The sequence below is a fragment of the Pseudoxanthomonas suwonensis genome, assembly GCF_010093235.1.
Taxonomy (GTDB): Bacteria; Pseudomonadota; Gammaproteobacteria; order Xanthomonadales; family Xanthomonadaceae; genus Pseudoxanthomonas; species Pseudoxanthomonas suwonensis.
The window spans coordinates 57269-112715 of sequence record NZ_PDWP01000003.1 but is presented as its reverse complement, the minus strand read 5'-3'; the positions used below and the strand labels follow the sequence as shown (position 1 = coordinate 112715).

The following is a 55447-nucleotide window of genomic DNA, read 5'->3' as shown; positions in this document are numbered from 1 at the left end:
AGTTCAGCGCCTCGAAGTTGTGCCAGTCGTCCTCGATCTCCGGGCCATCGGCCAGCTCGTAGCCGAGGCTGCCGAAGATGCTGGCGATCCGCTCCAGGGTGCGCGAGATCGGGTGGATCCCGCCGCGCTGGGCCAGGCGCCCCGGCAGGGTGACGTCCACCGCCTCGCCGGCCAGGCGCGCGTCGAGCGCGGCCTCCTCCAGCAGCGCCTTGCGCGCGGCCAGCGCCGCCGACACCTCGTCGCGGGCGCGGTTGATCGCCTCGCCGGCGGCCTTGCGCTGTTCCGGCGCCAGCGCGCCGAGCTGCTTGAGCTGGGAGGTGATGCTGCCCTGCTTGCCCAGCAGGCCCACGCGCAATGCCTCGACCGCCTCGGGAGTCTGTGCCGCGGCGATGTCGGCCAGCGCGCGCGCCGACAGGGTTTGGATATCGCTCATGGGAAACGGTCCCTCGGAAAACAAAATGGGGAAGGACTTGCGCCCTTCCCCATGCATGCATGCGGTGGTCCGCGCCAGGCCCGTGGACGGGCCCGGCGTGACTCGCAACTTATGCCGCCAGAGCGCTCTTGGCCTTCTCTGCCAGCGCGGTAAAGCCGGCCGCATCGTGCACGGCGATATCAGCCAGCACCTTGCGGTCCAGGGTGATACCGGCCTTCAGCAGGCCGTTGATGAAGCGGCTGTAGCTGATGCCGTTGGCGCGGGCAGCCGCGTTGATGCGGGTGATCCACAGCGAACGGAAGTTGCGCTTCTTCTGCTTGCGGCCGATGTAGGCGTACTGACCCGCCTTGATGACCGCCTGCTTGGCGACGCGGAAGACCTTGCGGCGGGCGTTGTAGTAACCCTTGGCCTGGCTGAGGATCTTCTTGTGACGGCGGCGCGCCTGGACGCCACGCTTGACTCGTGCCATTTCCTAGTCCTCCTCAGAGATACGGCAGCATGCGGTCCAGACGGCCCGCATCCTCGGCGCGGACGTGGTTCGTCTGCCGCAGGTTGCGCTTCCGCTTGGTCGCCTTCTTGGTGAGGATGTGGCTACGGTTGGCGTGGCCAGCCTTGTACTTGCCGGAGGCGGTCTTGCGGAAACGCTTGGCCGCCGCCCGGTTGGTCTTGATCTTGGGCATTGCGAATGTCCTTGATGGGAACTGTCACTGATACGGGCGGCAGGTCATCCTGCGCTTTCCATCCATGCCCATACCGGTCTATAAGCCGCTGAATCCCAAGGGGAAACGCGGCGGGTCCTGGTGCTGTTGCCAGCCCTCCGGCGAACCGGAGCCGCGTATTATGCCTCCGCCGGCTTTCCTTTTGCAATCAGCGGGTTCGACCGGAGCAGGCGGATGCGGCGGCGGGCGGAAAACCGGACAGCCCCTCCGGCACACCGGGAGCCATGCAACGCGTCGGAACCATCAGGATCCGCCCTGCCCGGCCCTGCAGTCGCGACAGGGAGCCCCCGCGGCAGGCAGCCGGATACGGCAAAGGGCGCCACGGGGCGCCCTTTGCCGGGGACCGGCCCGCGGGCCGGATCCATGCCGCCGTGGCGGCCTACTTCTTCTTCGGCGCGATCATCATGACCATCTGCCGGCCTTCCAGGCGCGGACGCGACTCGATCACGATGTCCTCGCCCAGGTCGGCCTCGATCCGGGCGGCCATCTGCCGGCCCAGTTCCTGGTGGCTCATCTCGCGGCCACGGAAGCGGATGTTGACCTTGACCTTGTCGCCCTCTTCCAGGAAGCGGCGCATGTTGCGCAGCTTGATCTGGTAGTCGCCCTCGTCGGTGACCGGGCGGAACTTCACTTCCTTGATCTCGACCTGCCTGGACTTCTTCTTGGCCTCGTTGGCCTTCTTCTGCATTTCGAACTTGAACTTGCCGAAGTCCATGATCTTGCAGACCGGCGGATCCGCGTTGGGCTGGATCTCCACGAGGTCAAGGCCCTCTTCCTCGGCAAGGCGCAGGGCCTCGTCGCGCGACAGGACGCCGATCATTTCGCCATCGGATCCGATCACGCGCACGCGCGGGACGCGGATCTCGTGGTTCTTCCGGTTTTGCTTTTCGGGGGTGCTGATATCTCAGTCTCCGGGGGTGGTCTGGGTCACGTGCCGGCGAGGCCGGCACGCATTGTCTGGTTACGCCTGTTGCTGCGAACGCAGGAGCTCGGCGAAGGCGGACACGGACATTGTGCCCAAATCTTCGCCGGTACGCGTGCGCACCGCCACCGCGCCGTTCTCCTTCTCGCGGTCGCCGACCACCAGAAGGTACGGCACGCGCTGCAGCGTGTGCTCGCGGATCTTAAAGCCGATCTTTTCGTTCCGCAAATCGGCCTCGACCCGGAAGCCTTGATTTTCAAGGCTTTTCTTAATCTCGTTCACGTATTCAGCCTGGGCGTCGGTGATGTTCATCACCACGGCCTGGACCGGGGCCAGCCAGGCCGGGAAGGCGCCGGCGTGGTGCTCGATCAGGATGCCGATGAAGCGCTCCATCGAGCCGACGATGGCCCGGTGCAGCATCACCGGGTGGCGGCGCTGGCTGTTCTCGTCCACGTACTCGGCGCCCAGGCGGCCGGGCATCATGAAGTCCACCTGCACGGTGCCCAGCTGCCAGGTACGGCCGATGGCGTCCTTGAGGTGGTACTCGATCTTCGGGCCATAGAAGGCGCCCTCGCCCGGCAGCTCCTGCCACTCCACGCCGGAGGCGCGCAGCGCCGAGCGCAGGGCCTCCTCGGCCTTGTCCCAGGTGGCGTCGTCGCCCAGCCGGTTGTCCGGGCGGAGGGCGATCTTGATCTGGATGTCCTCGAAGCCGAAGTCGCCGTAGACCTTCAGCGCCTGGGCGTGGAACGCCCGTACCTCGGACTCGATCTGCCCCTCGGTGCAGAAGATGTGGCCATCGTCCTGGGTGAAGCCGCGCACGCGCAGGATGCCGTGCAGCGCGCCGGAGGGCTCGTTGCGGTGGCAGGAGCCGAACTCGCCGTAGCGGATCGGCAGGTCGCGGTAGCTGTGCAGGCCCTGGTTGAAGATCTGCACGTGGCCCGGGCAGTTCATCGGCTTCACCGCGTAGGTCCGCTTCTCGGACTCGGTGAAGAACATGTTGTCCTGGTAGTTGTCCCAGTGACCGGACTTCTTCCACAGGCTCACGTCCAGGATCTGCGGGCAGCGCACCTCGCCGTAGCCGGTCTCGCGGTACACGCGGCGCATGTACTGCTCGACCACCTGCCACACGCTCCAGCCCTTCGGGTGCCAGAACACCAGGCCCGGGGCCTCTTCCTGCAGGTGGAACAGGTCCTGCTGCTTGCCGATCCGGCGGTGGTCGCGCTTCTCGGCTTCCTCGATGCGCTGGATGTAGGCCTTGAGCTGCTTCTCGTCGGCCCAGGCGGTGCCGTAGATGCGCTGCAGCTGCTCGTTCTTCGCGTCGCCGCGCCAGTACGCGCCGGAGATGCGGGTCAGCTTGAACGCCTTCAGGAAACGGGTGTTGGGCACGTGCGGGCCACGGCACATGTCCACGTACTCCTGGTGGTAGTACAGGCCCATGGCGGTCACTTCCGGCCCCATGTCCTCGATCAGGCGCAGCTTGTAGTCCTCGCCCCGCGCCTTGAAGACCTCGATGACCTCCTCGCGCGGGGTCATCTTCTTGATGACGTCGTAGTCCTGGGCGATCAGCTCGCGCATGCGCTGCTCGATCGCGGCCAGGTCCTCGGGGGTGAACGGACGCTCGGAATGGATGTCGTAGTAGAACCCTTCCGCGATCACCGGGCCGATGACCATCTTCACTTCCGGGTACAGCTGCTTGACCGCGTGGCCGACCAGGTGGGCGCAGGAGTGGCGGATGATCTCCACGCCCTCCTCGTCCTTGGGAGTGATGATGCGCAGGGTGGCGTCGTGGTCGATGACGTCGCTGGCGTCGACCAGCTTGCCGTCGACCTGGCCGGCGACCGTCGCCTTGGCCAGGCCGGCGCCGATGGACTGCGCGACCTGCATGACGGTGACGGGGCCTTCGAACTGGCGCTGGCTGCCGTCGGGGAGCGTGATGGTGATCATTTGGGGCCGGGATTCGGGATTGGGGATTCGGGATTCGAGTGCGGGATCGGGTCGAGTGGGACGGTGCGGCCAATCCCCAATCTCGAGTCCCCAATCCCGTTGGCCGCATCGCGGTCAACAAAAAAGCGCCACCAGGCGCCTGCGGGGACGGCGGCCTGGGCGGATGTCAGCAGTAGGCGGTGGTAGTGCTCATGTCGCACGCTCGGCCGGCGTTCTCCGCGGGCCACCTTGTACTGGGGGCGCGCCGGCACCCTGCCGGCGGCGAGGCCCCGATTCTATCGCAGCCAGGCCGGCGGGCGCAGTACGGGGGCCCCCATGGCATCATGTCCGCTCGCTGTAGAGCCGTCGCGGGCTCGAAGGAGCCTGTTCCAATGACCACCCGGGCCAAGGCCACTTCCCTCGACATCGCCCACCTGGCAGGGGTATCCCAGCCCACCGTGTCGCGCGCCCTGCGCGGCAGCCCCTCGGTCAGTCCGGAGACGCGGCGCCGGATCCTGGCCATTGCCCGCGAGCTCAACTACAAGGTCGACAAGAACGCCTCCAGCCTGCGCGCCGGGCAGTCCGGGACCCTGGCCCTGCTGTTCTTCGAGGACCCGACCCCGGACGACTCGCTGATCAACCCCTTCTTCCACTCCATGCTCGGCTCGATCACCCGGGCCTGCGCGCTGCGCGGCTACGACCTGCTGGTCTCCTTCCAGCAGCTGTCGACCGACTGGCACGCGGACTACGCCGACAGCCACAAGGCCGACGGCATCATCCTGCTGGGCTACGGCGACTACCTGGAGTCCGAGTCCCGGCTGCAGCAGCTGGTCGAACAGGGCACCCACTTCGTGCGCTGGGGCGCCGCCCTGCCCGGCGAGCCCGGTATCTCGATCGGCTGCGACAACTTCCAGGGCGGGCACGACATCACCGCCCACCTGCTCGAAAGCGGCTGCCGCCGGATCGCCTTCCTGGGCCATGCCTCCGGGCACTATCCCGAATTCCGCGAACGCTGGCGCGGCTACGAGGCGGCCCTGCGCGAGGCCGGGATCGAGCCCGATCCGCTGCTGCAGGCCGACGCCATCACCACCGAGCAGTCCGGATACGAGGCCGCCCGCTCGCTGCTGGACGCCGGCCGGCCCTTCGACGGCGTGTTCGGCGCCAGCGACCTGATCGCCCTGGGCGCGATGAAGGCCCTGCGCGAGGCCGGGCTGGCCATCCCCGGCGACGTGGCCGTGGCCGGTTTCGATGACATCGCCATGGCCAGCTTCGCCCAGCCACCGCTGTCGACCGTGCAGCAGGACACCAAGCTGGCCGGCGAGGTGCTGGTCGAGAGCCTGATCCGGCTGGTCCAGCGCGAACCGGTGGAAGGCCGGCGTTTGCCCGTGCGCCTGGTGCTGCGCGAGTCGAGCCGGCGGCCGGGCTGAGGCCGCTCCCGCCGGCGGGCGCCTGGCACCGGCGCCGCCAACGGATATCCGCTTACTGCTTCGGCGTGGCCTGCAGTGCGGCCTTGCGCAGGTCCGCGCGGGAGACCGGGCCATCGAACAGGAACACGCGCACGCCGTGCGCGGGCACCTCCACCTTCAGCTTGCGGCCGACCTCGAATGCCTCGCCGCTGAAGCCGTCGCGCCAGCGTCCGGGCTGCAGCAGGCGCCTGACCGTGGTGGTGCGTGCGCGGTCGCCCTTGTTGAGCAGGACCAGGGCGGTCTGCGCCTGGCCGGCATCCTCGTAGACCCGGTAGAACACCGCGCTGTCGCCTTCCAGTTCCACGTTCAGCTGCACGCCGCGCTGCAGCGCCGGCGAGGCCTTGCGCAGGTTGGCGATGCGCCGCAGGTTGGCGTGGATCGGGTGCGCGGGGGCGGCCTGGATGTTCTCCACGCCGAAGTAGGCGCGGTTGCCGCCGTGCTCGCCCTGGCCGCGCATGAAGCCGGTTTCCGAGCCGTAATAGACCACCGGGATGCCGCGCGCGGTGAACAGCCAGTTGTGCGCGTCGATGAAGCCCTCGTCGCTGGCGTCCATGCGCGGCATGTCGTGGTTGTCGTAGAAGGTGGCCAGCTCGTACGGGTTGGCGTACGGGCCGTCCTTCAGGTACAACGCCTGCTCCATGCGCTCGAAGCGGGCGCTGGCCTGGCGCGAGAACACCTCGTCCATGGCCTTCTTCATCGGGAAACCCAGCCCGCTCCCCCCGCCGTTCTCCGGCCGGGTGAACTCGGCGATGCTGGCCGCCTCGTAGTCGAACGCCTCGCCGAACATGAACATCCCCGGGTGGCGTTCGCGGATGCGGTCGGTGAAGGCCTTCCAGAACGGCAGCGGCTGGTGGCGGATGGTATCGATCCGCAGCGCATCCACGCCCTGCCCGATCCACTGCAGGTAGGCGCCGACCAGGTAGTCCAGCACCGCCGGGTTGTCGGCATCGAGGTCGGCCAGCTGGGCCAGGTCGGGCTTGTCGTTGTAGAACGCGTGCAGCGGGTTGCCGGCCGGATCGAGGCGCTCCGGCGGCAGGTTCTGGTGGTCGGCCACCAGGCGCCCTTCCGCGTCGAAGATCTGGCCGTACTGCGGCTGCGGCACCGGCATGGTCCAGCCCGGCGAACCGTGGTTGGCGACGATGTCCAGCACGGTCTTCAGGCCATGGCCGCGCAGGCCGGCGGTCAGGCCGGCGAAGTCCAGGCCCTCGCTGGGCAGGTGCTCGTCCAGGCGGTAGAAATTCACGCCCCAGTAGCCGTGGAAGCCGGTCTTGCCCTGGTCGGTGAGGAAGCCGTCGCAGGTGATCGGGTCGCCGCCGGTGAAGGCCTGGTCCGGGTTGTCCACGATCGGCGTGATCCACACCGCGGTGAAACCCATGTCGGCGATGTAGCCGGCGTTGTCCAGCAGGCCGCGGAAGTCGCCGCCCAGGTAGCCCACGTTGCCGACCACGCCGTCGCAGGGCTCCAGCGGCCGGTCGAAGGTGTGGTGCTCGCCGCCCTGGTCGCGGTGGTCGTTGGCCGGATCGCCGTTGACGAAGCGATCGGTCATCACGAAGTACACCGCCTCGCTGGCGAACGGTTCGCGGGTGCCGTAGATGGACTGGGCGAAGGCCGGCGCGGCGGCCAGCGCCAGCGCGGCACCGAGCAGGGACTTGCGCAGGACGCGGCTCATGCGCGGGCCTCCGCCGGACGCGGCACCGCGAACACGCAGGCCGCCGCCACCAGCAGGCTGGCGCCGCCCAGGGCCAGGGCCCACAGCGGCTGGCCGCCGAACAGCGCACGCAGCAGGAAGCCCAGCAGGCTGGCCGCGACCAGCTGCGGGATGACGATGAAGAAATTGAACAGCCCCATGTAGGTCCCCATCTTGGCGATCGGCAGGTTGTCGGACAGCATCACGTACGGCAGCGAGAGGATCGAAGCCCAGGCGACGCCCACGCCGACCATCGACAGCAACAGCCAGTGCGGGTCGCCGATCAGCAGGAAGGAAAGGAAACCGGCCGCGCCCAGGCACAGGTTGACCACGTGGCTGGCGCGCACGCCCAGCCGGCGCACCATCCACGGAATGGCCACCGCTGCCAGGGCAGCAAAGCCGTTGTAGGCGGCAAACAACACGCCGACCCAGTTGGCGCCCTCGTTGTAGGCGGCCGAGGTCGGGTCGCTGCTGCCAAAGTGGCTTCCGGCCACCGCCGCGGTGGTGTAGATCCACATCGCGAACAGGGCGAACCAGGAAAAGAACTGGACCACCGCCAGGCGGCGCATGGCCAGGGGCATGGCGCGCAGGTCGCCGGCGATGGTCGGCAGCATGCCACCGGCCGGCAACACCCGCGCCAGCAGCAGGAGCAGGCCGTAGGCGGCGGCCATGCCGGCCAGCACGTAGAGCATGCGGTCCCAGCCGCGCATGGCGATCACCACCGCCAGCGCGAGGCCCGCCACCAGCCAGCCCAGCGCCGGTCCCGGCCCGGGCATCGCCACTGCCGGCGTGGGCCGGGCCGGCGTCGGCTCGGCCTGCTCGAACCGGGCCAGCGCCTCCGGCGAGTATTCGCGGGTACGCAAAACGGTCCAGCCGATGGCGCACAACAGCACTGCGCCGCCGATGTAGAACGCGTAGCGCACGGTGTCCGGCACCTCGCCGGCGTGGGCGGTGTTGGCCACGCCGAACCGGGTCAGCAGCCAGGGCAACAGGCTGGCGATCACCGAGCCGACGCCGATGAAGAAGCTCTGCATCGCGAATCCCGCCGGCCGCTGCGAAGCCGGCAGCTGGTCACCGACGAAGGCGCGGAACGGCTCCATCGAGATGTTGATCGATGCGTCCAGGATCCACAGCGTGCCCGCGGCGATCCACAGCGTCGGCGAGTTCGGCATCACCAGCAGGGCCAGGGTCGCCAGCACGGCACCGACCAGGAAGTACGGGCGGCGACGCCCCAGGCCGGTCCAGGTGCGGTCGGAGAGGTAGCCCACCACCGGCTGCACCAGCAGGCCGGTCAATGGCGCGGCGATCCACAGTCCGGGCACCTGGTCCATGTCCGCACCCAGCGTCTGGAAGATGCGGCTGGCATTGGCGTTCTGCAGGGCCAGGCCGAACTGGATTCCCAGGAAGCCGAAGCACATGTTCCAGATCTGCCAGAACGACAGGCGAGGTTTGCGTTCCATCAAGCGGTCCCCCCCTCCGGGAATCGTCGTGTTCCACGCCGCCGGGCGGCGGTGCTGCCGGCATGGTAGGCGGCGGCCGCACGCGACGCACAGCACATGCATACGTATTCATCGGCATGTCCGCCCATGCTGCACTGCACCCGTGGAATAGTTCGGCCCCTCGCGCCGCGGCCCGCTGCCGCAGGCGTGGAGCGTTCTGGGAGGGACGATGCGACAAAGCCTGCGCCGGCGCGCCATACGCGCCATGTTCCATGCACTAGGAGCGGCCAGCGGCTGTGCCCTGCCGCTTGCCGCCCTGCCGTCGCACGCGGCCGTGCTGCCGACCGCCGCATGCGATGCCGGCGATGCCGTGGTCCTGGCCGCTGATGCCGGCCCCCATCCCGAAGCACGCGCGATCTGGCTGGACCGCCATACCCTGCGCTGGCCGGGGGCACCGGCCGATGGCCGCTACCGCCTCTATGCCGGCGACACCCTGCCCGTGGCCAAGCCCGGCCAGCGCGTACGCGGCGGCGCGCGGGCGATCGGGCTGACCCCTTCAGCACAGCTGGCCGACGAGGTCGTGCAGCGCTTCCGCCATGTCGCGGCCGGCGCCACCCTCGCCATCGGCCTGGACGACGCCGACCTGCGCACCCTGCACCGCCAGGCCCTGCTGCTGGTGCGCGAGGATGCGCGCGGCCGTGTGCTGGAGGCGACCAGGACCCAGCTGCCCGGCGCCCTCGATGACCTGTATGCCGCCGCGGTCGATGCACCGATGCCCGGCGCGTATCCCTCGCTGGATGGCACCCGCTTCTCCGTATGGGCGCCAACCGCACGCGAGGCCTCGCTGTGCCTGCATGCCGACGACCAGGGCCCGGCGACCCGCCGCGTGCCAGCCGAGCGCGATGCCGACACCGGAATGTGGACCGCGGAGCTGCCGGAAGACCTGCGCGGCAGCTATTACACCTGGCTGGTGGACGTGCACGTGCCGGGCACCGGACTGGTGCGCAACCGCGTCACGGATCCCTATTCGCTCAGCCTCGGCACCGACTCCCGCCGCAGCTACGTCGCCGACCTGGACGATCCGGCGCTCAAGCCGGCCGGCTGGGACGACGCCCCGCGTCCGCCGGCGCTGGAGGCGCAGGTGGACATGTCGGTGTACGAGCTGCACGTGCGCGACTTCTCCATCGGCGACGCCACCGTGCCCGAAGCGCTGCGTGGCCGCTACCTGGCCTTCACCGCCGGCGGCAGCGCAGGCATGTCCCACCTGCGCGCCCTGGCCCGGGCCGGCCTGACCGACGTGCACCTGCTGCCGGTGTACGACTTCGCCTCCGTGCCCGAAGCCGGCTGCACCACCCCGCAGCTACCCGATGCACCGGCGGACAGCCCGCTGCAGCAGGCCGCGGTGATGGCCGAAGCCGCGCGTGACTGCTTCAACTGGGGCTACGACCCGTTCCACTTCAACGCCCCGGAGGGCAGCTACGCCACCGACCCGTCCGACGGCGCCGTGCGCATCCGCGAGTTCCGGGCCATGGTCATGGCCCTGCACGCCCTGGGCCTGCGCGTGGGCATGGACGTGGTCTACAACCACACCTTCGCCGCCGGCCAGGACCGCGGTTCGGTGCTGGACCGCATCGTCCCCGGCTACTACCACCGGCTCGACGCCAGCGGCGCGGTGGAGACCAGCACCTGCTGCAGCAACACCGCCACCGAACACGCGATGATGGCGCGGCTGATGATCGACTCGGCCGGGTTGTGGGTGCGGCATTACCGGATCGATTCGTTCCGCTTCGACCTGATGGGCCACCAGCCGCGCGCGGCGATGGAAGCCCTGCAGCAGCGGGTCGACACTGGCGCCGGCCGCCACGTGCCGCTCATCGGCGAAGGCTGGAACTTCGGCGAGGTGGCCGATGGCGCCCGCTTCGTCCAGGCCTCGCAGCTGTCCCTGGGCGGCAGCGGCATCGGCACCTTTAGCGACCGCGGCCGCGATGCGCTGCGCGGTGGTGGTCCGGGCGACAGCGGCGCTGACAAGGTCGCGCGCCAGGGCTGGCTCAACGGCCTGGGCTACGCGGCCAACGAACTCACCACCGGCGACGATCCGGCCGGGGCCCGTGCCGCCCTGCTGCGCGCGGCCGACCTCGTCCGTGCCGGCCTGGCCGGCACCCTGCGCGACTACGTGCTCGATACCGTCGATGGTCCGCGTCCGCTGCACGCCGTGGACTACAACGGCCAGCCGGCCGGCTACGCCCATGCGCCCGGCGAGGTCGTCAACTACGTCGAGAACCACGACAACGAGACGCTGTACGACCTCAATGCCTACCGCCTGCCCGCGGGCACGCCGGCCCACGACCGCGCGCGCGTGCAGGTGCTGGGCATGGCCACCACGGCGCTCAGCCAGGGCGTGGCCTACTACCACGCCGGCATCGACCTGTTGCGCTCCAAGTCCATGGACCGCAACAGCTACGACTCCGGCGACTGGTTCAACCGCATCGACTGGAGCGGCCAGGACAACTACTTCGGCAGCGGCCTGCCTCCGGCCAGCGGCAACGAGGGTGACTGGCCGTGGATCGGGCCACGCCTGGCCGATCCGGCGCTGCGCCCGGCACCGGAAGACATCGCCTTCGCCCGCGCCGCGCTGCGCGAGCTGCTGGCGATCCGCGCCAGTTCCAGCCTGTTCCGCCTGCGTACCACGGAAGAGGTCTCGCGCCGGCTCAGCTTCCCCAACAGCGGCCCCGGCCAGAACCCGCTGGTGATCGCCGGCCTGCTCGATGGCCGCGGCCATCCGGGCGCCGGCTTCGACGGGATCCTCTACCTGCTCAACGCCTCGCCGCAGGCACAGCAGCTGGAACTGCCGCAGCTGCGCGGCCAGCGCTGGCGCCCGCATCCGCTGCAGCGCGGCCCGCACGCCGCCGATCCACGCGTGCGCGAAGCACGCCATGAACCCGCCCGCGGCCGCTTCACCGTGCCGCCGCGCACCGTCCTCGTCTACGTCCTGGAGTAATCCCCATGTCCGCACGACGCCCACCACGCCGCCCCGGCACCCTGCTCGCCCTGCTAGTCCTTGCAGCCGCCGCCCTTCCCGTCCATGCCCGCGACCTTGCACGGATCGAATCCCCCGGCCAGGTACTGGCGGTGACGATCGAGGCCCAGCACGAGGACCGCCTCGCCTACCGGGTCGAGCGCAACGGCCAGCCGGTGATCGCCTCCTCGCGCCTGGGTTTCCTGCTGGGTGATGGCCGCCTGGAGCGCAACCTGGAGCTGATAGACCACTCCAGCCGCAGCTTCGACGAGACCTGGGAGCAGCCCTGGGGCGAGCGCCGCCTGACCCGCAACCACTACAACGAGCTGCGCGCGCGCTTCGCCGAGCGCCCGGCCACCCCCGGCGAGGCCCCGCGCCGGATCGACGTGGTGTTCCGCGTGTACGACGACGGCGTCGGCTTCCGCTACGAGTTCCCGGCCGAGCCGGCCCCGCGCCAGGTGCGCATCCGCCAGGAGCTGACCGAGTTCGCCCTGGCCGATGCGGACGACACCACCGCCTGGTGGATCCCGGCGTTCGAGTGGAACCGCGAGGAATACCTGTATTCGCGCACCCCGCTGCGCGAGATCGGCACCGCGCAGACGCCGCTGACCCTGCGCACCGGCGACGGCCTGCATGTCTCCATCCACGAGGCGGCGCTGGTCGACTACGCCGGCATGAACCTGGCCCGTGGCGACGCCAACGTGCTGCGCGCGGCGCTCACGCCTTCCAGCGAGGGCGGCGCGGTGAACCGTACCACCCCGTTCGCCACTCCGTGGCGCACGATCCAGGTCGGCGAGCGCGCCGGCGACCTGGTCGAGTCCAGCCTGATCCTCAACCTCAACGAGCCCAACGCCATCGGCGACGTCAGCTGGTTCAAGCCGGCCAAGTACGTGGGCGTGTGGTGGTCGCTGCACCTGGAGAAGGAGACCTGGGGCACCGGCCCCAAGCACGGCGCGACCACCGCCAATACCCGCCGCTACATCGACTTCGCCGCGAAGAACGGCTTCTGCGGCGTGCTGGTGGAAGGCTGGAACCCGGGCTGGGACGGCAACTGGTTCGCCAACGGCTGGGGCTTCGACTTCACCCGCTCCACCCCGGACTTCGACCTGCCGAAACTGGCCAGGTACGCCGCCGGCAAGGGCGTGCACCTGATCGGCCACCACGAGACCGCCTGCGCTGTCAGCCATTACGAGCGCCAGCTGGAGGCGGCCTTCGACCTGTACGCGCGCAACGGCGTGGACGTGGTCAAGACCGGGTACGTCTGCGACGCCGGCGACATCCAGCGCCAGGACCAGCCCGGCGGCCCGGTGGTGCGCGAGTGGCACGAGGGCCAGTGGATGAGCAACCACCACCTGCGCGTGGTCCAGGCCGCGGCGAAGCGGAAGATCGCGGTCAACGCGCACGAGCCGATCAAGGACACCGGCCTGCGCCGCACGTACCCGAACTGGGTCTCGCGCGAGGGTGCGCGCGGCATGGAGTTCGCCGCCTGGGCCGATCCGCCGAATCCGCCGGAGCACGAGGCCACCCTGGTGTTCACCCGCATGCTGGCCGGGCCGATGGACTTCACCCCGGGCATCGTCAGCCTGGTCGGCCGCAACGGCCAGAAGCTGCGCAGCACCCTGGCCAAGCAGCTGGCGCTGTACGTGGTCCTGTACAGCCCGGTGCAGATGGTCGCCGACCTGCCCGAGCATTACGCGAAGCAGCCGCAGGCGCTGAAGTTCATCCGCGACGTGGCGGTGGACTGGGAGGAAAGCCGCATGGTCGACGGTTCGGTCGGCGAGTACGCGGTGCTGGCACGCAAGGCGCGCGGCGGCGAGGAGTGGTTCCTCGGCGCGGTCGGCGACGACACCCCGCGCGTACTGCAGGCACCGCTGTCCTTCCTCGATGCCGGCCGCCGCTACCGCGCGGAGATCTACCGCGACGGCGATGGCGCCGACTGGGAGCGCAACGCGGCGGCGTTCGTGCACGAGACCCGCGAGGTCGGGGCCGGCGACGTGCTCGAGCTGCGCCTCGGTCGCGGCGGCGGCCAGGCCGTGCGTTTCGTGCCGCTCTGAAGGCGTTTGCGATGAATACGTATGCGCCCCGGCTCGGGCGCGAAGGGCCGCCACTACCATAGCGGCGGCCGATGAAAGCGGCGCGGCGGGGCAGATGCCTGCCGCGACCGGTTCGACGGCGGCAACGTGCGAGGGGTTGCACGGCCGCCGGTCCTCCACCCCGCCGCGCAAGCCAGCGCGGCATCCCAACCGTAATGGTTCCCGTATGTCCGATAACCAGTGGTGGCGCGGCGCCGTCATCTACCAGATCTACCCCCGCAGTTTCCTCGACACCAACGGCGACGGCGTGGGCGACCTTCCGGGCATCACCGACCGGCTGGACTACGTGGCCTCCCTGGGCGTGGACGCGATCTGGATCTCGCCGTTCTTCAAGTCGCCGATGGCCGACTACGGCTACGACATCGCCGACTACCGCGACGTCGATCCGCTGTTCGGCAACCTGGACGACTTCGACCGCCTGCTGGCCAAGGCCCACGGCCTCGGCCTGAAGGTGATGATCGACCAGGTGCTCAGCCACACTTCCGACCAGCATCCCTGGTTCCTGGAGAGCCGCCAGGACCGGACCAATCCCAGGGCCGACTGGTACGTGTGGGCCGACGCGAAGGAAGACGGCACCCCGCCCAACAACTGGATGTCGATCTTCGGCGGCGTGGCCTGGCGCTGGGAGCCACGCCGGTGCCAGTACTACCTGCACAACTTCCTGAGCTCGCAGCCGGACCTGAACTTCCACAACCCGGAAGTGCGGAAGGCCACGCTGGACAACGTGCGTTTCTGGCTGGACCGCGGCGTCGACGGCTTCCGCCTGGATGCGATCAACTTCTGCTTCCACGACGCGCAGCTGCGCGACAACCCGCCCAAGCCGGCGGACAAGCGCGTGGGCCGCGGCTTCAGCCCGGACAACCCGTACGCGTTCCAGTACCACTACTACAACAACACCCGACCGGAGAACATCGGCTTCCTCGAGGACCTGCGCCAGCTGATGGACCAGTACCCCGGCGCGGTGACCCTGGGCGAGATCTCCTCGGAGGACTCGCTGGCCACCACCGCCGAGTACACCTCCGGCAAGCGCCTGAACATGGGCTACAGCTTCGAGCTGCTGGTCGACGACTTCAGCGCCGGCTACATCCGCGGCACGGTCGAGCGCCTGGAAGCGGCGATGACCGAGGGCTGGCCATGCTGGGCGGTGTCCAACCACGACGTGTGCCGCGCGGTCACCCGCTGGGGCGGCGCCGAAGCCCCGCCGCAGCTGGCGCGCATGCTGGCCGCGATGGTCTGCTCGCTGCGCGGCTCGGTCTGCATCTACCAGGGCGAGGAGCTGGGCCTGCCCGAAGCCGACGTCCCGTTCGAGGCGCTGCGCGATCCCTACGGCATCACCTTCTGGCCGACCTTCAAGGGCCGCGACGGATGCCGCACCCCGATGCCGTGGAAGGACGCGCCCGATGCCGGCTTCAGCCCCGCCCAGCCGTGGCTGCCGGTGCCCGACGAGCACCGCGCCCGGGCGGTGGAGCACCAGGAAGCCGACCCGGGTTCGGTACTGCACGCCTTCCGCGCCTTCATGCGCTGGCGCAGGCAGCATCCGGCCCTGGTGCGCGGCTCGATCCGCTTCCTCGACACCGCCGAGCCGGTGCTGGCGTTCGTGCGCGAGCACGAGGGCCAGCGCGTGCTCGCCGCGTTCAACCTCTCCGCCAATGCCGCCACGCTGTCCCTGCCGGAAGGCCAGTGGCAGCCGCAGGCCATCCCCGGCTACGCCGCGGCAGGCCTCGATGGCGGCCAGGCCACGCTGCCCGGATGGGGCGTGCTGTTCGCACTCGCCGGCTGACTCCCTCCCAGCAGCCGCAGTGGGCCGGGGCATCACGGATGCCCCGGCTTTTTCATGCCCGTCGGGGTCCGGGCCTGGGCAGGAAGGCCGGGCGACCCCTTCGCAGCCCGGCAGGCAAGGCACATCCGGAGTCTTCCTCCGCCACCGGGCGTCATCGCCCCCGGATGCGGCATGGCCTTCTCCGTGCCGCGGAAAGTGACGCGAAGCACAGCCGTGCAGACAAGTCCCGGGCCGCTGCCCTGGAGCGCGGATCCTTCGCACCCGTTTCACCGCCCAGGCCGCAGCGTGCCCCCGTGACTTCCGCGGAGAGCCCGGCCATGCCCTCCCCCATCAACAGGTCGCGGCGCGCTGTGGTCACGGTCTGCACCAGCGGACTCCCGCGCAGCGACCACGAGCGTGCCTCGCAGGCCTGGGTCGCACGCCGCGTGGCCGAGCTGGCCGGCTGGGACTACGCGGGTGAATTCGATCCGGCCCGGCCGCCAACGCTGCGCCCCTACTTCGTGCCCGACGACACCCTGACCTCGGGCCAGGCCGCGCGCCTGGGGATCGCCGGGGAGGAAGACCTGTTCGGCGGCGTGGTCCCGCATGCCTTCGTGGCCAGCAAGGTCATCACCCACGGCCTGCCGCGCGACTGCGCCTCGGTGCCCGAGGGCTGGCGCCCGGAGCTGGGCGATCGGCTGCGCCCGGTGGTGCTGGACGGCTTCAGCGTGTTCTGCCCGGATTCGGCAGGGACCGCCGGCCGCGAACTTCTCGCCCGCGGCGGCATGATCAGGCTCAAGCCGGCACAGGCGCGCGGCGGCTGCGGGCAGCTGCGCGTGGGCGACCCGCAAGCCCTGGATGCGGCGGTGGCGGCCCAGGACCGGCTACAGCTGCAGGAGCACGGCATGGTGCTCGAGCAGGACCTGTCCGACGCCACCACCTGCAGCGTCGGCCAGGTCCGCATCGCCGGGCTGGTGCTGTCCTACCTCGGCACCCAGGAACAGGCACTCGACCGCGAGGGCCTGGAGGTCTACGCCGGATCGCGCCTGCACGTGGTCGCCGGCGACTACGCCGCGCTGGAGCCCCTGGCGACCGACCCGCTGCAGCGGCAGGCGCTGGACTGCGCGCGGCGCTATGACGCCGCGGTGGAGTCCGTCCACCCGGGGTTCTTCGCATCGCGCCGCAACTACGACGTCATCGCCGGACGCGATGCCCAGGGCCGATGGCGCTGCGGCGTGCTGGAACAGTCCTGGCGGCTGGGCGGGGCGTCGCCGGCGGAGGTCGTCGCGCTGGAGGCATTCCTGTCCCCGCGCCGGCCGGCCGGCGCGCTGGGCGCCTCCTGCCACGAGAGCCACGATCCGGCGCACCAGCCGCCTCCGGCCGCGCAGGTGCACTTTCACGATCCGCTCGCGCCCCGTGGACCGGTGCTGAAGTACGCTGTCCTGCATGGAAATACGCCTTGACCCGGTCGACATCAGGGTCGACGACGAGGTCGTCCGCGGCACCGTCCTCTCGCCGCCGCCGGCGTTGCCCGGCGTGCTGTTCGTGCATGGCTGGGGCGGCAGCCAGGACCACGACCTGGGACGCGCGCGTCGCATCGCCGGCATCGGCTGCGTCTGCCTGACCTTCGATCTGCGCGGCCACGAGGAAACCGCCGCGCAGTGGGAGACGGTCAGCCGTCCGCAGAACCTGGCCGACCTGGTCGCGGCCTACGACTGGTTCGCGGCGCGTCCCGACGTCGATGCCTCGGCCATCGCCGTGGTTGGCATCAGTTACGGCGGCTACCTGTCGGCCCTGCTGACGGAACTGCGCCCGGTGCGCTGGCTGGCCCTGCGCTCTCCGGCAATCTACAAGGACGAGGGCTGGGAGCTGCCCAAGCGGCAGCTGCATGCGGACCCCGACCTGCCCGCCTTCCGCCGCCGCCCGGTGGCGTGGGAGGAGAACCGTGCCCTGCGCGCCTGCCACCGCTTCCAGGGCGACGTGCTGCTGGTGGAGGCCGAACACGACGAGACCGTCCCGCACAGGGTCGGGGAGAACTACGCGGCCGCCTTTTCCAGCGTGCGCTCGCTGACCAGGCGTCTCATCGCCGGCGCCGACCACGCCTTTTCCGGCAAGCCGGAACAGCTGGCCTATACCGAAGCGCTGGCCGGATGGCTGGGCGAAATGGTGCGCGCGGCGCGCGAGCACGAGGCCGGGCAGAAGGTCGCCGAGCGCAAGCTGGCGCGCCGTTCGGGGGCTCCGGAGGCCCGCTGACCGCCCCGGTACGGCTCCCGATTGCCGTTTGTCGGCATTTTTTGCTCTTTTGCAGCGTTTTTCCTCTTGGCGGCGACCCGCGCATCGCCTACATTCGCCGTGCCGATCCTCTCGGCCCACCATCCAATCGAACGGAACAGGAAATTTATGGCGAAGACCACCAAGAAGCCGGCCGCCAAGAAGGCCGCGACCAAAGCGGCGAAGACGACCGCAGTGAAGAAGACTGCTGCTCCGAAGAAGGCTGCCGCCGCTCCGAAGAAGGCCGCCCCGCTGAAGGAAGTCCTGGGCAAGTCCGCCCTGATCAAGCACCTGTCCGAAACCAGTGGCGTCGTCGCCAAGGACGTCAAGGCCGTGCTGGCCGCCGTCGAGGATGCGGTCTCCGGCGCCATCAGCAAGAAGGGCGCTGGCACCTTCACCCTGCCGGGCCTGTTCAAGGTCACCGCGGTCAAGGTCCCGGCCAAGCCGAAGCGCAAGGGCATCAACCCGTTCACCAAGGAAGAGCAGTGGTTCGCCGCCAAGCCGGCCTCGGTCAAGGTCAAGGTGCGTCCGCTGAAGAAGCTCAAGGACGCTGCCGCCTGATCGGCGCGACTGGCTGAAGCTTTTCCGACGGGGCGGCCGCAAGGTCGCCCCGTTTTTCTTCCGGGCCTTGCCGCCGCCGGCACGCGCGACGCGCGATGCTCGGGCCATGTCCTCCCGCCGTTCCAAGTCCCTCGCCCGGCGCGTGGCACGCATCGCCTGGAACCTGCTGTGGCTCGCCGTGGCTGGCCTGGCCCTGCTGTGGGCCTGGCAGCATCCGGCGGCCCAGCGCACGCGCCTGCTCTGGGAACTGTCCCGCAGCCCGGCGCCGGATGCGCTGCCGGTCCCGGTGCAGGGCGTGGCCGCGCAGCGGATCGCCGATACCTGGGGCAGCGCCCGCGGGAATGGACGCGGGCACGAGGGCGTGGACATCTTCGCCCCGCGCGGCACGCCGGTCGCCAGCACGACCCGCGGCATCGTCACCGCGGTCCGCGAACGCGGCCTGGGCGGGCGCCAGGTGTGGGTGCGCGGCCCGGGCAACGAGTGGCACTACTACGCCCACCTCGACGACTGGGCCCCGGGCCTTGCGGTTGGCGACATGGTCGAGGCCGGAACCCTGCTCGGCACGGTAGGCGATACCGGTAACGCCCGTGGGACCCCGCCGCACCTCCACTACGGCATCTACTCCGGCTCCGGCGCCACGAACCCGTTTCCGCGACTGCAGGGAGCGCAGGGCCGTTCGCCCTGACGCGATGGAACGGTCCATCGTGGCCACGCCCCTCGTCCCCGGTCCGGGCGCGGCCTATCTTGGTCGCACGCTTCCACAGGACCGGCACCATGGCTTCATCTCCCCAGCGCTACCGCATCACAGTCACCCCGGTGGAGAACGGCGGGTTGCCATGCCAGGGACGCTGCTCCATCGAGTTCGAGCAACCCTGCGGCGATGACTGGATGCGCGTGGTCGAATCCAACCAGCGCCTTCCCGGCCTCAACGCCGACGAGCGGACCGCCCTTGTGATCGGCGCGCGCCTGCTGCACGGCATCGCCCGCCGCCATCCGGAGGCGGCCGAGGACCTGCTGGCCGGCATGCTCGATCCGCTCTCCCGCCTGCTGGAACGCCTCGACCCGCGCAACGGCGGCTGACCGCGCGCTGCCCCGCTAACGGCCGGTTCACCGGCCTGCGCCACGATGGACCTCCCCCGCAATGAGGAGCCATCGATGCGCCTGCACCGGATCCTTCCCGCCCTGCTGGGCCTGCTGCTCGCCACGCCGTCCGTCCAGGCCGAACCGCGGGTGGAAGGCCGGCGGATAAGCGTGGACAGCGCCGACGCCCGCGCCTTTATCCAGGAACGCTTCCCGCAACGGCACAGCACGCTGGGCGGGCTGCTGCAGCTGACCGTTTCCAATCCCGGGCTGGAGCTGCCCCCGGGCGCGCGCATGCATCTTGGCCTGGACCTGGCCGCGGCGACCGCCGGCGGCGCCTCCACCCCGGTGGGCCGGGTGCTGCTCAGCAGCGCGCTGCGCTACGACGCGGCGGCGAAGGCCTTCTTCCTGGAGCAGCCGGCAATCGAGGATTTCCGCCCTGCCCGCGCCGGGCTGGAACTGGACGCCAGCACCCGCGGACTGCTCAACGCCTGGCTGGCCGACTACGCGCGCAGCGAGCCGGTGTACCGGATCGAGCCACCGCTGGCCGCCCTGCTGGGCGGCATCCAGGTTGAATCGGCCGGGGTGCAGGATGGCCGGCTGTACGTGCTGCTGGACCGCGACCCGGTGCTCCCGGCCAGCGAGTGAACGCGCTCAGCGCTTGGGCTGGAGCATGGTCCCGGTGCACCTGGGCGATCCGCAGCGGCAGGCCCAGATCTTCTTCAGCCGCGCCGTGTGCCGCTCGGCCAGGGTGATGCCGTAGTTGTAGGTCAGCTCCTCGCCGGGGCGGATGTTGCGGATCGCCTCGATGAAGATGCGGTCCTTGCTGCGGTCGTCGCCGTCGTGCTCCACCACCACCGCCTCGCAGTTCGGGTCGCAGCTGTGGTTGATCCAGCGTGCGTCGTTGCCCTTGTAGTTGGCGTCGACCACGTACTCGTCGTTGAGCGTGAACAGGAAGGTGTGCCCGCTCTCGACGTCGCCGCTGGAATCGGCGTCGACCTCGTCGTGGGTGCGGCGCAGGCCCTTGTACTCGATGACGCGCTCGCCCTTGCGGATGGGCTCCACGGCGAACACGCCATTGCCATGGATGGGGGATTTGCGGGCGACGATCTTGCGGGGCATGGGCGTTCCGTGGCGGAGGCGGGTCGGCGATTCTCGCCGATGCGGCCATCCTGCCCAAGCCCGGCGTGATCCTCCACGGCGGCAGCCGCCAGGAGGCATGCCGCCGCGCGTCCGCAAACCGGACCTGAAGCCACGCATGAATACGTACTTGGACGGGCCGCCCCGAAAGCGTACAATTTCGGTCCGTTTTAGAGGTCCCGCCTTCCCATGCTGCGCGTCACGAAGCTGACCGACTACGCCACCGTCGTCCTGACCGTCCTCGCGGCGCGTCCGGGCCAGGTGCTGAGCGCGGCCGAACTGGCCGAGCACTCGGGCCTGGAACAGCCCACCGTGAGCAAGCTGCTCAAGCCGCTGGCCCAGGCCGGCCTGGTCGAAGGCCTGCGTGGCGTGCGCGGCGGCTACCGCCTGAGCCGCGACGCCGACCGCATCACCCTGATCGAGATCGTCGAGGCGATGGAAGGCCCGCTGGCGATGACCGAGTGCAGCCAGGCCGGCAGCAACCAGTGCGGCATCGCCCACCAGTGCGGCGTGCGCACCAACTGGCGGCTGATCAACGACGTGGTCGCCGACGCCCTGCGCGGCGTGACCCTGGCGCAGATGCTGCATCCGCTCTCCCCCTCCGTTCCCACCGCCACCCGCCGGCGCGAGATCGCCGTGCAGGTGGCCAGTTGAATCCCGCAGGCAGCCCGATGGCCACCGAAATGCAGACCCCCACCGCCGAAGCCACGCCGCAGAACGCCGAGATCCTCGAGCGCCTGGGCCGCCGCTATGACGCCGGCTTCGTCACCGAGATCGAGTCCGACTCCCTGCCACCGGGCCTGGACGAGGACGTGATCCGGGCGCTTTCGGCCAAGAAGGACGAGCCGGAGTGGATGACCCAATGGCGCCTCGATGCGTACCGCCGCTGGCTGACCATGCCGGTCCCGAACTGGGCCAAGCTGCAGATCGCGCCGATCGACTTCCAGTCCATCAGCTACTACTCCGCGCCCAAGGGCCCGAAGTACAACTCGCTGGACGAGGTGCCTAAGGAGCTGCTGGATACCTACGACAAGCTGGGCGTGCCGCTGCACGAGCGCGCCAAGCTGGCGGGCGTGGCGGTCGACGCGGTGTTCGACTCGGTCTCCGTCGGCACCACCTTCCGCAAGGAGCTGGCCGAGAAGGGCATCATCTTCTGCTCGATGTCCGAGGCCATCCGCGAGCATCCGGAGCTGGTCAGGAAGTACCTCGGCAGCGTGGTCCCGCACGGCGACAACTACTTCGCCGCGCTCAACTCGGCGGTGTTCTCCGACGGCAGCTTCGTGTTCATCCCCAAGGGCGTGCGCTGCCCGATGGAGCTCTCCACCTACTTCCGCATCAACGCCGGCCATACCGGGCAGTTCGAGCGCACCCTGATCGTGGCGGAGGAAGGCGCCTACGTCTCCTACCTCGAGGGCTGCACCGCGCCGATGCGCGACGAGAACCAGCTGCATGCGGCGGTGGTCGAGCTGGTGGTGCTGGACGATGCCGAGATCAAGTACTCGACCGTGCAGAACTGGTACCCCGGCGACGAGGAAGGCCGCGGCGGCATCTACAACTTCGTGACCAAGCGCGCCGAGTGCCGGGGCGCGCGCAGCAAGGTGACCTGGACCCAGGTCGAGACCGGCTCGGCCATCACCTGGAAGTACCCGTCCTGCGTGTTGCTGGGCGACGACTCGGTGGGCGAGTTCCACTCGGTGGCCCTGACCCCCCACCGCCAGCAGGCCGACACCGGCACCAAGATGATCCACGTCGGCAAGCGCACCAAGTCCAAGATCGTGTCCAAGGGCATCAGCGCCGGCCGCGGCCAGAACACCTACCGCGGCCTGGTCAAGGTCGACCGCAATGCCGAAGGCGCGCGCAACTACACCCAGTGCGACAGCCTGCTGATCGGCAAGCAGTGCGGCGCCCACACCTTCCCCTACATCGAGGTGAGGAACCCCGGCGCCACGGTCGAGCACGAGGCCACCACCTCCAAGATCAGCGAGGACCAGCTGTTCTACTGCCGCAGCCGCGGCATCTCCGAGGAGGACGCGGTCTCGCTGATCGTCGACGGCTTCTGCAAGCAGGTCTTCCGCGAGCTGCCGATGGAGTTCGCGGTCGAGGCCAAGAAGCTGCTGGAAGTGAGCCTGGAGGGCTCGGTCGGATGAGGATCCTGCTGCTGGTCCTGGCCCTGCTGGCCAGCGGCCCGGCCCTGGCGGGCGGGGACGACGTGATCCGCTGCAACCCGGACGGCAACCAGCGGGAGCTCGACCAGTGCGCGGCCGACGAGCTGGCCGCCGCCGACGCCGAGCTCAACGAGACCTGGCGCCAGGTCCTGGCCCGGGCGGGCGAGGGCGTGGCCCGCGACCGCCTGGAGGCCGCGCAGCGGCTGTGGATCCAGCTGCGCGATGCCGACCTGGAGGCCCGGTTCCCGCTGGCCGAAGGCCAGGATCCCCGGGTCATGTACGGCTCGATGTACCCGATGGAGCGGGCCTCCGCCAGGGCCGCGCTCACCCGGCAACGCAACGAATGGCTGCGCGCCACCTTCCTCGAGGCCGAAAGCCCCTGACGGCGCGCGCCCTCCCCCTTACGCACAAGACGAACACGCCATGCTGAAGATCGAAAACCTCCACGCCAGCGTCGCCGGCAAGGAAATCCTCAAGGGCCTCTCGCTGGAAGTGAAGCCGGGCCAGGTGCACGCCATCATGGGCCCCAACGGCGCCGGCAAGTCGACCCTGGGCAACATCCTCGCCGGCCGCGACGGCTACGAGGTCACCGAAGGCTCGGTGGAGTTCGATGGCCAGGCCCTGCTGGAGCTGGAGCCGGAGGAGCGCGCCGCCGCCGGCCTGTTCCTGGCGTTCCAGTATCCGGTCGAGATCCCGGGCGTGAACAACACCTACTTCCTGCGCAGCGCGCTCAACGCCCAGCGCAAGGTGCGCGGCCAGGAGGAGCTGGACTCGATGCAGTTCCTCAAGCTGGTGCGCGAGAAGCTCGCCGTCCTGCACCTGAAGGACGAGCTGCTGCACCGCGGCGTCAACGAAGGCTTCTCCGGGGGCGAGAAGAAGCGCAACGAGATCTTCCAGCTGGCCGTGCTCGAGCCGAAGCTGGCGATCCTGGACGAGACCGACTCGGGCCTGGACATCGACGCGCTCAAGACCGTGGCCGACGGCGTCAACGCGCTGCGCACCGCCGAGCGCTCGTTCCTGGTGATCACCCACTACCAGCGCCTGCTGGACTACATCAAGCCGGACGTGGTTCACGTGCTGGCCGACGGGCGTATCGTCCAGACCGGCGGCCCCGAGCTGGCGCTGGAACTGGAGAAGCACGGCTACGCGTGGCTCAAGGACCGGATCGCTCCGGAACAGGTGGCGTAATGGCCGCGCTGCTGGAATCGTTCCGCCAGGGCTTCGATGCCCTGCGCGCGCCGGAGGCGCAGGAACTGGGCCCCGGCCGCCGCGCCGCGCTGGAGGCGCTGCTGGCCGACGGCCTGCCGGGCCCGCGCGAGGAGGCCTGGAAGTACACCCCGCTGCGCGCGCTCGAGCGCCGCAGCTTTGCGCCCGCCGACACCACGCCGCCGGCGTTCGACCCGGCCGTGATCGCGGGCATCCCCGCCCCGCGCCTGGTATTCGCCAACGGCCGCTTCGATGCCGCCCGCAGCGACCTGTCCGGCCTGCCGGCCGGCGCCAGCGTCGAAGCGCTGTCGCAGGTACTGGAGCGCGGCGAGCCACGCGACGCCAACTTCCTGCTGCGCCGCTACGAGCGCCGCGACGAGGTCTTCGCCCGCGCCAATGCCGCCCTCGCCGAGGACGGTGCCGTGGTGCGGCTGGATGCCGGCGTGCGGCTGCCCGCTCCGCTGCACCTGGTGTTCGTGGGCGTGCCGCAGGACGGCGACCGCGCCTGGCACCTGCGCCACTTCATCGACCTGCGCGAGGACGCGGCGCTGGACATCGTCGAGCACCAGCTCGGCGCCGGCGACCACGCGCACCTGGCCAACGACGTGCTGCACCTGCACGCCGGCAAGCGCACCGTGGTCCGGCACGCCCGCGTGCAGGCCGATCCGGCACGCGCCAGCCGCTTCGCCCGTACCGACGCGGTGCTGGCGCGCGAGGCGCAGTACCGCCGCTTCGACCTGGAGCTGGGCGCTGCCCTCAGCCGCCACGAGCTCAACGTGCGCCTGGAGGGCGACGGCGCGCGGCTGACCGCCAACGGCGTGCTGCTGGGCAGCGGCCGCCGCCACGTCGACACCCGCCTGGGCATCGAGCACATCGCCCGCGATACCGCCTGCGACCTGCTCTGGCGCGGCATCGCCGACGGCCGCAGCCGGGTCGTGTTCCATGGCGGCATCAACATCCGCCCGGGCGCCGACGGCACCGACGCCAACCTGTCCAACAAGAACCTGCTGCTGTCGGCCGACGCCGAGATCGACCCCCAGCCGGTGCTGGTGATCGACGCCGACGAGGTCAAGGCCGCGCACGGCGCCACCGTCGGCCAGCTCGACGCCAACGCGGTGTTCTACCTGCGCTCGCGCGGCGTGCCGCTGGCCGATGCGCAGCGCCTGCTGACCGTGGCCTTCTGCCGCGAGCCGCTGCTGGCACTGCAGGACGACGGCCTGCGCCAGCTGCTGCTGGCGCGCCTGGACGCGGCCCTGGCCGCGGCGCTCGACGGCGGGGCGGCGGCATGAACGGCCTGCCCGCGGTGCATGACGCCGCCCTGCCCGGCCATCCCGGCGCCGCAGTAGACTGGGCCCGGGTCCGCGCCGACTTCCCGCTGCTGATGCGCGAGGTCCACGGCCACCCGCTGGTGTACCTGGACAACGCCAACACCTCGCAGAAGCCGCTGTCGGTGGTGGCCTCGCAGGACGAGTTCTACCGCCGCCACAACGCCAACGTCAGCCGCGCCGTGCACGCCCTGGGCACCGAGGCCACCGAGGCCTACGAGGCCGCGCGCAGCCGCCTTGCGCGCTTCCTCAACGTGCGCGCCGACGAAGTCGTGCTTTGCAGCGGCACCACCTTCGCCATCAACCTGGTGGCGTACTCGTGGGCACTGCCGCGGCTGAGGGAAGGCGACACCATCCTGGTGTCGCGCATGGAGCACCACGCCAACATCGTGCCATGGCAGCTGGTGGCCCAGCGCACCGGCGCGAAGATCAGGGTCGCCGAGATCCTGCCCGACGGCAGGCTGGACCTGGACGCGCTTTACCGCGCGATGACCCCGGACGTGAAGCTGCTGGCCGTGGCCCACGTGTCCAACGTGCTGGGCACGGTCAACCCGGTGCGCGAGATCTGCCGCGAGGCGCGCCGCCGCGGCATCGTCACCGTGGTCGACGGCTCCCAGGCCGCGCCGCACCTCAGGCTCGACGTGGCCGGCATCGGCTGCGACTTCTACGCCGTCACCGGCCACAAGATGTGCGGCCCGACCGGCACCGGCGCGCTGTGGGCGCGCCGCGAGCACCTGGAGGCGATGCCGCCGTTCATCGGCGGCGGCGAGATGATCAGGGAAGTCAGCTTCGACGGCACGGTGTTCAACGACCCGCCGCACAAGTTCGAGGCCGGCACGCCCAACATCGCAGGCTTCGTCGGCCTGGGCGTGGCCATCGACTACCTCGACGCCATCGGCATGGAGGCGATCGCCGCGCGCGAGGCCGACCTGCTGGCGCACGCCACCGAGGCGCTGCAGGCCATCCCGGGCCTGCGCATCTTCGGCACCGCGCCGGGCAAGGCCGCGGTGATCTCGTTCCTCGTGGAGGGCGCGCACGCCCACGACCTGGCCACCCTGCTGGACCTGGAAGGCGTGGCCGTGCGCTCGGGCCAGCATTGCGCCCATCCGCTGCTGCAGTACTACGGCGTGGCCGCGACCCTGCGCGCCTCCCTGGCGTTCTACAACACGCACGAGGAAATCGACCGCTTCGTCGCCGCGCTGGAAAAGACCCGCCGCCTGCTCGCCTGAGCCGCGGCGGGCCGCACGCCGCCGCCGGGCTGCCGGCGGCGTTGCCCCGGCCTAGAATGCGCGGATGGACATGCCGACCTTCCGCCACGCCATCCACGCCGACATCCCCGCCATCGTCGAACTGGTCACCGCCGCCTACCGCGGCGAGAGCAGCCGCAAGGGCTGGACCACCGAGGCCGACCTGCTGGACGGCCCGCGCATCGATCCCGGCGTGCTTGCCGCCGATATCGACCGCCCGCGCAGCATCGTGCTGCTGGCCGAACGCGCCGGCACCCTGCTGGCCTGCGCGCACGTGGCCGAGGAGGACGGCGCCGGCTACTTCGGCATGTTCGCGGTGCGTCCCGACCTGCAGGCCGGCGGCCTCGGCAAGGCGGTGCTGGCCGAGGCCGAGCGCATCGCCCGCGATGACTGGGAGCTGCCGACGATGCGCATGACCGTGATCGACGTGCGCGAGAGCCTGATCGCCTACTACGGGCGCCGTGGCTACCGCCGCACCGGCATCCACAAGCCCTTCCCCTACGGCGACGAGCGCTTCGGCATCCCGCTGCGCGACGACCTGCGCTTCGAGGTGCTGGAGAAGCCGCTGCGCGCCGGGGTGGCGGCATGAGCGCGACCTGGACCTTCGTCTGCGCCCCGTCGGAGCTGCTGCCCGGCGAGATGCGAACCGTGTTCGACGAGGTGACCGATACGCCGATCCTGGTGGTCAACCTCGACGGCCAGCTGTACGCGCTGGAAGACCGCTGCAGCCATGAGGACTACGAGCTTTCGTCCGGCAGCATCGACCCGGCCGAAGGCAGCATCGAATGCGTGCTGCACGGCGCCCGCTTCGACCTGCGCGACGGCCGCGCCCTATGCGCCCCGGCCTATACCCCGGTGCCCAAGTTCCCGGTGAAGGTCGACGCCACCGGCGTCTGGACCCGCGACGACCGCGGCTGATCCCCAGGTACGCGCGACCGGCGCGCCCGGGCCCGAGGCCGCCACGGCGGCCACGAACCATCGCCCAACCGCCCGTCGGTCCTCCTCGGCAACCCATTGGACTGCAGCCGGCTTTACGCCATGCGGCTGCAGTGAGCCTCTCGGCCGCGCGCGCCCACTCCGACCGGGAAAGGGATCGGGGTGAGGGTGGAATCCGGTCGACGGACCGCCAGCCGCGTCGCGATGCCGGCTGCCGGGCTGCCGGGCTGCCGGGCTTGCTGCCCGCCCCAAGCCATCACACCCCGCGTCTCCACGGGACGCCGGTCCGGAACATGCGCCCGTGGCCGGCATTGCCCGGGAGTTCCAGACATATGGAGTGGGCCGGAATTGGCCCCGACCCGCGCGCCGCCGTTGTAAATAAGAATCCCTATCATTATCATGCAGGGCATCAACACCAAGGGAGCCGCCTGGAGTCCTGATCCCGCCCCGCGGAACCGTCCAGTGCGCCTTCTTCGATGAGCGATACCCAACCGCGCCAGCACGCACCCCCAGGCCCCCGCCCCACGGCAGCCGCAACCGCCTGCCTGGCGCCGCCCTGACGCCAGCCGCGCCCCTTATCCAGACCACTGCCACGCGGGCCACCGCCCGCGTACGCCGTGCCTACACACCCGGAACCCATGTCCAACAACCGCCTGCTCCGTCCCGCACGCCTCCCGCTTGCGCTGTGCATCGCGCTGGCCGCCACTCCCGTCCTCGCCGCACCGGCGCCGGCGCCTGCCCCGGCCGGCGAGCCCAGCACCCTCGACACCGTGGTGGTCACCGCCACCGGCTATGAGCAGAAGATCGTCGACGCACCGGCCAGCATCAGCGTGATCACCCGCGAGGACCTGGCCCAACGCCCGTACATCACCCTGCTGGACGCGGTCCGCGACCTGGAGGGCGTGGACATCGGCGAGACCCGCGACAAGACCGGCCAGGGCACGATCTCGATGCGCGGCATGGGCGCGGACTACACCCTGGTCCTGATCAACGGCCGCCGCCAGAACAACCACGGCGACATCTATCCGAACTCCTTCGGCGGCAACCAGTTCAACCACATCCCGCCGCTGGACGCGATCGAGCGCATCGAGGTGATCCGCGGCCCGATGTCGACCCTGTACGGCGCCGACGCCATGGGCGGCGTGATCAACATCATCACCCGCAAGGGCCTGGACACCTGGGCCGGCTCGCTGACCCTGGGCCGCACCTTCGAGACCAATGACGACTACGGCGACGACAGCACCGCCGATTTCCACCTCACCGGCCCGCTGGTGCCGGGCAGGCTGGACCTGGCCGTGCGCGGCAGCTGGTACCGGCGCGATGCCTCCAACCCGGTATACGACGACGTGACCGACCCGGCCGGCGAGCGCCACAGCCGTGCGCTGGGCTTCGGCGGCGGCGGCAAGACCGTGGACAACACCAACAAGGCCGGCGGCATCAGCCTGGCCTGGACCCCGACCGACAGCCAGACCCTCACCCTGGACGTGGACACCTCGCGCCAGGAATACGACAACGCCATCCGCATCAACGACGAAGGCGTGGAGGAGTATCCGGTCGGCACCGTGGACAACCACGGCGCGATGCTGCGCATCGGCAACAACGGCCGCATCGAACCGCGCGCCGGCTACGCGCCGACGCAGGAATTCACCCGCGACAGCTGGTCCCTGACCCACGAGGGCAGCTGGTCCTTCGGCACCAGCCTGGTCTCGCTGGCCTACGTGGAGACCGACAACAGGGGCCGCACCCTGCCCTTCACCGTGGCCGAGCGCCGGCAGCTGCAGCAGCTGTGGAACGCCGCCTGCACCAACCTGGGCGGCAGCGTCGGCGCCGGCGGCTACTGCGCCCCGGGCGCGGCGATCGGGTTCCGCAACGCCAATGCCTGGAACAACCAGTCCGAGGCGCAGAAGCTGGCGATCATGCAGGCCAACCTGGCGCCGGAGCAGTACCAGCAGCTGCTGGGCTACCTGCCGCGTCCGCAGCGCACGCTGGAGAGCTCGCAGTACACCCTGGACGCCAGGCTCGACATCCCGTTCCAGGCCGCTGGCGAACACGTGGCGGTGCTCGGCACGCAGGTGGTGCGCGGCGAGCTGACCGACGGCGTGTTCGGCATGGAGGCCGGACGCCCGGGGGGCAGGCAGGAACACAACATGTACTCGCTGTTCGCGGAGGACACCTGGAAGCCGGTCGAGCGGCTTTCGCTGACCGGCGGCATCCGCTACGACGACCACGAGGTGTTCGGCAGCCATGTCAGCCCGCGCCTGTACGCGGTGTACACGGTGAGTCCGGCCTGGACGCTGAAGGGCGGCGCCAGCACCGGCTTCAAGACCCCGAAGACCACCCAGCTGTACGACGGCGTCGTCGGCTTCGGCGGCCAGGGCACCTCGCCGATGTTCGGCAACCCCGACCTGGAGCCGGAGACCAGCACCAGCTACGAGCTGGCCGCGTACTGGCAGCATGAGGACGGCCACAACTTCAACGCCACCGTCTTCCGCAACACCTTCGACGACAAGATCTCCTCGCAGCCCTGCGGCAACGGCCTGGCCCTGGCCTGCTCGGACACCGGCGAATACGCCGGGCTGGGCTACGCCAACAGCACCCGCACGGTGAACATCGACAAGGTGGTGATCCAGGGCGCCGAGCTGGCCGGCCGCTGGCAGATCTCCGGTGCCTTCGGCCTGCGCGCGAACTACACCTGGACCGACAGCGAACAGCGCAGCGGGGCCCAGGCCGGGCTGCCGCTGGGCGAGAGCGCCAGGCACATGGCCAACGCCACCTTGGACTGGCAGGTCTCGGACGCATTCGGGCTGTTCCTGACCGCCGAGTCCCGCTCCAAGCGTTACCGCGGCCTGCATCAAGAAACCCGGGAACCGCTGTACTACCGGGACTACACCGTCCTGCACCTGGGCGGCGCGTACCGGATCAATGACGCGGTGACGGTCAACGCGCGGATCAACAACCTGCTGGACCGCGACTTCACCACCTACGCCACCGAGTTCCGCGACCTCAACGACGACGGCGTGTACGAGGACGGCACCAACGAGGTGCTGTACCTGGACGACTACAACAACAAGGACAAGGCCCGCAGCGTCTGGGTCAGCGTCAACGTCCAGTTCTGAGCCCCCGCCTGCGCCCGGGCGTCAACCGTCCGGGCGCAGGCGCGTTATACCGATGAGAATTGTTCTCAAACGGTATACTCCCCTGTCTTTCCAGCCTCCTGCAGACGTGCCGGCGAACCCGACCCGAGACGATCCCGTATCCGCACAGCGCAAGCGTGGTTTCTGGCTGCGCACGCTGCACCAGTGGCACTGGATCAGCTCGGCCGTGTGCCTGGTCGGCATGCTGCTGTTCACCGCCACCGGCATCACCCTCAACCATGCCGCGCGCATCGAGGGCTCGCCGCGCGTCGACAACCGCAGCGCCCAGCTGCCGGAGCCGTTGCTGGAAGCGCTGGCGGAGGCCCCGGACGAGGGCAATGCGCCGCTGCCGCCGGCGGTCGCCCGCTGGCTGGGCGACGAACTTTCGATCAGCGCCGGCCGGCGCCCGGTCGAGTGGTCGGAAGACGAGGCCTACCTGTCCATGCCCTCGCCCGGTGCGGATGCCTGGCTGAGCATCGACCGCGCCACCGGCGAGGTCGAGTTCGAGCGTACCGAACGCGGCCTGGTGTCCTTCCTGAACGACCTGCACAAGGGCCGCAACGCGGGGCCGGCCTGGGGCTGGTTCATCGACGTGTTCGCCATCGCCTGCCTGGTGTTCTGCATCACCGGCCTGTTCCTGCTGCACCTGCATGCGCGGCAGCGGCGGATGACCTGGCCGCTGGTGGGCCTGGGCCTGGTGGTGCCGCTGGTGCTGATCCTGATCTTCATCCATTGACGAGGTACGACCGATGCGCACCAAGCTGCTGTTCGCGGTGACCGGACTGCTGACCCTGCCGGCCCATGCGACGGAGATGGAAATCTCGGTGGAGATTCCCAAGCTCAACGTCGCCGAATACCACCGCCCCTATGTCGCGGTGTGGATCGAGGGCGCAGACAGCAAGGCCGTGGCCGACCTGGCGGTGTGGTACCAGATGAAGGACACCGCCGAGGGCCACGGCACCAAGTGGCTGCCCGACCTGCGCCAGTGGTGGCGCAAGTCCGGCCGCAACCTGGACCTGCCGGTGGACGGCGTCACCGGCCCGACCCGCCCGGTCGGCAAGCACGTGATCAAGGTCGATGCCGCCTCGCCGCGGCTGGCGAAACTGCAGACCGGCCAGTACACCCTGGTGGTCGAGGCGGTGCGCGAAGTCGGCGGCCGCGAACTGCTGAAGATCCCGTTCACCTGGCCGGCCACGGGCACCCAGGCCGGCAAGGCCCAGGGCAGCAGCGAGCTGGGCGCGGTCAGCCTGTCGATCAAGTAACCCCCAAGGAGCATCAAATGAAGAAGCACGTGTTCGTCATCGCCCTGGCGCTGGCGCTTCCCTTCTCCGCCGCCGCGCACAAGCAGTGGCTGGTGCCCTCGCAGGCCACGGTCAACGGCCAGGACGTGTGGGTGACCTTCGACGCCGCCGTGTCCAACCAGCTGTTCTTCCCCGACCACGTGCCGATGCGCCTGGACAACGTGGTCGCCACCGCGCCCGACGGCAGCCAGGTACGGCTGCAGAACGCCAGCACCGGCAAGTACCGCAGCACCTTCGACCTGCAGCTGCAGCAGGAAGGCACCTACCGCATCGCCAACATCAACCGCGGCGTGTCGGCCAGCTGGGATACCGCCGAGAGCCTGGCGGCCAAGGCGAAGGCCAAGGCCGAAGGCAAACCGGTGACCGGCCCCGGCGCGCCACGCGGCGGTTTCCTGCGCAATGCCACGCCCGGTGAGCTGGCGACGAAGATCCCCGCCAACGCGCAGAACCTGCAGGTCACCGAGACCCTCGGCCGCGTCGAGACCTTCGTGACCAACGGCCGCACCACCGACATCAGGCTGCTGGGCGAAGGCCTGGAGCTGGTGCCGGTGACGCATCCGAACGACCTGTTCGCCGGCGAGGAGGCCCAGTTCGTCCTGCACATCGACGGCAAGCCGGCCGCCGGCCTGGAAGTCGAGGTGGTCCGCGGCGGCACCCGTTACCGCAACGCCCAGGAAGAGATCACGGCGACCAGCGGCAAGGACGGCAGTTTCGCCATCACCTTCCCGGAGCCGGGCATCTACTGGCTGGAAGTGACGGCCGAGGACCGCAAGACCCGCGTGGCGAAGGCGGACAAGCGCCGCCTGACCTACGTGGCGACGCTGGAAGTCCTGCCGCAGTAAGCCCGCCACGCCGATGAACGCCACGCACGCGTCCGCCACGGGTCTGGCGACCCTCGGCGGGGAAACCATGGGAACGCGCTGGAGCGCGCGCGTGGCCGTGCGGCCCTCCTTCGACCTGCATGCCCTGCACGCCATCGTCCAGGGCGCGCTGGACGAGGTGGTGGCGCAGATGAGCACCTGGGAAGCCGGCTCGGACATCAGCCGCTACCGGCGCGCCGCCGCCGGCGCCTGGCAGGCACTGCCGGACGCCTTCGCCCGCGTACTCGATGCGGCGCTGGAAGTGGCCGCGGCCAGCGGCGGCGCGTTCGATCCAACCGTGGCCCCGCTGGTGGAACTGTGGGGCTTCGGAGCCAGCAGGCATCCACTGCAGGTGCCGCCGGCCGCGCTGCTGGCCCAGACCCGCGCCCTCACCGGCTGGCAGCGCGTGCAGCGGCGCGCCGAAGGTCGCGGACTGCTGCAGCCCGGCGGCCTGGCCCTGGACTTCTCGGCGATCGCCAAGGGCTTCGGCGCCGACCTGGCCGCCGAGCGCCTGCGCGACGCCGGCATCGCCGCGGCGCTGGTCGAAGTCGGCGGCGAGATTCGCGCCTACGGCCGCAAGCCGGATGGCAATGCCTGGCAGGTGCTGGTGGAGGCCGAACCCGACCTGGAAACCCCGGTGGCGCAGCTGCCGCCGCGGGTGCTGGCGCTGGACGATGCGGCGGTGGCCACCTCGGGCGACCGCTGGCACCACTTCGAGCACGACGGCCAGCGCTATTCCCACACTTTCGATCCGCGCACGGGCACGCCCGTGCACCAGGCCGCGGCCGCGGTAACCGTGGTCGCCGCCGACGCCATGCATGCCGATGCATGGGCTACCGCGCTGACGGTGATGGGCGCCGACGAGGGCCTGCGCTTCGCCGAGGACCACGGGCTGGCTGCACGCTTCGTCGGCCGTGGCACGGATGGTGCGGTCGAAGCGATGCCCCTGGCGTTCCGGCGCCACCTGGCCGCATGAGTCCGGCACCAGGCTCCAACCGCGGCGCACTGCCGGGGCAGCTGGTCCTGTTCGCGCTGCTCCTCGCGGCCGCGGGCCTGCTGCTGCCACTGCATGGCGGCGACTGGTGGCCGGCACCGCCTCCGGCCCGCCGTGGCTGGCTCGCTGCCCTGCTCGGCGCGGCCTGGCTTGCCCTCACCCTGGCCTGCCTGCGAAGCGGGCGGTCCGGACAGGCTTCGGTCGCCGACACCGGCGACGCCGTGCTGGTGGCCTGGGCCAGCCAGACCGGCTTCGCCGCAAGCCTGGCCGAACGCAGCGCCGCCATGCTGCGTGCCGGCGGCCGGGACGTCGTCCTGCTGCCGCTGGAGCAGGTCGACCCGGCGCGCCTGGCTGCCACCCGCCAGGCCCTGTTCGTGGCCAGCACCACCGGCGAAGGCGATCCACCGGACCACGCCCTGCGCTTCCTGCGCCAGATGGAAGCCGGCGGCGACCTGTCGCGGCTGCAGTACGCACTGCTCGCCCTGGGCGATCGCAGCTATGCCGGGTTCTGCGCCTTCGGCCGCCAGCTCGACGGCTGGCTGCGCGGCCACGGCGCGCGTCCACTCTTCGACCTGGTCGAGGTGGACAACGCCGACGAGGCGGCGCTGCGCCGCTGGCAGTACGGGGTCGGCCGGATCGGTGGCGACACCGCCGGCATCGACTGGAGCGCACCCGCCTATACCCCGTGGCGGCTGGTCGAGCGGCGGCTGCTCAACCCCGGCAGCCAGGGCGGCCCGGTGCATGCGCTGTCGCTGCAACCCGTGTCCGGCGCACTGCCGGACTGGAAGCCCGGCGACATCGCCGAGATCGGTCCACGCAATCCTCCGGACCAGGTCGACGCCTGGCTGGCACGGACCGGACTGGATCCGCAGGCGCAGGTCGACGCCGGTTCCGGAAGCGAGGCGCTGGCCGCCCTGCTCTCGCGCAGCGTCCTGCCGGATGCGGAAGACTCGCGCGACCTGTCGCCGCAGGAGCTGGCCAAGCGCGTGCGGACGCTGCCGCACCGCGAGTATTCGATCGCCTCCATCCCCGCCGAGGGCCGGTTGCAGTTGCTGGTGCGTGAGATGTACCGCGCTGACGGCACGCCCGGCCTGGGCAGCGGCTGGCTCTGCCGCCACGCCCAGGTCGGCGGCACCATCGACCTGCGCCTGCGCGCCAACCCCGGCTTCCATCCCCCCGCGTCCGAGCTGCCCCTGGTCCTGGTCGGCAACGGCACCGGCATCGCGGGCCTGCGCGCCCATCTGGCGGCGCGCATTGCCGCTGGCGCGCGCCGCAACTGGCTGCTATTCGGCGAACGCAACGCGTCCTGCGACCTGTTCTTCGGCGAGGACCTGCGCCGCTGGCAGGACGCCGGCTGGCTGGAACGCATGGACCTGGCCTTCTCCCGCGAGGATGATCGCGCCTACGTCCAGGACCGCCTGCGCGCCGCGCGCGCCGAACTCGTCGCCTGGGTGGACCAGGGCGCGACCCTGCTGGTCTGCGGCAGCGCCGACACCATGGCCCCGGCGGTCGATGCCGTGCTCGCGGGGATCCTGGGCACGGAACGCCGCGACGCCCTGCGCGAGCAGGGCCGCTACCGCCGCGACGTCTACTGAGCCGGCGCCAGCCCTGTCCCGGTCCGCTGCACGCGCAGCAGCAGCGCCTCGCCCGCGCCGTCCAGCACGAAACGCCGGCGCCCCGGCGCCGCCAGCCAGGCGCCATCCCCGCCATCGAGCCGGAAATCCTCGCCCTCCGCGCTCACCCGTGCGCTTCCGCCCAGCAGGTACACCGCCCAGGCCGTGTCCACATCGCAGAAGCAGAACATGCCGCCCACCAGGGGCCGGTGCAGCAGGGTCACATCCACCATGTCCGGCCGCCACATCGCATTGAAGGCGCGCACGGGGGGACCATCAAGGGGCACGCCGGTAACCCCACGATCGCCGGCAAAGCGGATGCGCTGGTGCGGCGGCAGCAGGGTCGCCACCTCGCCATCCGTGAATTCCAGCCGCAGGCCGTCGCCGGACAGCAGCACCTGTTCGCGCTGCACGCCTGGCAGGCATGAGTACGCCGCCGTCTCCTCGATATCGGCGATGGAAAGGCTCAACGCCCAGCCGTCACCAGCTGGCAGGCGCAGGATCCGCCGCGTCCAGCCTGCGCCGTTGTGCCAGCGCTCGCGTGTGTGGTGGTGGGCCGGGAGGTGGCGGGCAGGACCGAAATCGGGCATCCCGCGATTGTGCCGCAGCATGGAGTTGCAGACACGAAGCCAGCCTTCCTGGACTGCAGGCGTGCCCGTAGCCCCTCCAGCCACCCATCGCCTGCCCGCCACGCCACCCGTGTCACCCGTCCGGCCATCCCACACGCAAGGATGCCGCCCGGCCGCACGTCCATGTGCGCACCGGGCGGCGGACTGCACTGACGCCTTGCCTGGCGTGCAGTTTCCGGCGACGCCTCCCTGCGTACGACCGGGGTCCGGAAGGGCCTCTACGGCGGACTCAGCGCCGTGCCACGGGGGCGGCGGGCGCCGGTGCCTTGGCCGCGGTCGCCGCCGGAGCCGCGGGGGCCGCAGGGGCCTTGGCCGCAGCCGGGGCAGCGGGCGAGCCGATGGTGATCAGGTCGCGGTTGCGCTCGATCGTCTTCAGGCCGATGCCCTTGACCAGGGCCAGCTCGTCGGCGCTCTTGAACGGGCCGTTGGCCTTGCGGTGGGCGACGATGGCCTCGGCCTTGGCGGGCCCGATGCCTACCAGCGCGGCCTCCAGCTGTGCGGCATCGGCGGTATTGATGTTGACCTTCTCCGCGGCGGACGCTGCGCCCACCGCGCCGAACAGCAGCAGCGACAGCAGCAGCAGCCGGGAAACACGAAGCAGCTTCATGGCGACACTCCCTGTAGCGTGTTGATGGAACCCGGGGGCTGGCGTCCTGCCGGCTGGGCCCGGTGGGTGCAGTCTGTCCCGCACTGAAGTGCGGTGCCATCGCCGGCTTGCGGATTTTCCTGCCCGGGAAACCAGCATTCATCTGTAGGAAATCCCTGCCGCACCGTGCGGCGTAGAATGTGCGCATCCTTTTTCCCCGGAGTGTCCATGGACATCGCACGCCTCGACCCTGCCGCCGCCGCACGCTTCATCGGCGCCAAGTGGGACGACGACATCGTCCCGCAGCTGGTCGAATACATCCGCATCCCCAACAAGTCGCCGATGTTCGACGCCGACTGGAAGGCCAATGGCCACATGGACGCGGCGGTGAAGCTGATGGAGTCCTGGGCCCGTGCCCAGCCCATCCCGGGGCTGCAGGTCGAAGTGGTCGAGCTGGAAGGCCGCACCCCGCTGATCTATGTGGAAGTGCCGGCCAGCGGCCCCGAGTCGGGCGACGACACCGTGCTGCTGTACGGCCACCTGGACAAGCAGCCGGAGATGACCGGCTGGGATCCGGACCTGGGTCCGTGGAAGCCGGTGCTGCGCGGCGACAAGCTCTACGGCCGCGGCGGCGCCGACGACGGCTACGCGATCTTCGGCTCGCTGGCGGCGATCCTGGCCCTGCGCGAGCAGAACATCCCGCATGCGCGTTGCGTACTGCTGATCGAGGCCTGCGAGGAGTCCGGCAGCTACGACCTGCCGGCCTACGTCGACCACCTGGCCGCGCGCATCGGCAAGCCCTCGCTGGTCGTGTGCCTGGATTCGGGCTGCGGCAACTACGAGCAGCTGTGGTGCACCACCTCGCTGCGCGGCCTGGCCGGCGGCAACCTGACGGTCAAGGTCCTCAGCGAAGGCGTGCACTCCGGCGACGCCTCCGGCGTGGTCCCGTCCAGCTTCCGCCTGCTGCGCCAGCTGCTGTCGCGGCTGGAGGACGAGAACACCGGCCGGATCAAGGTCGACGGCCTGTTCGTCGAGGTCCCGGCCGAACGCGTCGAGCAGGCGCGCAAGGTCGCCGAGACCCTGCGCGACGAAGTCTTCAGCAAGTTCCCCTTCCTCAAGGGCATGAGCGCCATGTCCGACGACCCGGCCGAACTGGTGCTCAACCGCACCTGGCGCCCCGCCCTGTCGGTCACCGGCGTCGACGGCATGCCGCCGCTGTCCTCGGCCGGCAACGTGCTGCGCCCGCATACCGCGGTGAAGCTGTCGCTGCGCCTGCCGCCGACCCTGGATGGCAAGAAGGCCGGCGAGCTGCTCAAGGAGGTGCTGCTGAAGGATCCGCCGAACGGCGCGCACGTCGAGCTGGAGCTGGAAAAGGCCTCCACCGGCTGGAACGCGCCCGCGCAGTCGCCGTGGCTGACCGGGGCGATCGAATCGGCCTCCCAGGCCGCGTTCGGCAAGCCGGCCATGTACATGGGCGAAGGCGGCTCGATCCCGTTCATGGGCATGCTCGGCGAGAAGTTCCCCGGCGCGCAGTTCATGATCACCGGCGTGCTGGGCCCGCACTCCAACGCCCACGGCCCGAACGAGTTCCTGCATATCCCGATGGGCAAGCGCGTGACCCAGTGCGTGTCGCACGTGATCGCCGAACACTACCGCGCCAGCCTGCGCGGGGAGACCACCGGCGTCGGCGCGGTGGCCGGCGGCGAGCAGCACGGCGGCCACGGCTGCTGCTGATCCACGCGCCAGCTGCATCACACGGAGCGCCGGGCACCCCCCGGCGCTTCGCATATGGGCGCCCGCCTCGCCGCGGGCGCGCGCCACGATTACCCTGTGCCGATCCCGGCAGACACCCACGCATGAACCCGCAGACCGCTTCCGACCGCGACCTCCAGCGCCTGTCCTGGGCCCGCACCGCCCTGGGCGACGATGCCGCAACGCTCGAGCGCGCCTCGATGGACGCCGGCTTCCGCAGCTACTGGCGCAGCCATGGCTCCGGGCCGTCGCGGATCGTGATGGACTCGCCGCCCGGACTGGAGGACGTGCGCCCCTGGCTTGCCATGCGCGACCTGCTCGACGGAGGCGGCGTTCGCGTGCCGCAGGTGCTGGCGCGCGACGTCGCGCAGGGTTTCCTGCTGCTGGAGGACCTGGGCGGGCCGACCCTGGCCCAGGTCATCGATGACGCCAGCGCCGACGCCTGGTTCGAAGCGGCCACCGGCCAGCTGCTCAAGCTGCAGGCGATCGCCCCGCCGCCGTCGATGGGCGTGTTCGGCGAAGCCCTGCTGCAGCGCGACGCCGGCCTGTTCGAGGAGTGGTTCCTGCGCACCCATCTGGGCATCGAACTGGACTGCGGCGAGGCCGAGGAGCTGCAGCTGGTACAGCGCCGGCTGATGGACAACGCCCTGGGCCAGGCGCGCGTGCTGGTGCACCGCGACTTCATGCCGCGCAACCTGATGCCGGTCGAGCCCGGTCCGGCGGTACTGGACTTCCAGGACTGCGTCGCCGGACCGGTCGCCTACGACCCGGTCAGCCTGTTCAAGGACGCCTTCCTGTCCTGGCCACTGGAACGCGTGGACGGCTGGCTGGCGCGCTACCACGAACGCGCCGTCGCCGCCGGCGTGCCGGTGCCGCCGCTGTCGGTGTTCCTGCGCGATGCCGACTGGCTGGGCGTGCAGCGGCACCTGAAGATCCTCGGCATCTTCGCCCGCCTGCACCACCGCGATGGCAAGACGAAGTACCTGGTCGACGCACCGCGCTTCATCGCCTACCTGGACGAAGTGCTGCCGCGACATCCGCAGCTGCAGCCGCTGCAGCGCCTGCTCGATCGGCGCATCCGCCCGGCGATGGCGCAGGCGGCCGCATGAAGGCCCTGGTCTTCGCCGCCGGCCTGGGCGAGCGCATGCGCCCGCTGACCCTGCACACGCCCAAGCCGCTGCTGGTCGCCGGCGGCAAACCGCTGCTGGCCTGGCACCTGGAGAAGCTGGCCGCGCTGGGCGTGCGCGAGGTGGTGGTCAACACGTCCTGGCTGGCCGATCGCTTCCCCGAAGTGCTGGGCGACGGCAGCCGCTGGGGCCTGCGCCTGTATTACAGCTACGAAGGCCCGGAGCCGCTGGAGACCGGTGGCGGCATGCTGCACGCCCTGCCCCTGCTTGGCGACGGCCCGTTCATCGCGGTCAACGGCGACATCTGGACCGACTACGACTTCGCCCGGCTGCCGCGCGAACCGCGCGGGGACGCACACCTGGTGCTGGTCGACAATCCGCAGCACCACCCCGGTGGCGACTTCATGCTGGCCGGCGATGGCGGCGTGCACGCCGATGGCGGTGCGAAGCTGACCTTCTCCGGCATCGGCGTCTACCGCCCTTCGCTGCTGGCCGACTGGCGCGCGACCGGGGACGGCGATCCCGGCAATCCGCCCCGTTTCAAACTGGCGCCGCTGCTGCGCCGGGCCATGGCCGCCGGACGCGCCGGCGGCGAGCACCACCGCGGCCGCGGGACCGATGTCGGCACGCCGGAGCGGCTGGCAGTGCTGGACCAGGCCCTGCTCGCGGACTGAGCGGGGCCGCAGGACCTCGGACACCCCGGATACGGGGACGACGCCGGCGCTCAGCCGGCGTCGAGCAGGCCGCGCAGGAACGGCACGGTCACGCGGCGCTGCGCCGCCAGGGAAGCACGGTCGATGCGCTCGAGCAGGGCCAGCAGATGGCCCATGTCGCGCCCGGTACGGGTCAGCAGCCAGTCGATCGCCGCCTCCTCCAGCACCAGCCCGCGACGCCGCGCGCGGTCGCGCAGCACCGCGCGCCGGCCCTCGTCGTCCAGTGGATGCAGGGCGATGCGGGTGCACTGGCCCAGGCGCGAACGCAGGTCCGGCAGCACCAGCGGCAGCGCCTGCGGCGCCGCGGCCGCCAGGTACAGCACCGCGTTGCCGGCGGCGCGCATGCGGTTGTGGAAATCGAACAGGGCGACCTCGTCGTCGCGCTCGCCGGCCACGGCTTCCAGTCCGTCCAGTGCCACCACGTCGGCCTCCTGCGCCTCCAGCGCCTCGCGCAGGCGGCCGCGTGCCGCCCGCAGCGGCAGGTAGGCGGCCCGGCGCCCCGCGCCCTCGGCCTCGGCGCACACCGCCAGGCCCAGATGGGTCTTGCCGGCACCGGCCGGCCCTTCCAGGTAGACCCAGTCGGTGCCGGGCTCGCGCGCCAGCCCGCGCAGCTGTTCCAGCGCACCGGCCGGACCGCCGATGTAGCTTTCCAGGCGCTGTTCGGGCGGGTAGCGCAGCGCCAGCGGCAGCTGCGGAGTGCCGGCGCCGTTGGGCGGGACGCTCACGCCTCCGGGCCCTGGCTGCGCGCGGGCGGCTCCTGCGCGGCGGCCGCGCCTGGCGCGGCGAACGGCTCAACCACGATCGCCGGCCCGTTGTGCTCGCCGATATAGAGGCAGCTCTGCCGGTAGCGCTCGGCGGCATAGCGCAGCAGCACGTTGATCACCGCCGCCGCCGGCAGCGCGATCAGCATGCCAAGGAAGCCGAACAGCTGCCCGCCGGCCATCACCGCGAAGATCACCGCCACCGGGTGCAGGCCGATCTTGTCGCCGACGATGCGCGGGGTCAGCACGTAGCTTTCCAGCAGCTGGCCGACGGTGAACACCACGCCCACCAGCACCAGCAGCTTGGTGTCGAAGCCCTGCGCCTGCACCAGCGCCGCCACCACGGCCAGCACGATGCCGGTGGTCGCGCCCAGGTAGGGAATGAAGCTGATCAGGCCCGCGACCATGCCGATCAGCAGGCCCAGCTTGAGGCCCGACAGCTGCAGGCCGATCGCATAGATCGCGCCGAGGGCGATCATCACCACGAACTGCCCGCGCAGGAACGCGCCGAGCACGTCGTTGGACTCGCGCGCCAGGCGGGTGACCGTGTCCAGGTGGTCGCGCGGGATCATCGCCGCCACCCGCTCCACCAGCAGGTCCCAGTCGCGCAGGAAGTAGTAGGTCAGGATCGGCAGCAGCACGATGTTGACCACCCACGCGACCATGGCGAAGCCCGAGCGGGAGATGTAGCCGAACACCGCGGTGGCCAGGCCGCCGGCCTGCTGCCAGTGCTCGCGCACCCACTGCACCAGGCGCTCCGGATCGAGCCAGACCATCAGCTCCAGCCCGGTGCGCGCCTCCAGCCAGGGCACGGCGGTCCGCATGAACCACTCGCGGTAGGCCGGCAGCGATTCGACCAGGGTCCGCACCTGGCGCTCAAGCATGGGCACCAGGATCACCAGGGCCAGGATCACCAGCAGGGTCATCAGGCCGAACACCAGGGCCACGGCCACGTTGCGCGAACGGCCTGTGCGCTCGATGCGGTCGACCAGCGGGTCGCCCATCCAGCCCAGCAGCGCGCCGAGCACGAACGGGGTCAGGATCGGCGCCAGCAGCCAGACCAGCCACAGGGCCACCAGCGCCAGCACGATCCACTTGAGCTGCTGCAGGAACCGCGCGATCTCGGCCTGCGCGTCGACGACCTGGTTCATCGGATGCGGTACTCCCCGGGCTCGCCCTCGACCGGCTCGATCACCGCGTTCTGGCCCAGCATGCGGTCCAGGCCGGACAGGCCGGTCAGCAGGTCCAGGTCGAATTCGATGCGCTCGGCGGTGGCACGCACCGGGGCGATGCGGCGCACCACCGGCAGGCGCTGCAGCAGGGCCGAGACCTGCAGGTAGTCCTCCGCGCCACGCAGGCCGGTGACGGCGACGCGATAGGTACCGGCCGGCTCGGAGACCGGGACCTTGGCATAGCGCTGGATCAGGGCATCGGCGGCCACGTCGGCGCCGCTGGACAGCGCGCGCCGCGGGTCGGATTCGTTGACCGTGCGGGTGGCCAGCACCCGGCCGGCGTCGACGAAGGTCCAGTCGGTGGCCCAGCCGGCGCCGCTGCGGTACATCTTGCCGATCAGCTGCATCGGCGGGCTGTAGCGCGCCGATGCGCGGGCCACGGCCGCGGTATCGCCGCGCCAGATCGCGCCGACCCCCGCCTGCTCGGCCGCGCCGCCGGAAGGCAGGCCCAGCCGGTAGCCGCGCTCGACCGCGCGATCCAGCAGCGGGCGGGCGGCGTTGACCTGGCCGGTGCCGAGCAGGCGCGGGCCGCTGCCGTCGTCGATCGCCAGCCACACCACCGGCTTGGGCCGCGGCTGCCCCCAGACCGGCAGGCCCAGCGCCGAGACCAGGGCGTCCACCGCCTCGGGCACGAACCGCACCACCAGCATGGTGCGGTAGGTGGGGGCGCCGCCCGGGGACGTGCTCTGGTCCTGGCGGTAGTCGTAACCCTCCACGTAGGCCTCGGCATTGCGCAGCTCCTGGGCCACGCCCGGACGGTTGACCACCGCCGCGTCGCCAGACAGCTTGGACAGCACCTGGGCCAGCGCGCGGGCGTATCCGGCCTGGCGCGCCGAGTCGACCTGGCTGCCGACCGGCACCTCGGCCGCGTAGAGCCCCTGCGCCGCGGCGACCTCGCCCTCGGTGCGCAGGCCGTCCTGCGCCGCCGCGGGCAGGATCGGCAGGCACAGCAGCGCCAGGAACAGGGTCAGGCCGCAGCGGACGGACATGGACGATCCTTCGTGTGACGGAATACCGGCGAATTGTTGCCTGAACGGGGCTGCCACGCCAATCGACGCGGTGCGAAGACGCCGCTGCCGGCACCCGTGCCCGGGCGCGGCTGCTAGAATCGCGGCCCTTCCCGCAGCCGCAGGCATCGACGTGAGCCAGACCCCTACGCCCACTCCCCTGACCTACCGCGACGCGGGCGTGGACATCGACGCCGGCAACGAGGTCGTCGAGCGGATCAAGCCGCTGGTGCGGCGCAGCTTCCGCCCCGAGGTGATGGGCGGCCTGGGCGGGTTCGGGGCCCTGTTCGACCTGTCCGGCAAGTACCGCGAGCCGGTGCTGGTCTCCGGCACCGACGGCGTGGGCACCAAGCTCAAGCTGGCCCAGCAGCTGGGCCGCCACGACACCATCGGCATCGACCTGGTCGCCATGTGCGTCAACGACATCCTGGTCCAGGGCGCCGAGCCGCTGTTCTTCCTCGACTACTTCGCCACCGGCAGGCTGGACGTGGACACCACGGTCGCCGTTGTCGGCGGCATCGCCCGCGGCTGCGAGGAATCGGGTTGCGCCCTGATCGGCGGCGAGACCGCCGAGATGCCCGACATGTACCCGCCGGGCGAATACGACCTGGCCGGCTTCGCGGTCGGCGCGGTGGAGAAGTCGCAGCTGCTGGACGGCGCGAAGGTGCGCGAGGGCGACGTGTTGCTCGGCATCGCCTCCTCCGGCCCGCACTCCAACGGCTACTCGCTGGTGCGTCGCATCTACGACCGCGCCGGTCGCCCTGCGGACCTGGTCCTGGACGACGGCACCCGCCTGGTCGACGCACTGATGGCGCCGACCCGGCTGTACGTGAAGCCGGTGCTTTCGCTGCTGCGCGAGCACGGCGAGGCGATCCACGCCATGGCCCACATCACCGGCGGCGGCCTGACCGAGAACATCATCCGCGTCATCCCCGACGGCCTGGGCCTGGACATCGAGGCCTCGGCGATCGTCCTGCCACCGGTGTTCGAGTGGCTGCAGCACGAGGGCGCGGTGGCCAACGAGGAGATGTGGCGCACCTTCAACTGCGGCGTCGGCTTCGTGCTGGTGCTGCCGCAGGAAGCGGTCGCCGCGGTTTCCGCCAGCCTCGACGCGCTGGGCCTGGCCCCCCGCGCGATCGGCCAGGTGGTGGCCGCCTCCGGCGACGGCGAGCGCGTCCGCATCGGCTGAGGCCCCGTGGACGCCGCCCCTGCCGCGATGGAACCGACGGCCGACGACCTGCAGCACCTGCGGCTGCTGTCGATCTTCCATTACGTGGTCGCGGGCATCACCGCGCTGCTGTCTCTGGTGCCGGTGATCCACCTGGTCGTCGGCCTGGCGCTGGTCAGCGGCCGCCTCGAAGCGACCGTCCATTCCGACCCGATGCGGTTCGACCCCGCGCTGTTCGGCTGGTTCTTCGTCCTGCTTGCCGGGGCGATGATCGTCCTCGGCATGACCCTGGCCGGATTCATGGCCTACGCCGGACGCTGCATCGCCCGCCGCCGCAGGCACCTGCTGTGCCTGGTGGTCGCCGCCCTGTCCTGCATGCTGATGCCGCTGGGCACGGTGCTGGGCGTGTTCACCCTGCTGGTACTGACCCGCCCCCGGGTCAGGGCCCTGTTCCGGGAGGCTTGAATGGCGCCACGCACGACCAACTTCCCGGGCACGGGGGCCCGCGCATGAGCGCACGCATCGCCGTCCTCGTCTCCGGCCGCGGCAGCAACCTGCAGGCGGTGCTGGACGCGATCGCCGACGGACGCCTGGATGCCGAGGTGGTCGGGGTGTTCTCCGACCGCCCGGATGCGCCGGCGCTGGAGAAGGTCGCGCCCGGGCTGCGCTGGAGCCGCAAGGCCCGCGCCTATCCCGACCGCGCCGCGTTCGACGCCGACCTGGCCGACGCCGTGGCCGCGGCCGGCCCGGACTGGATCTTCTGCGCCGGCTACATGCGCATCCTCGGCGATGCCTTCGTGCGCCGCTTCGAGGGCCGCCTGCTCAACGTCCACCCGTCGCTGCTGCCCCTGTACAAGGGCCTGCACACGCATGCCCGGGCGCTGGAGGCAGGCGACGCCGAGCATGGCGCCAGCGTGCATTTCGTGGTCCCGGAACTGGATGCGGGCGCGGTGGTGGCGCAGGTGCGCATCCCGGTGCTGGCCGGGGACACCCCCGACACCCTCGCCGCCCGCCTGCTGCCGCATGAACACCGGCTGGCCGCCGCAGTGCTGGCGCTGGCGGTTTCCGGCCGCCTGGCTGAACGCGAGGGCCAGGTCTGGGTGGACGGTCAGTGCCTGTTTAAACCACTGCAACTAGATTCCGCGGGCAACCTGGAGCCGGAATCACGCGCCTGATACCGGCGCGCGGGCATGCTTTTCCACCTTCCCACTGCCCGAGCCGCATGCGCCTGTCCTTCGTTTCCCTCGTGCTCCTGGCCGGCGGCGCCTTCCTCTTCCTGGCGCAGCCGGCCCGTGCACAGGTCCCGCCATCCACGCAGCCCCTGCAGGATCCTTCCGCGCCCGGCGCGGAAGCGGCTGCCGCCGCACGCGCGCTTGAACCCTTCGTGGCCACCTACGAGGCCTGGTACCGCGGCCGCCCCGCAGGCAGCGCCACCATGCGCCTGGTGCGGCAGGATGCGGCCCACTGGCGCATCGACCTGGACCTCCGCGCCGAACGCGGCGTGGCGAGCCTGGCGCGCCTCAACATCCACCAGAGCACGACGTTCGACCTGCACGGCGGCCACTTCCGCCCGCTGCGCCAGGAAACCGAACGGCGCGCGATCGTGTTCGGCAAGGAAGTCGCCGGCACCTACGACTGGGAGCGGATGCAGGCGCGCTGGAGCGGCGACATCAGCAAGGAGCGCCGCCGCCCCGTGGCCCTGCAGCAGGGCGACATGAGCGCGCTGCTGATCAACCTGGCGGTCATGCGCGACGCCCGGCCTGGCGCCGTGCTGAACTACCGGTTCGTCGATGGCGGCCGCGTGCGCCCGCACGTCTATCATGTCCACGAGTCGGCGGAAACGATGGCCGTGGGCGACATGGGCTACGAGGCGCTGCGCGTGGAACGCCGCGACCAGCACGGCGACCAGACCCTGCTATGGGTCGCCGACGGAGTCCCCACCCCTATCCGCATCCTGCAACGCGAAGACGGCGAGGACGAAGTCGACCTGCGCCTGATCGAATACCGAGGAGCCTGAGCATGAACCGGACCCGCACCCTGACCCGCCTTCCGCTGCTGCTGGGCCTGCTGGGCGCCGCCCTGCCGGCGTTCGCGCTGGAGCCTTTCAGCGCCGACTACACCGCCAGCTACATGGGCATGCAGGCCGACGGCACCATGACCCTCGCCCGCGAGGCCGGCGACCGCTGGAAATACAGCCTGCGCATCCGCAACCAGGTCGCCGACCTGAGCCAGAGCACGGTATTCGAGGAGCACCAGGGCAAGCTGCGCCCGCTCAGCAGCACCGACAGCTCGGTGGCGCTGATCAAGCGCAAGTCGGTGCGCGCCAACTACGACTGGAGCTCGGCCCAGGCGACCTGGAGCGGCGACGTGAAGCCGGAACGGCGCGGACCGGTGAAGCTGCAGGCCGGCGACATGGACGCACTGCTGATCAACCTCGCCGTGGCGCGCGACCTGGCCGCCGGCAAGCCGCTGGCCTACCGCATGGTCGACGAGGGCCGGGTCAAGCCGATGCGCTACGAGGTCGCCGGCAAGGAGCAGGTGACCGTGGCCGGCAAGGCCCACCAGGCCACCAAGGTCGTGCGCCGCGACGAGAAGAAGGAAACGATCGCCTGGATCGTGCCGGAGATCCCGGTACCGGCGCGCATCCTGCAGCGCGAGGGCGGCCAGGACACGATCGACCTGACCCTCAAGGCGCTGCGCTGAGGCGCGGCGCCCCGGGCCGCGCTCACTCTTCGGTCTTGAAGACCGTCTGGCACTGCACCCGGATCACCTCGCCGCCGCGGAACCAGCGGAAGGTGGTGCACTCGCGGTTGCCTTCGGCGGAACGCTCGGCGGTCACCGCGTAGAAGGACTGCAGGATCTCGGTCCGGTCGACCCTGCCGTCGCCGTTCCAGTCCATGTCCGAGGTCTCCACCCCGCGGGTGGCGGCCATGCCCAGCCAGCCCGCCACGCCGACCAGCAGCAGCATCGCCGCCAGCAGCCCCAGCAGGACCTTGCGGCGCCTGGTCATCCGTCCGCGCAGCAGCATCAGGCGCCTCCCTGGCGGTCGTCGATGCGACGGATGCCGGCGCCCAGTGCGCCGAGCTTCGCCTCGATGTTCTCGTAGCCGCGATCCAGGTGGTAGATGCGGTCGATGGTGGTCTCGCCCTGCGCCACCAGGCCGGCCAGGATCAGCGAGGCCGAGGCGCGCAGGTCGGTGGCCATCACCGGGGCGCCGCTGAGGCGCTCGACCCCGCGCACCACCGCGGTATGCCCGTCGATCTGGATGTCCGCGCCCAGGCGCAGCAGCTCGTTGACGTGCATGAAACGGTTCTCGAAGATCGTCTCGCTGATCACGCCCACGCCCTCGGCCACGCAGTTGAGCGCCATGAACTGCGCCTGCATGTCGGTCGGGAACGCCGGGTACGGCGCCGTGGTCAGGCTGACCGCGCGCGGGCGCCGGCCTTCCATGTCCACGGTGATGCTGTCGGCGGTGGTGGTGACCGTGGCGCCGGCCTCCTCGAGCTTATCCAGTACCGCTTCCAGCGTGTCCGGGCGCGCGTTGCGCGCGGTCACGCGGCCGCCGGTCATGGCCGCGGCCACCAGGAAGGTACCGGTCTCGATGCGGTCCGGCAGCACCACGTGGCGCCCGCCGCCCAGGCGCTCGACGCCATGGATGGTGATGCGCGAGGTGCCCGCGCCTTCGATCCGCGCGCCCAGGGCGTTGAGGCAGTCGGCCAGGTCGACCACCTCCGGCTCCATCGCCGCGTTCTCCAGCACCGTGGTGCCCTCGGCCAGGGTGGCGGCGGCCATGACGTTCTCGGTGCCGGTCACGGTGACCATGTCGAACACGAAGCGCGCGCCCTTCAGGCGGCCGGCGCGGGCCTTGATGTAGCCGTTCTCGACGCTGATCTCCGCGCCCAGCGCCTGCAGGCCGCGGATGTGCTGGTCCACCGGGCGCGAGCCGATCGCGCAGCCGCCCGGCAGCGCCACCTCGGCGGCGCCGTGGCGGGCCAGCAGCGGACCGAGCACCAGGATCGAGGCGCGCATGGTCTTGACCAGGTCGTAGGGCGCGACGTGGTGCTTCACGGTGCGCGGATCGACCACCAGGCTGCGCGCCAGCTCGCCCTTGGCGTACTCGACGGTCGCGCCCAGCTCGCCCAGCAGCTTGAGCGTGGTCAGCACGTCATGCAGGTTGGGGACGTTGACGATCTCCACCGGCTCGTCGGCCAGCAGGGTCGCGCACAGGATGGGCAGGACGGCGTTCTTGGCGCCGGAGATGGCCACTTCGCCACGGAGCGGCACGCCGCCGCTGACTACGATCTTCTGCATTGGAACCCGGGTATGGAGATTCGGGAAGGAGCGGCGCCACGGCGCCTCAGGCGGCTTCGTCCGGCGTCACGGTCCGGAGGGCCAGGGCATGGATCGCCCCGCCCATCAGGTCGCCCAGCGTCGCGTAGACCATGCGGTGACGGGCCAGCGGCAGCTTGCCACGGAAGGCCTCGCAGACCACGGTCGCCTCGAAATGCACGCCATCGTCGCCCTGCACGTGGGCTTTGGCCCCGGGCAGGCCCTGTTCGATCAGGCGGGCAATGGTGTCGGCGTCCATGGAGCGCTTGGCCTAGAATGAAGCACCCTAGTCTAGCGAATCCGGGCCGTTCCCGGGCCGAACATGAGTGCAGCCGCCGAGCCAACCACCGAACCCGCGCAGCTGGCCGCTGCCGGCCGCCGGGTCTTCCAGGTCGAAGCCCAGGCCCTGGAGGCGGTAGGCCAGCGCATCGGCGAGGCCTTCTCCCGTGCCTGCACCCTGATCCTCGGCTCGAACGGCCGCCTGGTGTGCACCGGCATGGGCAAGTCCGGGCACGTGGCGCGCAAGATCGCCGCCACCCTGGCCTCCACCGGCACCCCCGCGTTCTTCGTCCACCCCGGCGAGGCCGGGCACGGCGACCTGGGCATGATCACCGACACGGACATCGTCCTGGCCCTGTCCTATTCGGGCGAGTCGGACGAGATCCTGATGCTGCTGCCGGCCCTGCGCCGCCAGGGGAACAAGGTCATCGCCATGACCGGCCGCGCGCAGTCCACCCTGGCGCGCGAGGCCGACATCCACCTGGACGTAGGCGTGCCGGCCGAGGCCTGCCCGCTGCACCTGGCCCCTACCTCCTCCACCACCGCCTCGCTGGCGATGGGCGACGCGCTGGCGGTGGCCCTGCTGGAGGCCCGTGGCTTCACCGCCGACGACTTCGCCCGCTCGCACCCGGCCGGCAGCCTGGGCCGCCGCCTGCTGCTGCACGTGACCGACGTGATGCACGCCGGCGAAGAGCTGCCCTGCGTCGGCGAGGACGCCAGCGTCGCCGAGGCGCTGGTGGAGATGAGCCGCAAGCGCCTGGGCATGACCGCGGTCGCCGCGGCCGACGGCACCCTCGCCGGCATCTTCACCGACGGCGACCTGCGCCGCGCCCTGGACCGCGGCATCGACGTGCGCCAGGCGCGCATCGCCGAGGTCATGACCCGCGACCCGCGCACCATCGACGCCACCCAGATGGCCACCGAGGCGGCGCACCTGATGGAGCGCCACCGCATCAACGGACTGATCGTGATCGACGCCGGACGGCGCCCGGTGGGCGCCCTGAATGTTCACGACCTGTTGCGAGCGCGCGTGGTTTAACCGCCCCATGTCCCCGGAACCGAACGTGGCCTACGACCCGCTGTCCATCGTCGCCCCTGAAATCGCCGAGCGCGCGCGCCAGGTCCGGCTGGTGTGCCTGGACGTGGACGGCACCCTGACCGACGGCCGCCTGTACTTCGACAGCGCCGGCAACGAGATGAAGTCCTTCAGCGTGGTCGATGGCCAGGGGCTGGTACAGCTGCGCCGCTTCGGCTTCCACGTCGCGCTGATCACCGCCCGCCCCAGCCTGGTCGCGCAGAAGCGTGGCGCGGACCTGGGGCTCGAGACCCACATCGGCGTGCTCGACAAGCTGGCCTGCATGGACGAACTGATCGCCCGGCACGGCCTGACCCGCGAGCAGGCCTGTTTCGTCGGCGACGACCTGCCGGACATCGACTGCCTGCGCGTCGTGGGCCTGTCGGTGGCCCCGGCCACCGCGCATCCCTGGATCGCCGAACTGGTGCACTGGCGCACCCGCGGCCGCGCCGGCGAGGGCGCGGTGCGCGAGGTCTGCGACGTGCTGCTGGCCGCGCACGGCCACGTGCCGGCGATCCTCGCCGGGCACGGCTCCCGCGGCGGGCGGCGCGCATGAGCTGGCGCACGCTGCTGGGGATCGCCTTGCTGGTCGCCGCGGTGGCTACCGGATGGTCGGCATGGAAGATGCGCAGCCAGGATGCCCCGGCTTCCGCCTCCGGTGACCGTTCCGACTACGTGCTGCGCGATTTCGAGCTGGTCGTGCTGGGCAAGGACGGCGTCGAGTCGGTGCGGGTGCAGTCGCCCGAACTCAGGCGCCGCGAGGACGAGAGCATGGACGTGGAGCAGCCGGTGTTCCTCGCCCCCGCCGAGCCGGGCCCCTGGCGCCTGACCTCCGACCGCGGCTGGATCAGCGCCGACGGGGAACTGCTGCGCCTGGACGGCAATGTCGCCGGCGACGCCGACCCGGCCAGTCCCACGCCCGGCACCTTCCGCACCGACAGCCTCGAATTCCTGCCTTCGCAGGACCTGGCGCGCACCGACCGCGAGGTGCGACTGACCCGCCCGGGGCTGGTACAGACCGGCACTGGCATGGAAGCCAACCTCAAGACCCGCCAGTACCGACTCCTCTCCCAGGTCAGGACTCGCTATGAACCTTCCGCGCGCCCTTAATTCCCGGACCGCCGCAGTCCTCGCCGCCATGGCGTTGGCTGCATGCGCGTCCTTCACCGCCCTGGGCAAGAGCTCGGACCGCAACCAGCCGATGACGCTGGATTCGGACAACTCCGACTGCAACCAGGCCACCGCGAACTCCCACTGCATCTTCTCCGGCAACGTGGAGATCGTGCAGGGGACCCTGCGCATCACCGCCGCGCGCGCCGAGATCGTGCAGCGCGGCGGCGACATCGAGCAGGTCGTCCTGACTGGCAAGCAGGCCACCATGCGCCAGGAAATGGACGACGGCAGCACCATGAACGCGCGCGCCGACCGCATCGTCTACGAGCCGAAGAAGGAGCTGCTGACCCTGACCGGCAACTACCAGGTCGAGTCCCCGCGCGGCAGCAACAGCGGCCAGCGCATGGTCTACAACATGGCCAGCGGCCAGATGCAGAGCGGCGGCGACGGCACCCGCGTGCGCACCGTCCTGCAGCCGCGCGCCCAGCAGAACAAGGAAGGCAACTGATGCTCGTCGCCGAAGGCCTGCGCAAGAAATACAAGCAGCGCGAGGTGGTGCGCGAGTTCGGCCTCACCCTCGACGCCGGCGAGGTGGTCGGCCTGCTTGGCCCCAACGGCGCCGGCAAGACCACCTGCTTCTACATGATCGTCGGGCTGGTCGCCGCCGACGCCGGGCGCATCGTGCTCGACGGCCGCGACATCACCGGCGACCCGATGTACAACCGCGCCCGCCTGGGCGTGGGCTACCTGCCGCAGGAACCGTCGGTGTTCCGCAAGCTCACCGTGGCCGACAACATCCGCCTGGTGCTGGAGCTGCGCGAGGACCTGGAGGACGAGGACGCGCGGGAGGCCGAGCTGTCCTCGCTGCTGGACGAGCTGCAGATCGGCCACGTCGCCGACCAGCTCGGCGCCAGCCTCTCCGGCGGCGAGCGCCGCCGCTGCGAGATCGCCCGCGCCCTGGCCGCCAGGCCGCGGCTGATGCTGCTGGACGAACCCTTCGCCGGCGTGGACCCGATCTCGGTCGGCGAGATCCAGCGCATCGTCACCCACCTCAAGAACCGCGGCATCGGCGTGCTCATCACCGACCACAACGTGCGCGAGACCTTGGGAATCTGCGACCGTGCGTATATCCTCGCCGAAGGACGCGTACTGGCGCAGGGGGCGCCGGACGCACTGCTGGCCAACCCGGACGTACGCCGGGTGTACCTCGGGGAGACCTTCCGCCTCTGACTCCCGCAGGCCGGCAGCCCAGGCTTCCTTTCTGGCAGGGACATGAAGGCACGGCTGCAGACATCGCTGGGACAGAGCCTGGTCATGACGCCGCAGCTGCGCCAGGCCATCCGCCTGTTGCAGATGTCGACGGTGGAACTGCAGGCCGAGGTGGCCGAGGCGATCGAGACCAACCCGTTGTTGGAGTGGGCCGACGAGGCCCGGCTCCAGGAACCGGAGGGCGGCAGCGGCGACGGCACCGGCGACGCCGCGCCCGCCGGTGCCGCAGAGGACTCGCCACCCGAAGGCGAGGACTGGGCGCCCGAAGAGGCCGCGTGGCCGTCCGGCGGCGGCTCCGGTTACGACGAGGACGGCGAAGGCGCGGCCGAACGCATGGCCGACGTCGAGACCCTGGCCGACCACCTGCTGTGGCAGCTGCACCTGTCGCCGCTTTCCGCGCGCGACCGCCGCATCGGCGCCATGCTGATCGACGCCCTCGACGAGGACGGCTACCTGCGCGAACCGCTGTCGGCCATCGCCGATGCGCTGCTGCCGGAAACCCGCGCCAGCGAGGAGGAGATCCTCACCGTGCTGCGCCAGGTCCAGCGCTTCGACCCGGCCGGCGTCGGCGCGCGCGACCTCGGCGAATGCCTGCGCCTGCAGCTGGAAGTCCTGCCCGAATGCACGCCGGGCCGCGCCCTCGCCCGGCGCATCGTCGCAGGGCCGATGGAGCGCCTGCCGAAGATCGGGACGCAGGGGCTGGCCCACGAACTGCGCGCCCCGCCGGAGGACGTGGAGGAGGCCGTGCAGCTGGTGCGCTCGCTGGACCCGCGCCCGGGCAAGCAGCTGGCCGAACTGGAGCACGACAGCTACGTGGTGCCGGACTGCGTGATCTGGCGCCAGCGCGGCGTCTGGAAGGCGGCGCTGTCGCAGCACGCGCAGCCGAAGGTCTCGATCCACCGGGGCTACGAGCAGCTGATCCGCCGCGTCGGCGACAGCGACGCCGGCTACCTGCGCGGCCAGCTGCAGGAGGCGCGCTGGCTGCTGAAGAGCCTGGAGGCGCGCGGCGAGACCCTGCTGAAGGTCGTGCGCTGCCTGCTGCGCCAGCAGGCGGGGTTCCTGGAGTTTGGCGAGCAGGCACTGCGTCCGCTGACCCTGCGCGAGGTCGCCGCCGAACTGGGCCTGCACGAGTCCACCGTGTCGCGCGCCATTGCCCGCAAGTACGTGCGCACCCCGCGCGGCACCCTGCCGCTGAAGGCGTTCTTCGCCTCCGGCATCGACACCGACGGCGGCGGCGAGGCTTCCAGCACCGCGATCCAGGCCATGATCCGCCGCCTGATCGACGACGAGAACCCGCGCAAACCGCTTTCTGACGCCAAGCTGGCTGACCTGCTCAAGCAGGGGGGCGTGCCGGTGGCGCGCCGCACGGTGGCGAAGTATCGTGAGCTCATGAACATTCCGGCGTCGCACGAGCGGGTCCGCATCGCCTAGGCGCACGGCCTGCATCGCGCGGTGCCGCCCACAGCGGCAACCACAAAGGAGGTTCACGATGCGCATCGAAACGTACGGCCAGCAGCTGGAGATCACCCCGGCCCTGCGCGATTACGTGGAGGAGAAGCTGCGTCGGCTCGATCGGCATTTCGACCAGCCGATCTCCGCCCGCGTGCAGCTCGGCCTGCGCAAGCCCTCCCATCGCGCGGCCGCGGACCTCTCCGTCCCGGGCCGTACCCTGCATGCGGAGGCCGAGGCCGAGACCATGTACGCAGCCATCGACCTGCTGGCGGACAAGCTCGACCGCCAGATCCTCAAGCACAAGGAAAAGAACCAGGACTACCAGGCGCCCCGCGTCCTTCCGGACGTCGGCTGACCTGGCCTCGCGCCCGGCCGGCCCGCCCCGGCCGGGACGCGCGCGCCGGTTTCGGCGACAATCAGGCGACCCCAGCCAACAGGATCCGGGCCGCATGAGGAATGCCAGCATCACCGCACTCGAACTGTTCGAGCAGCAGCAGGACAAGCTGTCCCTGCGCTGGCTGGCCGGCCAAAAGGGCGGATCCCGCGAGATCGATTCCGGCGACACCAATGCCCGCCGCCCCTCTCTCGCCGGTTACCTCAACGCCGTCTATCCCAACAAGGTCCAGATCCTGGGCAGCGAGGAGCTGACCTGGCTGGACTCGCTGGACTCGCGCCAGCGCTGGGAAACCATCGAGAAGATCATCCAGGCCCGCCCGCTGGCGCTGGTCATCAGCAAGAACCAGTCCTGCCCCGAAGACCTGCGCGCGGCCGCCGAGGAGACCGACACCCCGCTGTGGATCTCGCCGCGCCGCGGCCACGAGCTGCTCAACCACCTCTCCTACCACCTGGCCCGCACCCTGGCCCCGCGCGTCACCCTGCACGGGGTGTTCATGGAGATCTACTCGATCGGCGTTCTGATCACCGGCGAGGCGGGTTCGGGCAAGAGCGAGCTGGCGCTGGAACTGCTCAGCCGCGGCCACCGCCTGGTCGCCGACGACGCCCCGGAGTTCACCCAGATCGCCCCGGACGTGCTCGACGGCACCTGTCCGGAACTGCTGCAGGACCTGCTGGAAGTGCGTGGCCTGGGCGTGCTCAACGTACGCGAGATGTTCGGCGACACCGCGGTGAAGAAGAACAAGTACCTGCGCCTGATCGTGCACCTCACCCGGCCGATGACCGAGCCGACCCCGCACGGCTACGAGCGCCTGACCGGCGATTCCGGCACCCGCCACGTGCTCGACCTGGACGTGCCGCTGATCACCCTGCCGGTCATGCCGGGCCGCAACCTGGCGGTGCTGACCGAGGCGGCGACGCGCCTGCACATCCTGCGCACCAAGGGCATCGATCCGGCGGCGATGTTCATCGCCCGCCACAGCAGCCTGCTGGAGCGCCGCGGCTGATGAGTACCAACCGCCCCACCCTGGTGATCGTCAGCGGCCTGTCCGGCTCGGGCAAGTCGGTCGCGCTGAAGACCTTCGAGGACCTGGACTACTACTGCGTCGACAACCTGCCGCTGGAGCTGCTGCCGGCCTTCGTCGCCTCGCTGGTGCGCGAGGATGGGTTGCCGGAGCGCATGGCGGTCGGCATCGACGTGCGCAACCGCAAGGACGACCTCGCCCGGCTGCCGGAATGGCGCGCGGCGGCCGAGTCGCTGGGCGTGGACGC

57 protein-coding genes (2 of these 57 cut by a window edge) are annotated in these 55447 nt (G+C 70.7%); 41 read left to right on the top strand and 16 right to left on the bottom strand.

Annotated features, from left to right (window positions below; genetic code table 11):
• From pheS to thrS, 5 genes are all read right to left on the bottom strand, one after another.
• Window positions 1–433 carry the 5' portion of a phenylalanine--tRNA ligase subunit alpha gene (gene pheS, locus CSC68_RS02295; protein WP_162201880.1) on the bottom strand. The gene continues 563 nt to the left of window position 1, outside the view, so 433 of the gene's 996 nt are visible here — the first part of the coding sequence; its start codon is at window positions 431–433; the stop codon falls past the left edge of the window.
• 109 nt (window positions 434–542) lie between these two features.
• Window positions 543–902, bottom strand: a complete 360-nt coding sequence (gene rplT, locus CSC68_RS02290) for a 50S ribosomal protein L20 (RefSeq protein WP_162201879.1) — start codon at window positions 900–902, stop codon at window positions 543–545.
• A gap of 13 nt (window positions 903–915) precedes the next feature.
• Window positions 916–1113: a 50S ribosomal protein L35 gene (gene rpmI, locus CSC68_RS02285; RefSeq protein WP_010342861.1), complete on the bottom strand. Its 198-nt coding sequence runs from the start codon at window positions 1111–1113 to the stop codon at window positions 916–918.
• A 418-nt stretch (window positions 1114–1531) separates the two neighbouring features.
• Window positions 1532–2053, bottom strand: coding sequence for a translation initiation factor IF-3 (infC, locus tag CSC68_RS02280; RefSeq protein ID WP_162201923.1), 522 nt, complete (start codon window positions 2051–2053; stop codon window positions 1532–1534).
• Between the two features lie 60 nt (window positions 2054–2113).
• A complete protein-coding gene (gene thrS, locus CSC68_RS02275; RefSeq protein ID WP_162201878.1) occupies window positions 2114–4018 on the bottom strand; it encodes a threonine--tRNA ligase in 1905 nt (634 codons plus the stop codon).
• A 371-nt stretch (window positions 4019–4389) separates the two neighbouring features.
• On the opposite strand from thrS, the gene CSC68_RS02270 reads away from it, so the two are divergent.
• Window positions 4390–5424 (top strand): LacI family DNA-binding transcriptional regulator, encoded by a 1035-nt coding sequence (locus CSC68_RS02270; RefSeq protein WP_162201877.1) that lies wholly within the window; start codon window positions 4390–4392, stop codon window positions 5422–5424.
• A gap of 52 nt (window positions 5425–5476) precedes the next feature.
• Here CSC68_RS02270 and CSC68_RS02265 read toward each other — a convergent pair whose 3' ends face one another.
• Both CSC68_RS02265 and CSC68_RS02260 read right to left on the bottom strand, forming a co-directional pair.
• Window positions 5477–7132 carry an alpha-amylase family glycosyl hydrolase gene (locus tag CSC68_RS02265; protein ID WP_162201876.1) on the bottom strand — a complete coding sequence of 552 codons (1656 nt, stop codon included), beginning with the start codon at window positions 7130–7132 and terminating at the stop codon, window positions 5477–5479.
• Entirely contained in the window at window positions 7129–8610 is a 1482-nt protein-coding gene (locus CSC68_RS02260) for an MFS transporter (protein ID WP_162201875.1), read from the bottom strand. The genes CSC68_RS02265 and CSC68_RS02260 overlap by 4 nt, the downstream gene beginning before the upstream one ends.
• 208 nt (window positions 8611–8818) lie before the next feature.
• Here CSC68_RS02260 and CSC68_RS02255 point away from each other — a divergent pair, with 208 nt between their 5' ends.
• The 9 genes from CSC68_RS02255 to CSC68_RS02215 all read left to right on the top strand — a co-directional run bounded on the left by CSC68_RS02255 (window position 8819) and on the right by CSC68_RS02215 (window position 20017).
• Complete coding sequence (locus CSC68_RS02255) at window positions 8819–11587, top strand: alpha-1,6-glucosidase domain-containing protein (RefSeq protein WP_162201874.1); 2769 nt, start codon at window positions 8819–8821, stop codon at window positions 11585–11587.
• The gene (locus CSC68_RS02250; protein ID WP_425501190.1) at window positions 11587–13659 is read left to right on the top strand and encodes a glycoside hydrolase family 97 protein; all 2073 of its coding nucleotides are present in this window, start codon (window positions 11587–11589) and stop codon (window positions 13657–13659) included. Before CSC68_RS02255 ends, CSC68_RS02250 begins: the two co-directional genes overlap by 1 nt.
• Before the next feature lie 205 nt (window positions 13660–13864).
• Window positions 13865–15478, top strand: coding sequence for an alpha-glucosidase family protein (locus CSC68_RS02245; protein WP_162201872.1), 1614 nt, complete (start codon window positions 13865–13867; stop codon window positions 15476–15478).
• Window positions 15479–15795: 317 nt separating this feature from the next.
• Window positions 15796–16920, top strand: a complete 1125-nt coding sequence (locus tag CSC68_RS02240) for a DUF3182 family protein (protein ID WP_246193423.1) — start codon at window positions 15796–15798, stop codon at window positions 16918–16920.
• Window positions 16904–17710, top strand: a complete 807-nt coding sequence (locus CSC68_RS02235; RefSeq protein WP_162201871.1) for an alpha/beta hydrolase family protein — start codon at window positions 16904–16906, stop codon at window positions 17708–17710. The genes CSC68_RS02240 and CSC68_RS02235 overlap by 17 nt, the downstream gene beginning before the upstream one ends.
• A 147-nt stretch (window positions 17711–17857) precedes the next feature.
• Complete coding sequence (locus CSC68_RS02230; protein ID WP_162201870.1) at window positions 17858–18289, top strand: HU family DNA-binding protein; 432 nt, start codon at window positions 17858–17860, stop codon at window positions 18287–18289.
• Between the two features lie 106 nt (window positions 18290–18395).
• Window positions 18396–18974, top strand: coding sequence for a M23 family metallopeptidase (locus CSC68_RS02225; protein WP_162201869.1), 579 nt, complete (start codon window positions 18396–18398; stop codon window positions 18972–18974).
• 89 nt (window positions 18975–19063) lie between these two features.
• The gene (locus CSC68_RS02220) at window positions 19064–19369 is read left to right on the top strand and encodes a DUF3861 family protein (RefSeq protein ID WP_162201868.1); all 306 of its coding nucleotides are present in this window, start codon (window positions 19064–19066) and stop codon (window positions 19367–19369) included.
• Window positions 19370–19444: 75 nt separating this feature from the next.
• Complete coding sequence (locus tag CSC68_RS02215) at window positions 19445–20017, top strand: YceB family lipoprotein (RefSeq protein WP_162201867.1); 573 nt, start codon at window positions 19445–19447, stop codon at window positions 20015–20017.
• 6 nt (window positions 20018–20023) lie between these two features.
• On the opposite strand, the gene CSC68_RS02210 is transcribed toward CSC68_RS02215, so the two are convergent.
• The gene (locus CSC68_RS02210; RefSeq protein ID WP_162201866.1) at window positions 20024–20491 is read right to left on the bottom strand and encodes an SET domain-containing protein; all 468 of its coding nucleotides are present in this window, start codon (window positions 20489–20491) and stop codon (window positions 20024–20026) included.
• 207 nt (window positions 20492–20698) lie between these two features.
• Between CSC68_RS02210 and CSC68_RS02205 the strand changes: the two genes are divergently transcribed.
• The 14 genes from CSC68_RS02205 (at window position 20699) to CSC68_RS02140 (ending at window position 35272) form a co-directional block, all read left to right on the top strand.
• Entirely contained in the window at window positions 20699–21163 is a 465-nt protein-coding gene (locus tag CSC68_RS02205) for an SUF system Fe-S cluster assembly regulator (protein ID WP_162201865.1), read from the top strand.
• 17 nt (window positions 21164–21180) lie between these two features.
• On the top strand, window positions 21181–22656 hold the full coding sequence (sufB, locus tag CSC68_RS02200) for a Fe-S cluster assembly protein SufB (protein ID WP_162201864.1): 1476 nt from the start codon (window positions 21181–21183) through the stop codon (window positions 22654–22656).
• On the top strand, window positions 22653–23057 hold the full coding sequence (locus tag CSC68_RS02195) for a lysozyme inhibitor LprI family protein (RefSeq protein ID WP_162201863.1): 405 nt from the start codon (window positions 22653–22655) through the stop codon (window positions 23055–23057). The genes sufB and CSC68_RS02195 overlap by 4 nt, the downstream gene beginning before the upstream one ends.
• A gap of 40 nt (window positions 23058–23097) precedes the next feature.
• Entirely contained in the window at window positions 23098–23862 is a 765-nt protein-coding gene (gene sufC / locus CSC68_RS02190) for a Fe-S cluster assembly ATPase SufC (RefSeq protein WP_162201862.1), read from the top strand.
• Window positions 23862–25169: a Fe-S cluster assembly protein SufD gene (gene sufD, locus CSC68_RS02185; RefSeq protein WP_246193422.1), complete on the top strand. Its 1308-nt coding sequence runs from the start codon at window positions 23862–23864 to the stop codon at window positions 25167–25169. Before sufC ends, sufD begins: the two co-directional genes overlap by 1 nt.
• The gene (locus tag CSC68_RS02180; protein ID WP_162201861.1) at window positions 25166–26434 is read left to right on the top strand and encodes a cysteine desulfurase; all 1269 of its coding nucleotides are present in this window, start codon (window positions 25166–25168) and stop codon (window positions 26432–26434) included. The genes sufD and CSC68_RS02180 overlap by 4 nt, the downstream gene beginning before the upstream one ends.
• A 64-nt stretch (window positions 26435–26498) precedes the next feature.
• On the top strand, window positions 26499–27041 hold the full coding sequence (locus tag CSC68_RS02175) for a GNAT family N-acetyltransferase (RefSeq protein WP_162201860.1): 543 nt from the start codon (window positions 26499–26501) through the stop codon (window positions 27039–27041).
• Complete coding sequence (locus tag CSC68_RS02170; RefSeq protein ID WP_162201859.1) at window positions 27038–27370, top strand: non-heme iron oxygenase ferredoxin subunit; 333 nt, start codon at window positions 27038–27040, stop codon at window positions 27368–27370. The genes CSC68_RS02175 and CSC68_RS02170 overlap by 4 nt, the downstream gene beginning before the upstream one ends.
• Window positions 27371–28026: 656 nt before the next feature.
• Entirely contained in the window at window positions 28027–30504 is a 2478-nt protein-coding gene (locus CSC68_RS02165; protein ID WP_162201858.1) for a TonB-dependent receptor domain-containing protein, read from the top strand.
• 52 nt (window positions 30505–30556) lie between these two features.
• Window positions 30557–31258 (top strand): PepSY-associated TM helix domain-containing protein, encoded by a 702-nt coding sequence (locus CSC68_RS02160; RefSeq protein ID WP_425501185.1) that lies wholly within the window; start codon window positions 30557–30559, stop codon window positions 31256–31258.
• A gap of 13 nt (window positions 31259–31271) precedes the next feature.
• The gene (locus tag CSC68_RS02155) at window positions 31272–31784 is read left to right on the top strand and encodes a DUF2271 domain-containing protein (protein WP_162201856.1); all 513 of its coding nucleotides are present in this window, start codon (window positions 31272–31274) and stop codon (window positions 31782–31784) included.
• 17 nt (window positions 31785–31801) lie between these two features.
• A complete protein-coding gene (locus CSC68_RS02150) occupies window positions 31802–32665 on the top strand; it encodes a DUF4198 domain-containing protein (RefSeq protein WP_162201855.1) in 864 nt (287 codons plus the stop codon).
• A gap of 13 nt (window positions 32666–32678) precedes the next feature.
• Window positions 32679–33659 carry an FAD:protein FMN transferase gene (locus tag CSC68_RS02145; RefSeq protein WP_162201854.1) on the top strand — a complete coding sequence of 327 codons (981 nt, stop codon included), beginning with the start codon at window positions 32679–32681 and terminating at the stop codon, window positions 33657–33659.
• Window positions 33656–35272: a flavodoxin domain-containing protein gene (locus CSC68_RS02140; RefSeq protein WP_162201853.1), complete on the top strand. Its 1617-nt coding sequence runs from the start codon at window positions 33656–33658 to the stop codon at window positions 35270–35272. Before CSC68_RS02145 ends, CSC68_RS02140 begins: the two co-directional genes overlap by 4 nt.
• Here the strand turns inward: CSC68_RS02140 and CSC68_RS02135 are convergent.
• Complete coding sequence (locus tag CSC68_RS02135) at window positions 35266–35880, bottom strand: HutD family protein (protein WP_211365677.1); 615 nt, start codon at window positions 35878–35880, stop codon at window positions 35266–35268. The genes CSC68_RS02140 and CSC68_RS02135 overlap by 7 nt on opposite strands.
• Before the next feature lie 268 nt (window positions 35881–36148).
• Window positions 36149–36526 carry a ComEA family DNA-binding protein gene (locus tag CSC68_RS02130; protein WP_162201852.1) on the bottom strand — a complete coding sequence of 126 codons (378 nt, stop codon included), beginning with the start codon at window positions 36524–36526 and terminating at the stop codon, window positions 36149–36151.
• Between the two features lie 207 nt (window positions 36527–36733).
• On the opposite strand from CSC68_RS02130, the gene CSC68_RS02125 reads away from it, so the two are divergent.
• The 3 genes from CSC68_RS02125 (at window position 36734) to murU (ending at window position 40058) form a co-directional block, all read left to right on the top strand.
• The gene (locus CSC68_RS02125; RefSeq protein ID WP_162201851.1) at window positions 36734–38239 is read left to right on the top strand and encodes a M20 family metallopeptidase; all 1506 of its coding nucleotides are present in this window, start codon (window positions 36734–36736) and stop codon (window positions 38237–38239) included.
• Between the two features lie 122 nt (window positions 38240–38361).
• Entirely contained in the window at window positions 38362–39366 is a 1005-nt protein-coding gene (locus tag CSC68_RS02120; protein ID WP_162201850.1) for an aminoglycoside phosphotransferase family protein, read from the top strand.
• Window positions 39363–40058: an N-acetylmuramate alpha-1-phosphate uridylyltransferase MurU gene (gene murU / locus CSC68_RS02115; RefSeq protein WP_162201849.1), complete on the top strand. Its 696-nt coding sequence runs from the start codon at window positions 39363–39365 to the stop codon at window positions 40056–40058. Before CSC68_RS02120 ends, murU begins: the two co-directional genes overlap by 4 nt.
• 50 nt (window positions 40059–40108) lie before the next feature.
• Here the strand turns inward: murU and hda are convergent, their stop codons facing one another.
• The 3 genes from hda to CSC68_RS02100 are packed head-to-tail and all read right to left on the bottom strand — an operon-like array spanning window position 40109 to window position 43079.
• Entirely contained in the window at window positions 40109–40822 is a 714-nt protein-coding gene (hda, locus tag CSC68_RS02110) for a DnaA regulatory inactivator Hda (protein WP_162201848.1), read from the bottom strand.
• Window positions 40819–42009, bottom strand: coding sequence for an AI-2E family transporter (locus CSC68_RS02105; protein ID WP_162201847.1), 1191 nt, complete (start codon window positions 42007–42009; stop codon window positions 40819–40821). Before CSC68_RS02105 ends, hda begins: the two co-directional genes overlap by 4 nt.
• On the bottom strand, window positions 42006–43079 hold the full coding sequence (locus CSC68_RS02100; RefSeq protein WP_162201846.1) for a DUF2066 domain-containing protein: 1074 nt from the start codon (window positions 43077–43079) through the stop codon (window positions 42006–42008). Before CSC68_RS02100 ends, CSC68_RS02105 begins: the two co-directional genes overlap by 4 nt.
• Window positions 43080–43224: 145 nt before the next feature.
• Here CSC68_RS02100 and purM point away from each other — a divergent pair, with 145 nt between their 5' ends.
• From purM to CSC68_RS02075, 5 genes are read left to right on the top strand one after another with little or no spacing between them, the layout of a single operon-like run.
• Complete coding sequence (gene purM / locus CSC68_RS02095; RefSeq protein WP_425501189.1) at window positions 43225–44286, top strand: phosphoribosylformylglycinamidine cyclo-ligase; 1062 nt, start codon at window positions 43225–43227, stop codon at window positions 44284–44286.
• Between the two features lie 6 nt (window positions 44287–44292).
• Window positions 44293–44730: a hypothetical protein gene (locus CSC68_RS02090; RefSeq protein WP_162201845.1), complete on the top strand. Its 438-nt coding sequence runs from the start codon at window positions 44293–44295 to the stop codon at window positions 44728–44730.
• Window positions 44731–44774: 44 nt separating this feature from the next.
• Window positions 44775–45440, top strand: coding sequence for a phosphoribosylglycinamide formyltransferase (gene purN, locus CSC68_RS02085; RefSeq protein WP_162201844.1), 666 nt, complete (start codon window positions 44775–44777; stop codon window positions 45438–45440).
• A gap of 47 nt (window positions 45441–45487) precedes the next feature.
• Window positions 45488–46282: a DUF3108 domain-containing protein gene (locus CSC68_RS02080; protein WP_162201843.1), complete on the top strand. Its 795-nt coding sequence runs from the start codon at window positions 45488–45490 to the stop codon at window positions 46280–46282.
• A gap of 2 nt (window positions 46283–46284) precedes the next feature.
• Window positions 46285–46968 carry a DUF3108 domain-containing protein gene (locus CSC68_RS02075; RefSeq protein ID WP_162201842.1) on the top strand — a complete coding sequence of 228 codons (684 nt, stop codon included), beginning with the start codon at window positions 46285–46287 and terminating at the stop codon, window positions 46966–46968.
• 22 nt (window positions 46969–46990) lie between these two features.
• On the opposite strand, the gene CSC68_RS02070 is transcribed toward CSC68_RS02075, so the two are convergent.
• Genes CSC68_RS02070 through CSC68_RS02060 form a run of 3 tightly spaced genes read right to left on the bottom strand, consistent with a single transcriptional unit; the run spans window position 46991 to window position 48853 of the window.
• On the bottom strand, window positions 46991–47293 hold the full coding sequence (locus CSC68_RS02070; RefSeq protein ID WP_162201841.1) for a hypothetical protein: 303 nt from the start codon (window positions 47291–47293) through the stop codon (window positions 46991–46993).
• The gene (gene murA, locus CSC68_RS02065; protein WP_162201840.1) at window positions 47293–48576 is read right to left on the bottom strand and encodes a UDP-N-acetylglucosamine 1-carboxyvinyltransferase; all 1284 of its coding nucleotides are present in this window, start codon (window positions 48574–48576) and stop codon (window positions 47293–47295) included. Before murA ends, CSC68_RS02070 begins: the two co-directional genes overlap by 1 nt.
• A gap of 46 nt (window positions 48577–48622) precedes the next feature.
• Entirely contained in the window at window positions 48623–48853 is a 231-nt protein-coding gene (locus tag CSC68_RS02060) for a BolA family protein (RefSeq protein WP_162201839.1), read from the bottom strand.
• 63 nt (window positions 48854–48916) lie between these two features.
• On the opposite strand from CSC68_RS02060, the gene CSC68_RS02055 reads away from it, so the two are divergent.
• The 9 genes from CSC68_RS02055 to rapZ form a co-directional block, all read left to right on the top strand.
• Window positions 48917–49912, top strand: coding sequence for a KpsF/GutQ family sugar-phosphate isomerase (locus CSC68_RS02055; protein ID WP_162201838.1), 996 nt, complete (start codon window positions 48917–48919; stop codon window positions 49910–49912).
• Between the two features lie 25 nt (window positions 49913–49937).
• Entirely contained in the window at window positions 49938–50504 is a 567-nt protein-coding gene (locus CSC68_RS02050) for a KdsC family phosphatase (RefSeq protein WP_425501188.1), read from the top strand.
• Entirely contained in the window at window positions 50501–51058 is a 558-nt protein-coding gene (gene lptC, locus CSC68_RS02045; protein ID WP_162201836.1) for an LPS export ABC transporter periplasmic protein LptC, read from the top strand. The genes CSC68_RS02050 and lptC overlap by 4 nt, the downstream gene beginning before the upstream one ends.
• Before the next feature lie 28 nt (window positions 51059–51086).
• Entirely contained in the window at window positions 51087–51569 is a 483-nt protein-coding gene (gene lptA / locus CSC68_RS02040; RefSeq protein ID WP_162201835.1) for a lipopolysaccharide transport periplasmic protein LptA, read from the top strand.
• The gene (gene lptB, locus CSC68_RS02035; RefSeq protein WP_162201834.1) at window positions 51569–52291 is read left to right on the top strand and encodes an LPS export ABC transporter ATP-binding protein; all 723 of its coding nucleotides are present in this window, start codon (window positions 51569–51571) and stop codon (window positions 52289–52291) included. Before lptA ends, lptB begins: the two co-directional genes overlap by 1 nt.
• 42 nt (window positions 52292–52333) lie before the next feature.
• The gene (locus CSC68_RS02030) at window positions 52334–53761 is read left to right on the top strand and encodes an RNA polymerase factor sigma-54 (protein ID WP_162201833.1); all 1428 of its coding nucleotides are present in this window, start codon (window positions 52334–52336) and stop codon (window positions 53759–53761) included.
• 58 nt (window positions 53762–53819) lie between these two features.
• Window positions 53820–54137 (top strand): ribosome hibernation-promoting factor, HPF/YfiA family, encoded by a 318-nt coding sequence (hpf, locus tag CSC68_RS02025; RefSeq protein WP_162201832.1) that lies wholly within the window; start codon window positions 53820–53822, stop codon window positions 54135–54137.
• Between the two features lie 94 nt (window positions 54138–54231).
• The gene (gene hprK / locus CSC68_RS02020; RefSeq protein WP_162201831.1) at window positions 54232–55182 is read left to right on the top strand and encodes an HPr(Ser) kinase/phosphatase; all 951 of its coding nucleotides are present in this window, start codon (window positions 54232–54234) and stop codon (window positions 55180–55182) included.
• Window positions 55182–55447 carry the 5' portion of an RNase adapter RapZ gene (gene rapZ, locus CSC68_RS02015; RefSeq protein WP_162201830.1) on the top strand. It continues 607 nt past the right edge of the window, so 266 of the gene's 873 nt are visible here — the first part of the coding sequence; it begins with the start codon at window positions 55182–55184; its stop codon lies beyond the right edge, outside the window. The genes hprK and rapZ overlap by 1 nt, the downstream gene beginning before the upstream one ends.

Excerpts from the sequence above, each read along its gene's own strand:
- CSC68_RS02125 (WP_162201851.1), top strand. The coding sequence starts at position 36,734 with ATGGACATCGCACGCCTCGACCCTGCCGCCGCCGCACGCTTCATCGGC.
- CSC68_RS02195 (WP_162201863.1), top strand. The coding sequence starts at position 22,653 with ATGAGGATCCTGCTGCTGGTCCTGGCCCTGCTGGCCAGCGGCCCGGCC.
- rpmI (WP_010342861.1), bottom strand. The coding sequence starts at position 1,113 with ATGCCCAAGATCAAGACCAACCGGGCGGCGGCCAAGCGTTTCCGCAAG.
- sufB (WP_162201864.1), top strand. The coding sequence starts at position 21,181 with ATGGCCACCGAAATGCAGACCCCCACCGCCGAAGCCACGCCGCAGAAC.
- lptA (WP_162201835.1), top strand. The coding sequence starts at position 51,087 with ATGGCGTTGGCTGCATGCGCGTCCTTCACCGCCCTGGGCAAGAGCTCG.
- CSC68_RS02270 (WP_162201877.1), top strand. The coding sequence starts at position 4,390 with ATGACCACCCGGGCCAAGGCCACTTCCCTCGACATCGCCCACCTGGCA.
- thrS (WP_162201878.1), bottom strand. The coding sequence starts at position 4,018 with ATGATCACCATCACGCTCCCCGACGGCAGCCAGCGCCAGTTCGAAGGC.
- CSC68_RS02130 (WP_162201852.1), bottom strand. The coding sequence starts at position 36,526 with ATGAAGCTGCTTCGTGTTTCCCGGCTGCTGCTGCTGTCGCTGCTGCTG.
- lptC (WP_162201836.1), top strand. The coding sequence starts at position 50,501 with ATGAGCTGGCGCACGCTGCTGGGGATCGCCTTGCTGGTCGCCGCGGTG.
- CSC68_RS02150 (WP_162201855.1), top strand. The coding sequence starts at position 31,802 with ATGAAGAAGCACGTGTTCGTCATCGCCCTGGCGCTGGCGCTTCCCTTC.
- CSC68_RS02235 (WP_162201871.1), top strand. The coding sequence starts at position 16,904 with ATGGAAATACGCCTTGACCCGGTCGACATCAGGGTCGACGACGAGGTC.
- hprK (WP_162201831.1), top strand. The coding sequence starts at position 54,232 with ATGAGGAATGCCAGCATCACCGCACTCGAACTGTTCGAGCAGCAGCAG.
- CSC68_RS02215 (WP_162201867.1), top strand. The coding sequence starts at position 19,445 with ATGCGCCTGCACCGGATCCTTCCCGCCCTGCTGGGCCTGCTGCTCGCC.
- CSC68_RS02240 (WP_246193423.1), top strand. The coding sequence starts at position 15,796 with ATGCCCTCCCCCATCAACAGGTCGCGGCGCGCTGTGGTCACGGTCTGC.
- CSC68_RS02160 (WP_425501185.1), top strand. The coding sequence starts at position 30,557 with ATGAGAATTGTTCTCAAACGGTATACTCCCCTGTCTTTCCAGCCTCCT.
- CSC68_RS02135 (WP_211365677.1), bottom strand. The coding sequence starts at position 35,880 with ATGCCCGATTTCGGTCCTGCCCGCCACCTCCCGGCCCACCACCACACA.
- CSC68_RS02205 (WP_162201865.1), top strand. The coding sequence starts at position 20,699 with ATGCTGCGCGTCACGAAGCTGACCGACTACGCCACCGTCGTCCTGACC.
- CSC68_RS02145 (WP_162201854.1), top strand. The coding sequence starts at position 32,679 with ATGAACGCCACGCACGCGTCCGCCACGGGTCTGGCGACCCTCGGCGGG.
- CSC68_RS02155 (WP_162201856.1), top strand. The coding sequence starts at position 31,272 with ATGCGCACCAAGCTGCTGTTCGCGGTGACCGGACTGCTGACCCTGCCG.
- CSC68_RS02060 (WP_162201839.1), bottom strand. The coding sequence starts at position 48,853 with ATGGACGCCGACACCATTGCCCGCCTGATCGAACAGGGCCTGCCCGGG.
- CSC68_RS02220 (WP_162201868.1), top strand. The coding sequence starts at position 19,064 with ATGGCTTCATCTCCCCAGCGCTACCGCATCACAGTCACCCCGGTGGAG.
- CSC68_RS02230 (WP_162201870.1), top strand. The coding sequence starts at position 17,858 with ATGGCGAAGACCACCAAGAAGCCGGCCGCCAAGAAGGCCGCGACCAAA.
- lptB (WP_162201834.1), top strand. The coding sequence starts at position 51,569 with ATGCTCGTCGCCGAAGGCCTGCGCAAGAAATACAAGCAGCGCGAGGTG.
- CSC68_RS02105 (WP_162201847.1), bottom strand. The coding sequence starts at position 42,009 with ATGAACCAGGTCGTCGACGCGCAGGCCGAGATCGCGCGGTTCCTGCAG.
- rplT (WP_162201879.1), bottom strand. The coding sequence starts at position 902 with ATGGCACGAGTCAAGCGTGGCGTCCAGGCGCGCCGCCGTCACAAGAAG.
- CSC68_RS02180 (WP_162201861.1), top strand. The coding sequence starts at position 25,166 with ATGAACGGCCTGCCCGCGGTGCATGACGCCGCCCTGCCCGGCCATCCC.
- CSC68_RS02210 (WP_162201866.1), bottom strand. The coding sequence starts at position 20,491 with ATGCCCCGCAAGATCGTCGCCCGCAAATCCCCCATCCATGGCAATGGC.
- CSC68_RS02225 (WP_162201869.1), top strand. The coding sequence starts at position 18,396 with ATGTCCTCCCGCCGTTCCAAGTCCCTCGCCCGGCGCGTGGCACGCATC.
- CSC68_RS02080 (WP_162201843.1), top strand. The coding sequence starts at position 45,488 with ATGCGCCTGTCCTTCGTTTCCCTCGTGCTCCTGGCCGGCGGCGCCTTC.
- sufC (WP_162201862.1), top strand. The coding sequence starts at position 23,098 with ATGCTGAAGATCGAAAACCTCCACGCCAGCGTCGCCGGCAAGGAAATC.
- CSC68_RS02170 (WP_162201859.1), top strand. The coding sequence starts at position 27,038 with ATGAGCGCGACCTGGACCTTCGTCTGCGCCCCGTCGGAGCTGCTGCCC.
- CSC68_RS02070 (WP_162201841.1), bottom strand. The coding sequence starts at position 47,293 with ATGCTGCTGCGCGGACGGATGACCAGGCGCCGCAAGGTCCTGCTGGGG.
- CSC68_RS02165 (WP_162201858.1), top strand. The coding sequence starts at position 28,027 with ATGTCCAACAACCGCCTGCTCCGTCCCGCACGCCTCCCGCTTGCGCTG.
- CSC68_RS02265 (WP_162201876.1), bottom strand. The coding sequence starts at position 7,132 with ATGAGCCGCGTCCTGCGCAAGTCCCTGCTCGGTGCCGCGCTGGCGCTG.
- CSC68_RS02260 (WP_162201875.1), bottom strand. The coding sequence starts at position 8,610 with ATGGAACGCAAACCTCGCCTGTCGTTCTGGCAGATCTGGAACATGTGC.
- CSC68_RS02255 (WP_162201874.1), top strand. The coding sequence starts at position 8,819 with ATGCGACAAAGCCTGCGCCGGCGCGCCATACGCGCCATGTTCCATGCA.
- CSC68_RS02030 (WP_162201833.1), top strand. The coding sequence starts at position 52,334 with ATGAAGGCACGGCTGCAGACATCGCTGGGACAGAGCCTGGTCATGACG.
- CSC68_RS02245 (WP_162201872.1), top strand. The coding sequence starts at position 13,865 with ATGTCCGATAACCAGTGGTGGCGCGGCGCCGTCATCTACCAGATCTAC.
- sufD (WP_246193422.1), top strand. The coding sequence starts at position 23,862 with ATGGCCGCGCTGCTGGAATCGTTCCGCCAGGGCTTCGATGCCCTGCGC.
- hpf (WP_162201832.1), top strand. The coding sequence starts at position 53,820 with ATGCGCATCGAAACGTACGGCCAGCAGCTGGAGATCACCCCGGCCCTG.
- murA (WP_162201840.1), bottom strand. The coding sequence starts at position 48,576 with ATGCAGAAGATCGTAGTCAGCGGCGGCGTGCCGCTCCGTGGCGAAGTG.
- CSC68_RS02100 (WP_162201846.1), bottom strand. The coding sequence starts at position 43,079 with ATGTCCGTCCGCTGCGGCCTGACCCTGTTCCTGGCGCTGCTGTGCCTG.
- CSC68_RS02075 (WP_162201842.1), top strand. The coding sequence starts at position 46,285 with ATGAACCGGACCCGCACCCTGACCCGCCTTCCGCTGCTGCTGGGCCTG.
- CSC68_RS02055 (WP_162201838.1), top strand. The coding sequence starts at position 48,917 with ATGAGTGCAGCCGCCGAGCCAACCACCGAACCCGCGCAGCTGGCCGCT.
- CSC68_RS02140 (WP_162201853.1), top strand. The coding sequence starts at position 33,656 with ATGAGTCCGGCACCAGGCTCCAACCGCGGCGCACTGCCGGGGCAGCTG.
- CSC68_RS02175 (WP_162201860.1), top strand. The coding sequence starts at position 26,499 with ATGGACATGCCGACCTTCCGCCACGCCATCCACGCCGACATCCCCGCC.
- murU (WP_162201849.1), top strand. The coding sequence starts at position 39,363 with ATGAAGGCCCTGGTCTTCGCCGCCGGCCTGGGCGAGCGCATGCGCCCG.
- purN (WP_162201844.1), top strand. The coding sequence starts at position 44,775 with ATGAGCGCACGCATCGCCGTCCTCGTCTCCGGCCGCGGCAGCAACCTG.
- CSC68_RS02120 (WP_162201850.1), top strand. The coding sequence starts at position 38,362 with ATGAACCCGCAGACCGCTTCCGACCGCGACCTCCAGCGCCTGTCCTGG.